Origin of the sequence: Kocuria sediminis, from assembly GCF_009735315.1 — a bacterium.
Classification (GTDB): Bacteria; Actinomycetota; Actinomycetes; order Actinomycetales; family Micrococcaceae; genus Kocuria; species Kocuria turfanensis.
In genome coordinates, this window is record NZ_WOGU01000019.1 from 1 (window position 1) to 45,622 (window position 45,622).

At 70.7% G+C, this 45,622-nt stretch carries 44 protein-coding genes and 2 riboswitches; of the genes, 21 read left to right on the forward strand and 23 right to left on the reverse strand.

Annotated elements, in window-relative coordinates; translation table 11 throughout:
* Positions 1-231: 231 nt before the first annotated feature.
* Positions 232-1,026: a hypothetical protein gene (locus tag GMA12_RS16610; protein WP_156270623.1), complete on the forward strand. Its 795-nt coding sequence runs from the start codon at positions 232-234 to the stop codon at positions 1,024-1,026.
* A gap of 35 nt (positions 1,027-1,061) precedes the next feature.
* Here the strand turns inward: GMA12_RS16610 and GMA12_RS16615 are convergent, their stop codons facing one another.
* The 4 genes from GMA12_RS16615 to GMA12_RS19095 all read right to left on the reverse strand — a co-directional run bounded on the left by GMA12_RS16615 (position 1,062) and on the right by GMA12_RS19095 (position 4,030).
* A complete protein-coding gene (locus tag GMA12_RS16615) occupies positions 1,062-1,265 on the reverse strand; it encodes a hypervirulence associated TUDOR domain-containing protein (protein ID WP_156270624.1) in 204 nt (67 codons plus the stop codon).
* Positions 1,266-1,309: 44 nt separating this feature from the next.
* Positions 1,310-1,639 (reverse strand): DUF3140 domain-containing protein, encoded by a 330-nt coding sequence (locus tag GMA12_RS16620; RefSeq protein WP_156270625.1) that lies wholly within the window; start codon positions 1,637-1,639, stop codon positions 1,310-1,312.
* Positions 1,640-1,772: 133 nt separating this feature from the next.
* Positions 1,773-3,407 carry an MDR family MFS transporter gene (locus GMA12_RS16625; RefSeq protein ID WP_156270626.1) on the reverse strand — a complete coding sequence of 545 codons (1,635 nt, stop codon included), beginning with the start codon at positions 3,405-3,407 and terminating at the stop codon, positions 1,773-1,775.
* Positions 3,404-4,030 (reverse strand): TetR/AcrR family transcriptional regulator, encoded by a 627-nt coding sequence (locus GMA12_RS19095; protein ID WP_370831939.1) that lies wholly within the window; start codon positions 4,028-4,030, stop codon positions 3,404-3,406. Before GMA12_RS19095 ends, GMA12_RS16625 begins: the two co-directional genes overlap by 4 nt.
* A 176-nt stretch (positions 4,031-4,206) precedes the next feature.
* Between GMA12_RS19095 and GMA12_RS16635 the strand changes: the two genes are divergently transcribed.
* Together GMA12_RS16635 and GMA12_RS16640 are read left to right on the forward strand one after the other, a co-directional pair.
* Positions 4,207-5,148, forward strand: a complete 942-nt coding sequence (locus GMA12_RS16635) for an aldo/keto reductase (protein ID WP_156270627.1) — start codon at positions 4,207-4,209, stop codon at positions 5,146-5,148.
* Between the two features lie 72 nt (positions 5,149-5,220).
* Positions 5,221-6,594 carry a carboxylesterase family protein gene (locus tag GMA12_RS16640; protein WP_156270628.1) on the forward strand — a complete coding sequence of 458 codons (1,374 nt, stop codon included), beginning with the start codon at positions 5,221-5,223 and terminating at the stop codon, positions 6,592-6,594.
* Here the strand turns inward: GMA12_RS16640 and GMA12_RS16645 are convergent.
* The 3 genes from GMA12_RS16645 to thiE form a co-directional block, all read right to left on the reverse strand.
* The gene (locus GMA12_RS16645; RefSeq protein ID WP_156270629.1) at positions 6,569-7,480 is read right to left on the reverse strand and encodes a VOC family protein; all 912 of its coding nucleotides are present in this window, start codon (positions 7,478-7,480) and stop codon (positions 6,569-6,571) included. The genes GMA12_RS16640 and GMA12_RS16645 overlap by 26 nt on opposite strands.
* A gap of 130 nt (positions 7,481-7,610) precedes the next feature.
* Entirely contained in the window at positions 7,611-8,618 is a 1,008-nt protein-coding gene (locus tag GMA12_RS16650; protein ID WP_156270630.1) for a hypothetical protein, read from the reverse strand.
* 163 nt (positions 8,619-8,781) lie between these two features.
* The gene (thiE, locus tag GMA12_RS16655; RefSeq protein WP_156270659.1) at positions 8,782-9,450 is read right to left on the reverse strand and encodes a thiamine phosphate synthase; all 669 of its coding nucleotides are present in this window, start codon (positions 9,448-9,450) and stop codon (positions 8,782-8,784) included.
* 67 nt (positions 9,451-9,517) lie between these two features.
* A riboswitch (TPP riboswitch) is annotated at positions 9,518-9,620 on the forward strand.
* Here thiE and GMA12_RS16660 point away from each other — a divergent pair.
* The 7 genes from GMA12_RS16660 (at position 9,610) to GMA12_RS16690 (ending at position 17,726) form a co-directional block, all read left to right on the forward strand.
* Positions 9,610-10,938, forward strand: coding sequence for an FAD-dependent oxidoreductase (locus GMA12_RS16660; RefSeq protein ID WP_156270631.1), 1,329 nt, complete (start codon positions 9,610-9,612; stop codon positions 10,936-10,938). Its footprint overlaps the riboswitch before it by 11 nt.
* Positions 10,935-11,174: a sulfur carrier protein ThiS gene (thiS, locus tag GMA12_RS16665; protein WP_156270632.1), complete on the forward strand. Its 240-nt coding sequence runs from the start codon at positions 10,935-10,937 to the stop codon at positions 11,172-11,174. The genes GMA12_RS16660 and thiS overlap by 4 nt, the downstream gene beginning before the upstream one ends.
* A 1-nt stretch (position 11,175) precedes the next feature.
* Positions 11,176-12,054, forward strand: a complete 879-nt coding sequence (locus tag GMA12_RS16670; RefSeq protein ID WP_156270633.1) for a thiazole synthase — start codon at positions 11,176-11,178, stop codon at positions 12,052-12,054.
* Positions 12,051-13,232, forward strand: a complete 1,182-nt coding sequence (gene moeB, locus GMA12_RS16675) for a molybdopterin-synthase adenylyltransferase MoeB (protein ID WP_162459988.1) — start codon at positions 12,051-12,053, stop codon at positions 13,230-13,232. The genes GMA12_RS16670 and moeB overlap by 4 nt, the downstream gene beginning before the upstream one ends.
* Before the next feature lie 146 nt (positions 13,233-13,378).
* Positions 13,379-13,473, forward strand: a riboswitch (SAM riboswitch).
* Positions 13,474-13,587: 114 nt separating this feature from the next.
* Complete coding sequence (locus tag GMA12_RS16680; protein ID WP_156270635.1) at positions 13,588-14,922, forward strand: acyl-CoA dehydrogenase family protein; 1,335 nt, start codon at positions 13,588-13,590, stop codon at positions 14,920-14,922.
* Between the two features lie 3 nt (positions 14,923-14,925).
* Complete coding sequence (locus GMA12_RS16685; protein WP_156270636.1) at positions 14,926-16,359, forward strand: MFS transporter; 1,434 nt, start codon at positions 14,926-14,928, stop codon at positions 16,357-16,359.
* Entirely contained in the window at positions 16,356-17,726 is a 1,371-nt protein-coding gene (locus tag GMA12_RS16690; protein ID WP_156270637.1) for an LLM class flavin-dependent oxidoreductase, read from the forward strand. Before GMA12_RS16685 ends, GMA12_RS16690 begins: the two co-directional genes overlap by 4 nt.
* A 61-nt stretch (positions 17,727-17,787) precedes the next feature.
* On the opposite strand, the gene GMA12_RS16695 is transcribed toward GMA12_RS16690, so the two are convergent.
* Entirely contained in the window at positions 17,788-18,210 is a 423-nt protein-coding gene (locus tag GMA12_RS16695; RefSeq protein ID WP_156270638.1) for a hypothetical protein, read from the reverse strand.
* Between the two features lie 449 nt (positions 18,211-18,659).
* On the opposite strand from GMA12_RS16695, the gene GMA12_RS16700 reads away from it, so the two are divergent.
* Positions 18,660-19,607 (forward strand): DNA/RNA non-specific endonuclease, encoded by a 948-nt coding sequence (locus GMA12_RS16700; RefSeq protein WP_162459989.1) that lies wholly within the window; start codon positions 18,660-18,662, stop codon positions 19,605-19,607.
* Positions 19,608-19,776: 169 nt separating this feature from the next.
* Here GMA12_RS16700 and GMA12_RS16705 read toward each other — a convergent pair whose 3' ends face one another.
* Both GMA12_RS16705 and GMA12_RS16710 read right to left on the reverse strand, forming a co-directional pair.
* Positions 19,777-20,073, reverse strand: coding sequence for an antibiotic biosynthesis monooxygenase (locus tag GMA12_RS16705; protein ID WP_156270639.1), 297 nt, complete (start codon positions 20,071-20,073; stop codon positions 19,777-19,779).
* A 175-nt stretch (positions 20,074-20,248) separates the two neighbouring features.
* On the reverse strand, positions 20,249-20,725 hold the full coding sequence (locus tag GMA12_RS16710; RefSeq protein WP_156270640.1) for a VOC family protein: 477 nt from the start codon (positions 20,723-20,725) through the stop codon (positions 20,249-20,251).
* 158 nt (positions 20,726-20,883) lie between these two features.
* On the opposite strand from GMA12_RS16710, the gene GMA12_RS16715 reads away from it, so the two are divergent.
* Positions 20,884-21,486: a YceI family protein gene (locus tag GMA12_RS16715; RefSeq protein ID WP_156270641.1), complete on the forward strand. Its 603-nt coding sequence runs from the start codon at positions 20,884-20,886 to the stop codon at positions 21,484-21,486.
* A gap of 331 nt (positions 21,487-21,817) precedes the next feature.
* Here the strand turns inward: GMA12_RS16715 and GMA12_RS16720 are convergent, their stop codons facing one another.
* The 7 genes from GMA12_RS16720 to GMA12_RS16750 form a co-directional block, all read right to left on the reverse strand.
* Complete coding sequence (locus tag GMA12_RS16720) at positions 21,818-22,435, reverse strand: hypothetical protein (RefSeq protein WP_156270642.1); 618 nt, start codon at positions 22,433-22,435, stop codon at positions 21,818-21,820.
* Positions 22,436-22,574: 139 nt separating this feature from the next.
* Entirely contained in the window at positions 22,575-24,083 is a 1,509-nt protein-coding gene (locus GMA12_RS16725; protein ID WP_156270643.1) for a hypothetical protein, read from the reverse strand.
* A complete protein-coding gene (locus GMA12_RS16730) occupies positions 24,083-24,376 on the reverse strand; it encodes a hypothetical protein (RefSeq protein ID WP_156270644.1) in 294 nt (97 codons plus the stop codon). Before GMA12_RS16730 ends, GMA12_RS16725 begins: the two co-directional genes overlap by 1 nt.
* An 11-nt stretch (positions 24,377-24,387) precedes the next feature.
* Complete coding sequence (locus tag GMA12_RS16735; protein ID WP_156270645.1) at positions 24,388-25,161, reverse strand: ABC transporter ATP-binding protein; 774 nt, start codon at positions 25,159-25,161, stop codon at positions 24,388-24,390.
* Between the two features lie 32 nt (positions 25,162-25,193).
* Positions 25,194-25,439 carry a hypothetical protein gene (locus GMA12_RS16740; protein ID WP_156270646.1) on the reverse strand — a complete coding sequence of 82 codons (246 nt, stop codon included), beginning with the start codon at positions 25,437-25,439 and terminating at the stop codon, positions 25,194-25,196.
* A gap of 470 nt (positions 25,440-25,909) precedes the next feature.
* The gene (locus GMA12_RS16745) at positions 25,910-26,125 is read right to left on the reverse strand and encodes a hypothetical protein (RefSeq protein ID WP_156270647.1); all 216 of its coding nucleotides are present in this window, start codon (positions 26,123-26,125) and stop codon (positions 25,910-25,912) included.
* A 171-nt stretch (positions 26,126-26,296) separates the two neighbouring features.
* Positions 26,297-26,719, reverse strand: a complete 423-nt coding sequence (locus GMA12_RS16750) for a hypothetical protein (protein WP_156270648.1) — start codon at positions 26,717-26,719, stop codon at positions 26,297-26,299.
* A gap of 394 nt (positions 26,720-27,113) precedes the next feature.
* Here GMA12_RS16750 and GMA12_RS16755 point away from each other — a divergent pair, with 394 nt between their 5' ends.
* Complete coding sequence (locus tag GMA12_RS16755) at positions 27,114-27,740, forward strand: MBL fold metallo-hydrolase (RefSeq protein WP_162459990.1); 627 nt, start codon at positions 27,114-27,116, stop codon at positions 27,738-27,740.
* A gap of 109 nt (positions 27,741-27,849) precedes the next feature.
* The gene (locus GMA12_RS16760; RefSeq protein ID WP_156270649.1) at positions 27,850-28,191 is read left to right on the forward strand and encodes a hypothetical protein; all 342 of its coding nucleotides are present in this window, start codon (positions 27,850-27,852) and stop codon (positions 28,189-28,191) included.
* 335 nt (positions 28,192-28,526) lie between these two features.
* Here the strand turns inward: GMA12_RS16760 and GMA12_RS16765 are convergent, their stop codons facing one another.
* Positions 28,527-28,907 carry a DUF1304 family protein gene (locus GMA12_RS16765; protein ID WP_162459991.1) on the reverse strand — a complete coding sequence of 127 codons (381 nt, stop codon included), beginning with the start codon at positions 28,905-28,907 and terminating at the stop codon, positions 28,527-28,529.
* A 484-nt stretch (positions 28,908-29,391) separates the two neighbouring features.
* On the opposite strand from GMA12_RS16765, the gene GMA12_RS16770 reads away from it, so the two are divergent.
* The 3 genes from GMA12_RS16770 (at position 29,392) to GMA12_RS16780 (ending at position 34,375) form a co-directional block, all read left to right on the forward strand.
* Entirely contained in the window at positions 29,392-29,904 is a 513-nt protein-coding gene (locus tag GMA12_RS16770; RefSeq protein WP_206064728.1) for a GNAT family N-acetyltransferase, read from the forward strand.
* Between the two features lie 201 nt (positions 29,905-30,105).
* The gene (locus GMA12_RS16775) at positions 30,106-30,696 is read left to right on the forward strand and encodes a recombinase family protein (RefSeq protein WP_162459992.1); all 591 of its coding nucleotides are present in this window, start codon (positions 30,106-30,108) and stop codon (positions 30,694-30,696) included.
* A gap of 310 nt (positions 30,697-31,006) precedes the next feature.
* Positions 31,007-34,375 (forward strand): NACHT domain-containing protein, encoded by a 3,369-nt coding sequence (locus GMA12_RS16780; RefSeq protein ID WP_206064729.1) that lies wholly within the window; start codon positions 31,007-31,009, stop codon positions 34,373-34,375.
* 199 nt (positions 34,376-34,574) lie between these two features.
* Here GMA12_RS16780 and GMA12_RS16785 read toward each other — a convergent pair whose 3' ends face one another.
* From GMA12_RS16785 to GMA12_RS16795, 3 genes are all read right to left on the reverse strand, one after another.
* On the reverse strand, positions 34,575-35,711 hold the full coding sequence (locus GMA12_RS16785; protein WP_370831954.1) for a glycerate kinase: 1,137 nt from the start codon (positions 35,709-35,711) through the stop codon (positions 34,575-34,577).
* Between the two features lie 28 nt (positions 35,712-35,739).
* Positions 35,740-36,819 carry a tartrate dehydrogenase gene (locus GMA12_RS16790; protein ID WP_156270653.1) on the reverse strand — a complete coding sequence of 360 codons (1,080 nt, stop codon included), beginning with the start codon at positions 36,817-36,819 and terminating at the stop codon, positions 35,740-35,742.
* Between the two features lie 88 nt (positions 36,820-36,907).
* Positions 36,908-37,831, reverse strand: coding sequence for a LysR family transcriptional regulator (locus tag GMA12_RS16795; RefSeq protein ID WP_156270654.1), 924 nt, complete (start codon positions 37,829-37,831; stop codon positions 36,908-36,910).
* A gap of 156 nt (positions 37,832-37,987) precedes the next feature.
* Between GMA12_RS16795 and GMA12_RS16800 the strand changes: the two genes are divergently transcribed.
* Entirely contained in the window at positions 37,988-39,424 is a 1,437-nt protein-coding gene (locus GMA12_RS16800; RefSeq protein ID WP_162459994.1) for a GntP family permease, read from the forward strand.
* A 449-nt stretch (positions 39,425-39,873) separates the two neighbouring features.
* Here GMA12_RS16800 and GMA12_RS16805 read toward each other — a convergent pair whose 3' ends face one another.
* Positions 39,874-40,902: a LacI family DNA-binding transcriptional regulator gene (locus GMA12_RS16805; RefSeq protein WP_156270656.1), complete on the reverse strand. Its 1,029-nt coding sequence runs from the start codon at positions 40,900-40,902 to the stop codon at positions 39,874-39,876.
* A gap of 129 nt (positions 40,903-41,031) precedes the next feature.
* On the opposite strand from GMA12_RS16805, the gene GMA12_RS16810 reads away from it, so the two are divergent.
* The 3 genes from GMA12_RS16810 to GMA12_RS16820 all read left to right on the forward strand — a co-directional run bounded on the left by GMA12_RS16810 (position 41,032) and on the right by GMA12_RS16820 (position 44,701).
* Positions 41,032-42,075, forward strand: coding sequence for a Gfo/Idh/MocA family oxidoreductase (locus GMA12_RS16810; protein ID WP_156270657.1), 1,044 nt, complete (start codon positions 41,032-41,034; stop codon positions 42,073-42,075).
* A gap of 434 nt (positions 42,076-42,509) precedes the next feature.
* Positions 42,510-43,403 (forward strand): TIM barrel protein, encoded by an 894-nt coding sequence (locus tag GMA12_RS16815; RefSeq protein ID WP_156270658.1) that lies wholly within the window; start codon positions 42,510-42,512, stop codon positions 43,401-43,403.
* Positions 43,404-43,871: 468 nt separating this feature from the next.
* A protein-coding gene (locus GMA12_RS16820; RefSeq protein ID WP_162459995.1) for an IS5 family transposase occupies positions 43,872-44,701 on the forward strand; the annotation gives its coding sequence in 2 pieces (ribosomal slippage) (positions 43,872-44,223 and positions 44,223-44,701; 831 coding nt in all).
* Positions 44,702-44,788: 87 nt separating this feature from the next.
* Here GMA12_RS16820 and GMA12_RS16825 read toward each other — a convergent pair.
* The coding region (locus GMA12_RS16825; RefSeq protein WP_240898922.1) for a pyruvate kinase at positions 44,789-45,622 on the reverse strand (834 nt) is incomplete at its 5' end.

Below are 45,622 nucleotides of genomic sequence, written 5' to 3' on the forward strand. Positions count from 1 at the left end.
CGCAGGGCCTCGAGCACCTGCACCGGTCCGGGTCCGGCGGCGTCGTCGGTGCCGTACCAGTAGCCGGAGGAGGTGGGTCGGTGTTGGCGCATGCGCACAGTCTAGAGCAATGAGAATTTACTCCAACTGGTAACTAGACAATCTAATGATTCTGCGGTGGGATGGGGGCAGTCCCCTTCCTGCCAGGGATCGGGCGCAGCACCCCGCAGCCGACGTGAGGACGGGCGAGCGATGGACCAGTACGCGCAGCACCGCCCCGTGACCGGGCCGCCCGGCCCCGTGCCGAGCCGCGACGGGGTCCGGCCGGCGGCCCCGCTCCACTGCGGCGCCCCCATGCCGGTGCGCCTGCTCGACTTCGCAGACGTGGACGACCGCCTCAACTCCGCGGTGGCCCGGGCCGCCCTCGCCGGCCGCCGGCTGCACGCCTGCGCCTGCGGCACCCTGCAGGACGTGCCGGCGACCTCCGGCGCCGAGGGGCGCATCGTGCCCGACGGCGACGCCGTGCTGTTCCGGCCGTTCTTCACCCGGCGAGTGCTCGCCGCGGCCGGCCGGGTCGAGGCCGCGGAGTGGTCCCTCGACCAGCAGCTGGCGGGGTTCCGCACCCTCGACCTCGACGGTGCGGGCGGTCCCGCTGCGGTGCTCCGGGCGTTCGGCGCGGCGGTGCGGAGCGAACGGCGGCGGCTCGACCGGGCCCTCGGCGATCTCGGCGCCGAGCTGCGCCTGGCGACCCGGCACGGGGTGCCCCTGGCCGTGCTGGTCCGGGAGGCGTCGCTGTCGGAGCAGGACCTGGTGGCCGCGCTCGCTCTCGAGTCCCCGCAGGGCGTGGGCGCCGCCCGCACGGCGCCGGTGGCGGACGTCCAGGGCGTCACCGCCGTGGACGCCGCGCCGCCGGCCGCGGTCCCCGGCGGCCGGGCGGCAGCCGCCGGCACCTCCGTGCTCCCGGCTCCGGTGCTCCTTCCCGCCTCCGCCCCGGCGGTCGGCCGGTGCCGGCGGCGGGGCGTCGGCGTGCTCGCCGCGGCCGGCTGATCCGGCCGCGGCCGCCCCGGTGCTGCGCCCCGGTGCTACGCCTCGGTCAGGGCGTCGGGCTTGTGCGCCGCGCGGGCGCCGGAGCTCGCGGACTCGACGATGTAGCGGGGGTCGTCCGAGCTCGCCCGGAACGTGTGCCCGTCCAGCTCGAAGTCCTCCGTCTTCTTCTCGACCACGGTCCCCTCGGTCGTGCCCTGCGGGGTGTTCCAGGTGACCTTCGTGCCCTTCGTCAGGCTCATGCGTGCTCCTCTTCTCGTGCCGCGCCGGGTGCGCCCGGCGCGGCTCAGTCCTTCAGCGGGTCGTGGCCCCAGTTCATCAGGGAGTAGCGCCACCGGGTCTCGGTGACGTCCCCGTCGGGCCGCTGGGCCAGGTGGCGGTGGACGTAGCCGACGACCTTGCGCATGTGCTCCTGGTCGGAGCCGGTGCGCTCCCCCTTCTTCTTCTGCAGGATCTCCACGATCCGCCGTCCGGAGCGGTGCCCCACCGACTCACCGCCGTCGTCCTGGCCCACCGACTGCGACTCGTCGGTCTCCAGCCAGTCCGAGAGCTGCTTGGCCGTCATGTTGACGGCCTCGTCGAAGTCCTGGCCGACGGTGTCGTCGCTGTCGCTCATGCCGCGCTCCTCGTCCTCGTCCACGGGCGGCCGCGTCCGGACCGGCCCCGCGCCCGGGCTCTCGGGCGCGATCCTCAGCCTACGGAGCAAATGCCGTCCCGACGACCCCTGCGGCGTTTGCGCCGCGCGGCGGTCAGCGCGCCGGGGCCGTCGTCTCCAGGGCGGCCGGGTCCCGGAGACGATCGGACGGCCGGTCGGCGGTGACCGCCAGGTTGCCCTCGGCGAGCGCCTCGGGCGCCACGTCCTGCTCGATCGAGGTGGCCAGCGGCTTCTCGACGACGAAGCACAGCAGGGCGGCCGCGAGCAGGCCCAGGGGCAGGATCCACAGGTAGATGGGAGTGAGTGCGTCGTTGTAGGAGGCCACGATCGGATCCCGCAGCGCCTCCGGCAGGGAGGCGACCAGGGCGGGGGTGAGCGAGTTGGCCCCGCCCGCGCCGCCCTCCAGTGCGGCGGCCGGGAGGCGTTCGGTCAGCTGGTCGGCCAGCCGGCCCGCGAAGACGCTGCCGACCACGCCGGAGCCGAGGGTCGCGCCGATCTGGCGGAAGAAGTTGTTCGCCGCGGTGGCCGTGCCGACCTGCCGCAGCGGGAAGGTGTTCTGCACGATGAGCACCAGCACCTGCATGGACAGGCCCAGTCCCAGGCCCAGCACCGCGATGTAGAGGCACACGTGCCACACCCCCTGCTCGGGGGTCAGCGTGGAGAGCAGGCCCATCGCTGCGGCCACGATCACACTGCCTGCCACCGGCAGCCACTTGTAGCGCCCGGTGCGGCTCACCGCGCGCCCGGCGAGGATCGAGGTCACGAGCAGGGTGCCCATCATCGGGACCATCAGCAGCCCGGAGGCGGTGGCGTCCACGCCGAAGACCATCTGCAGGTAGGTCGGCAGGTAGCCGATGGCGCCGAACATCCCCACGCCGGTGAGCAGCCCGGCGACGGTGGTGAGCACGAAGTTGCGCTCGCCGAACAGGTGCATCGGGATGATCGGCTCGGCGGTGCGCCGCTCCACGGCCACGAACGCGGCCCCGGCCACGAGCGTGCCGGCGATCAGGCCGAGGATCACGGGATCGGTCCAGGCGTACTTGCCGCCGCCCCAGGTGGCGAACAGGACCAGGCAGGTCGTGGCCACGGCCAGCAGCACCATCCCGCCGATGTCCAGGCGCGGCCGGCCGGCGTGCCGGGGCAGCTTGAGGAACAGCACGGCGCCGGTCAGGGCCAGCAGCCCCAGCGGGATGTTGATCCAGAAGGCCCAGCGCCAGCCGGGACCCTCGGTGAACCAGCCGCCGAGCAGCGGCCCGGCCACCGAGGACACGGCGAACACCCCGCCCATGACGCCCATGTACTTCCCGCGCTCCCGGGCGGGGACCACGTCGGCGATGGCGGCCTGGGAGAGGATGATCAGCCCGCCGCCGCCCAGGCCCTGGATCGCGCGGGCCGCGATGAGGACCTCGATGGTCCCGGCGAGCGCCCCGACCACGGACCCGGCCATGAAGACCAGGATCGCGCCGAGCAGCAGGGGCTTGCGGCCCATCAGGTCACCGAGCTTGCCGTAGACGGGCATCATGATCGTCGAGGCGAGGATGTAGGCGGTGATCACCCACAGCATCTCGTTGACCCCGTTGAGCTCGCCCACGATCGTGGGAAGCGCCGTGCTGAGCACGGTCTGGTTCAGCGCGGCCAGCAGCATCGAGAGCATCAGGCCCACGAAGAGCAGCCCGAGGTGCTGGGTGCCGCGGACCGGTTCGGCCCGGTGGGCGGGAGTGCGGGTCATGAGAGCTTCTCCTGGAGACGGTGGAAGAGGGTGAGCGCCGAGGCGTGGTCCTCGGCCGGCAGGCCGTGGGCGGGGGAGTAGCTCTCGGCGGTGATGGCGAAGCGCAGCGGGACGCCGCCGAGGATGACGAGCATCCGGGCGACGTCGTCCACGGGGTGCTCCCCGATCCCGGCCGACCACTGCGGGTCCCGGGCCAGCAGCTCCGCGAGCGTGCGGCGCACCAGGTCCTCGGCCTCGAGGGTCAGCTCGTGCCGGCGGCGGCCCAGGCCGGGGTGGTCCTGCAGCAGCTTCCGGCGCCGTTCCGCGTCCCGGCCGGCGTAGGCGCTGCGGGTCACGGCCAGCAGCAGGCGCGAGACCTGGCCCAGCAGGTCGTGCTCGAGGGAGAAGCCCTCCAGCAGCTGCGGGTCCAGGACGGGGGCGCGCATGCCCAGCACCGCGTCCTCCTTGGCGGGGAAGTAGTTGAAGAAGGTGCGCGGGGAGACGCCGGCGGCGGAGGCGATGGCCTCGACCGTGGCCCCCTCCACCCCGTGCTCGAGCGCGAGCCCGGCGGCCGCCTCGTGGATGGCGGACCAGGTCTCGGCCTTCTTGCGGGCGCGCAGGGAGGGGGAGGCGGTGTCGTTCACGCCTATATTTTTGCACTTCTGCACGTTTTGCACAACTGCAATAATATGGGGGAGCGCGGGCCGGTCCGGGAATAGGGCAGGCACGTCCCGACCTGTACCGGGAGCGCACCGCGCCGGCGGCCACGCCATGCCCCGGCGGACGGCAGGACAGACCCGACCACGGAACGGAGCTCCGCATGACCACCATCCCCCGCACCGACCTCGACGTCTTCCCGCTCAATCTCGGCGGCAACACGTTCGGCTGGACCTCCGACCGGAGCACCTCCTTCGCGGTGCTCGACGCGTTCACGGAGGCCGGCGGCAACTTCGTCGACACGGCGGACGTCTACTCCGTGTGGGGCGAGGGGCACACCGGCGGGGAGTCCGAGACCGTCCTGGGGGAGTGGCTGGCCGCCCGCGGCGTCCGCGACGACGTCGTGGTGGCCACCAAGGTGGGCTCCCTGCCGCAGCGCCCGGGCCTGGGACGGGACAACGTGGTGCAGGCCCTCGAGGAGTCCCTGCGGCGGCTCGGCACCGACCGGGTCGACCTCTACTACGCCCACCGCGACGACGAGTCGGTGCCCGTCGCCGAGCAGGCGGCCACCTTCGACGAACTGGTCCGCTCCGGGAAGGTCCGGGCGGTGGGGCTGTCCAACTACAGCCCGCAGCGGCTGCGGGAGTGGTTCGAGACCGCCGAGCGCGAGCACCTCACCGTGCCGGTCGCGATCCAGCCGGAGTACAACCTGGTGGGCCGCCGGGCCTACGAGCAGGATCTCGCCCCGCTCGCCCGGGAGTTCGGGGTGGCGGTCTTCCCCTACTTCGGCCTCGCCTCGGGGTTCCTCACCGGCAAGTACCGCACGGCCGCCGACCTCGAGGGCCGGGCCCGCGGCGGCGCCGCGGGGGCGTACCTGAACGCGCAGGGCCTCGCCGTCGTCGACGCGCTGGTGGGCGTGGCCGAGGCGCGCGGGGCCGAGCCGACGACGGTGGCGCTCGCGTGGCTGCTGGCCAAGGGCGTGACCGCCCCGATCGCCTCGGCCTCCCGGCCCGAGCAGGTGCCGGCGCTCATGGCCGCCCCCGGCCTGGCGCTCACCGCCGAGGAGGTCGAGCTCCTCGACCGGGCCTCGCAGCCGTTCGCCTGAACACGCCCCGCCTGCGGACCGGCCCCGCGCGGCCGGTCCGCAGACTACGTCCCACCACGGAGGAAGGACCGCATGACCACCGCCACGCTCACGTTCACCCCGCCCTGCGGGCCCGTCCACGCCCGGGCCGACGGCGTCGTGGCCCGGGCCGGCGGCATTCCCTACGCCACCGCCGAGCGCTTCACCGCCCCCGTCCCCGCCCCGGATTGGAACGAGCCGTTCCTGGCCACGAATCCGGCCCCGGCCTGCCCCCAGGTCCACTCGCCGTTCCTCGCCTCGGTGCTGGGGGACGCGCTCGGCGACCTGCCGCAGGACGAGGCCTGCCAGCGGCTCTCGGTGACCCTGCCCCGCGACGCGCGGGCCGGCGAGGGCCTGCCGGTGCTGGTCTGGATCCACGGCGGCTCCTACACCACCGGCGCCGGGGACGCCCCGATCATGGACCCGACGTCGCTGGTGACCGAGCAGCGCGTGGTGGTCGTGACGGTCACCTACCGGCTCGGCCTGTTCGGCTATCTGGGCTCCGGGCACGCCCGCCCGGCCAACCTGGGGCTGCTCGACCAGCTCGAGGCGCTGCGCTGGGTGCAGCGCAACATCGCCGCCTTCGGCGGTGATCCGGACAATGTGACCGCCTTCGGCCAGTCCGCCGGCGGCGACGCCGTGGCCCACCTCATGGCCGTCCCCGGGGCGGAGGCGCTCTTCCGCCGTGCCGTCATCCAGAGCCCGCCGCTGGGCATCGCCCGCGGCCGGGAACGGATGAACGCCGCCATGGCCGCCGCGGCGGAGACCGTGACGGCCGCGATGCCCGCCGCCGACGTGGTCGCCGCCCAGGCGGACGTGGAGCGGCACGCGGCGCCCTTCGGGCTGCTGGGGGCGATGCCCTTCGGCACCCAGTACGGCCACCACCCGCTGCCCGCCGAGGAGGACATCGACGCGGCCTGGGACCGGGTCGCCCCGCACGTCGACGTCCTCATCGGCCACACCACCGAGGAGGCGCGGCTCTACCTGCCCACGGTGCCGGCCCTGCAGCGGTGGACCCGCGTGCCGCTGCTGGGGCCGGTGCTGCGCCGGGCCGTGGTCGGATGGGCGACCCGGGCCGTCTACTCCCGGGCGATCCGCCGGTTCGCCCGCCGGCACGTGCGCGCCGGCGGGACGGCCCACCGCTACGTGATCTCCTGGGCGGCCCCGGGCAACCCGTACGGCGCGGCCCACACGGTCGACCTGCCCCTGCTCTTCGGCGACGAGCCGACCTGGGCGGGCACCGGGCTGGTCGCCGGCGCCGCGTGGGAGGACATCGACGCCGCCGGCCGCCAGGTGCGCCGGCTGTGGGCGGACTTCGCCCGCGGCGAGGCCCTCGGCGACGCCGGCCGCATCCCCGGCGTCCTGCGCCACCGGCGCGTCCGGGTCCCGTTCCGGGCGGGGCCTACGCGGCGACGCCCACCTGGATGAGCGTGTTCCAGGGGTCCTCGAAGCGCAGCACGGCGCCGTCGTGCCGGGTGGGGACCCGGTGGTCCGCCAGCCGGGCCTGCAGAGCGGTGACGTCCTCGGCCGTGGGGAGGTCGATGTTGACCTGCCCCAGACCCAGGGAGGCCGCCCGCGGGCCCGCCCCGGCGCTGTGCCAGGTGTTGAGCGCGATGTGGTGGTGGTAGCCGCCGGCCGCGATGAACAGGGCCGAGCCGATGTCGCTCATCACCTCGAAGCCCAGGACGTCCACGTAGAACTGCCGGCCCTGCGGGATGTCGCCGACCTGCAGGTGGACGTGGCCGAGGGTGGCCGGCGGCGCCGCCGGCCGCGCACCGGCCGGCTCGGGCAGGTGCTCACCCAGGAACGCGGTGGGGTCCAGGGGGTTGGACGCCAGCGTGAGCAGCCCGTTGGCCTCCCGCCGCCAGGTGTCCCGGGGGCGGTCGGTGTAGAGCTCCACGCCGTTGCCCTCGGGATCGTCGAAGTAGAACGCCTGGCTGTAGAGGTGGTCGGCACTGCCGGTGAACGAGCGCGGCGCCACGGCGGCGACCGAGGCCAGGGCGGCCGCCAGGGCCGGCTCGTCCTCGAACAGCACCGCGGTGTGGAACAGCCCCGCCTGGCCGCGGCGGGCCGGCGGCAGCTCCGGGACCTGGCGCAGGCGCAGCACGGTCCGGCCGTCGCGGCCCAGCACGGCGGTGTCCCCGGCGTGGGCGAGGACCTCGAGGGTCACGGCGTCCGTGTAGTAGGCGAGCATCGTGTCCAGGTCGGCCACGAGCAGCTCCACGGCGCCCATCCGCGTCCCGGCGGACAGCAGGTCGTCGGCCGGGCGCGGCGTCAGGCTCCGGGGATCGGGGTTCTGGGGAAAGATCGGCATCTCGGGCTTCTCCGTCGGCGTCGGCACCACACAGGTTGATATGTCCGCAAGGATACCCCGGAAAATATTTCCGATGCAAGTATCTTGGAGGACCTCCGTCACCTCGGGGCGGGGCGCGGGACCGCGCCGGTCAGAGCACGAAGATCAGCGCCACGATCACCGCCACGATCGCGAGGAAGACCAGACCCCAGGCCTTGAGGTTGTCGGAGTCGTCCTCCGCGGGATCGTGCGCCGGGGGCGGCGGCCATCCGCCGGCCGCCGGGCCGCCGGTCCCCGCCAGGGGGCCACCCGCGCCCGGGCCGGGATACGGCCCGCCCTGGGCCTGGCCCGGGAACGGCTCCCCGGGCGCACCGGGGCGGCCGACCTGCCCGGGCGGCGGCGGGGCGGGCGTGGAGGGGCTCACGCCCCACTGCGGAGCCTGCGGGGCGTCCGCGATCGAGGGGTTCGACGACGGCGGCCCGGCCGGGCCGTCCCCGGGAGTGGGCCGCGCCGGTGCCGTCGGCGATGGAGGAGCGGCCGGGGGAGCTGCGGGCGGCAGCGTCTCGCCGGAGAGCACGGGGCCGTCCTCGCGGTAGCCCCTCTCGGCCTCCGTCAGCAGGGTCACGAACCGTTCCAGCGACTCCGAGCCGTCGTACTCGCGGGCCAGGAAGCGCTCGGCGCGGCGGCGCACCACCCGGTAGACGCGCCCGTCGTCCGGGATCGAGAGGTCCCGGGCGGCCTGCGCCACGGCCAGCGGCGGCTGCTCGGGCAGCGGGTTCGTGCCCCACTCCAGCAGCCCGGTCAGCAGGGGGCGTTCCAGGACCGAGGCCATCGCCGCCCGGGCGCCGGGCACGCGGGTGAGCTCCAGCAGCCCGCTCGGCGGGGCGGAGGGGCACCCCGGGACGTCACCGGGCAGCCGGGCCGCCCGCTCGAGCCAGAAGGTGTCGCCGAAGAGGGTGGCCAGCAGCACGGCCGCCGCGAGCCGGTCCTCGCCGGGGGCGGCGTCCTCCGGGGCGCCCTCCTCCCAGTGGGTGCCCAGCGCTCGCCGGGCGGGCTCGCCGGCCAGCCGGACGCGCAGCTGCACGTCCTCCGGGCCGCGGGCGGTCTGCGCGGGATGCTCCACCGCGTGCCGCACCTGCGGGTCGAGCTCGGGGTCCATGGGCCACTCCTCCGTCGTCGTCCGTGGGGTCCATGCTCTCAGACCGGGCTGTGCGGCGGCGGGGAGCCGGTGGGGAGTTGCGGCAGGCGCCCGGCGGATGTCCCCGGGCAGCGTGTCCGGCCGGAAGGCCGCCGGGCAGGACGCGTGCCGAGCAGGACGCGTGTCAGGCGGGGAGCAGGCTGCGCAGCTGACCGGCGGCCAGGCGCGGGTCCGGGGCCTCGGTGACCGCCCGGACCACCACGGCGCCGCGCGCCCCGGCGGCCAGCACCTCGGGGAGGCGCTGCTCGTCGATGCCGCCGATGGCGAACCACGGCACGGGCGCGGCCGCCGGGTCGGCGTCCAGCCGGGCCTCGGTCAGCGCGGCGACCTCCCGCACGAAGCCCAGGCCGGTGGCGGGCCGGCCCGGCTTGGTGGGGGTCTCCCACACGGGCCCGGTGCAGAAGTAGTCCACGTCCGGATCGGCCAGGGCGGCACGGGCCTGGCCGAGATCGTGGGTGGAGCGGCCGATCAGCACGTCCGGGCCGAGCAGCTGCCGGGCCTGGGCGGGGGAGAGGTCGTGCTGGCCGGCGTGGAGGACGTCCGCGCCCACGAGCGCGGCGAGGTCGGCGCGGTCGTTGACGGCGACCAGGGTGCCGTACTCGGCGGCGACCCGGCCCAGCAGGCGCAGCGCGGCGATCTCCTCGTCGGTGTCGATGCTCCTGTCCCGCAGCTGGACGATGTCCGTCCCGCCGGCGCAGACGGCGTGCAGGAACTCCTCGAGGTCGCCCTGCGCGCGGCGGGCGTCGGTGCACACGTACAGCCGGGCGGCGAGGAGCCGGTCGGTGCGCGTCATGCGCAGCCCGGAGGCGGCGGGTGCGGGGGTGTCCTGGGTATGCTGGGTCACACGCTGAATGATAGGTCAGCGGTTCTGCGGGAGCCCCACGGGGGCTGAGAGGGCGTCCGGCGCCGACCGCCACACCTGATGCGGGTCATGCCGCCGTAGGAAAGGACGATGCCGGTGACGTCCGTGCCCTCCGTCCCGATGCCAGCCGCCCAGCACGTGCGGGCCGACGTCGCCGTGGTCGGGGCCGGGGTGGTCGGCCTGGCCACGGCCTGGGAGCTGCGCCGCCGCGGCCGCTCGGTGGCCGTGGTGGATCCCGAGCCCGGCGCCGGGGCCAGCCGGGCGGCGGCCGGGATGCTCGCCCCGGTGAGCGAGGTCCAGTACCAGCAGGAGCCGCTCTATCCCCTCATGCTCGCCTCGGCCGGCGCGTACCCGGCGTTCGTGGCCGCCGTGGAGGAGACCGCCGGCGGCTCGGTGGGCTACCGCGCCACCGAGACGCTCGTGTGCGGCGTCGACGCCGCCGACCGGCAGGCCCTGGCGGACCTGCGGGAGCTCCAGCGGCGCCACGGCATGGCCGTGGAGCCGCTGCCGCTGCGCGCGGCCCGGGCCCTGGAGCCGGCCCTGAGCCCGCGGCTGTCGGCCGTGCACCGCATTCCCGACGACCACCAGGTGGACCCGCGCCGGCTCGTGGCCGGACTGCTCGCCGCCCTCGTCGCCCCCGAGCTCCCCGCACCGTCCGGGCCCTCCGGCACGGACAGCCCCGACGGCGGGCCCGCCCGCCTGGTGCACGACCGCGCCACGGGCCTGCGCCACGGCTCCGACGGCGCGGTGACGGGCCTGCGCCTGGCCGGCGGCGGGATGGTCTCGGCGGCGGAGACGGTCCTCGCCCCCGGCGCGGCTCTCACCGACCTGGAGGACCTGCCCGGGGCCTGGCGGCCGCCGCTGCGCCCGGTGCACGGGGACATCCTCCGCACCCGCCCGCCCCGCGGGGCGCCCGCCCTGCTCGAGCGCACCGTCCGCGGCCTGGTCCACGGGGTGCCCGTCTACCTGGTGCCCCGCGACGACGGGACGGTGGTGATCGGGGCGACCTCCCGCGAGGACGACCTCGACGGGATCAGCGCCGGGGGCGTGTTCCGGCTGCTGCGCGACGCCCAGGCCGTGGTCCCCGGCGTCGCCGACCTCGAGCTGGTCGAGGCCATGGCCCGCGCCCGGCCCGGGACCCCGGACGACATCCCGTACCTGGGCCGCGTCCGCGGCCCGGAGGGGCACCCGGTGCCCGGCCTCGTGGTCTCCACGGGCTACTTCCGCCACGGCGTCCTGCTCGCCCCGCTGGCCGCCCGCCTCGCCGCGGAGCTGGTGCTCGGCCGGTCCGGCGCGGACCCGGGACCCGACACCGAGCACCTGGCCACCACCGACCCGCACCGCTTCGACCGCCCCGCCGAGGCGCCCCCCACGGACCCCGGGACCGGGCCCCGCACCCCGAACAGGAGCACCCGATGACCGCCATCACCCTCAACGGCCGACCGCACGTCGTCCCCGGGGACACCACCGTCGTGGACCTCGTGGCCGAGACCGTCGGGCGGCCCCTGGGCCCCGACGGCGCCCCGCTGGACGGCCGCCGGCTGGGCGTGGCCGTGGCGGTGGACGCCGCCGTGGTCCCGCGCAGCCGCTGGGGCCGCACCCCCGTGGCCGAGGGGCAGGCCGTCGAGATCATCACCGCCGTCCAGGGAGGCTGACATGACCCACCCCGCACCCCGCCCCGAACCCCTGGTGGATCCGCTCGTGCTCGACGGCACCGCGCTGTCCTCCCGGCTGATCATGGGCACCGGCGGGCTCAGCTCGCTGCACACCCTGGAACAGGCCCTGCTGGCCTCCGGCACCGAGCTGACCACCGTGGCCCTGCGCCGCTACGCCCCCGGCCACGGCGACTCGCTGTTCGCGATGCTCGAGCGCAGCGGCATCCGGATCCTGCCCAACACCGCCGGCTGCTACACCGCCCGGGACGCCCTGCTCACCGCCGAGCTCGGCCGCGAGGCCCTGGAGACCGACTGGGTCAAGCTCGAGGTCATCGCCGACGAGGACACCCTGCTGCCCGACGTGGTGGAGCTGCTCGACGCCACCGAGCAGCTCGTGGCCCGCGGCTTCCGGGTCTTCGCCTACACCTCCGACGACCCGGCCGTGGCCCGCCGCCTGGAGGACCTCGGCGCGGCCGCGGTGATGCCCCTGGGCGCACCGATCGGTACCGGGCTGGGGATCCTCAACCCGCACAACATCGAGCTCATCGCCTCCCGGGCCTCGGTGCCGGTGGTGCTCGACGCCGGGATCGGCACCGCCTCCGAGGCCGCCCTGGCCATGGAGCTGGGCTGCGACGCCGTGCTGCTGGCCAGCGCCGTGACCCGCGCGCAGGACCCGGTGGCCATGGCCACCGCGATGCGCCACGCCGTGGCCGCCGGGCGGCTGGCCGCCGGCGCCGGGCGGATCCCGGCCCGCCGGCACGCCCAGGCGTCCTCGCCGATGGCCGGGCGGATCGCCACGGACATGTCCGACGCCGGGCCGGCCGCCGGCCCGGCGGACGTCCCGCGCGGGGACTGGGCGCCCGTGGGGCAGCGGCCGTGAGCCCGCTGCCCCCGCTCGTGGAGCCCGGCCCCGAGCTGACCCGGGCGGAGCTCGAGCGCTACGCCCGGCACCTGACCCTGCCCGGGATCGGCCCGCTCGGCCAGCGCCGGCTCGGCAACGCCCGGGTGCTCGTGGTCGGCGCCGGCGGACTGGGCGCCCCGGCCCTGCAGTACCTCGCCGCGGCCGGCGTGGGGACGCTGGGCATCGTCGACGACGACGTCGTGGCGGTCTCCAACCTGCAGCGCCAGGTGGTGCACCGCACCGCCGACGTCGGCCGGCCCAAGACGGACTCCGCCGCGGAGGCCGTGACCGCGCTCAACCCGCTCGTGCGGGTGCGCACCCACCCCTGCCGGCTCAGCGCGGACAACGCCCTGCAGATCCTGAGCCAGTACGACCTCGTCCTGGACGGCGCGGACAACTTCGCGACCCGCTACGTGGTGAGCGACGCCGCCGCCCTGACCGGGATCCCCTGCGTGTGGGGCTCCATCCTGCGCTTCGAGGGACAGGTCAGCGTCTTCTGGGCCGGCCACGGGCCCACCTACCGGGACCTCTATCCCGAGGCGCCGCCGGACGGGGAGGCCCCCAGCTGCGCCGAGGGCGGGGTCTTCGGCATGCTCCCCGCCACCGTGGGCGCGGTGATGGTCACCGAGGCCGTCAAGCTGATCACCGGCACCGGCGAGCCCCTGCTCGGGCGGGTGCTGCTGCACGACGCCCTGGCCATGACCTGGCGCGAGATGCGCCTGACCCCGGACCCGGACGCCGCCCCGGTCACCGCCGTCGCCGAGCCCGAGGCCGTCCGCCCGCCGCCCGGCGGCGGGGCCGCGCCCGCCGAGACGGTCGGGGCGGCCGAGCTGGCCCGGCTGCTCGAACGGCGGGCGCGCGGGGAGGCGGCCTTCGTGCTGGTCGACGTGCGGGAGGACTGGGAGCGGCAGCTCCTGGCGATCCCCGGTGCCGTGCCGGTGCCGCTCCAGCAGCTGCTGGACCGGGGGCCGGACGCCCTGCCGCCGGAGGCCCGCGGCGCGGACCTCGTGCTGCACTGCAAGGCCGGCGCCCGCTCGGCGAAAGCCCTGGCCGCGCTGCGCCCCTTCTACGCCGGGCGGGAGGAGCGGATCCGCCACCTCGAGGGCGGGGTGCTGTCCTGGGCGGAGCAGGTGGAGCCGGACCGGCCTCGATACTGAGCCGGTCCACGGCTCTCCCCGTGTTCCGGCCGGGTCCCTACACCACCCGGGAGGAGATGACCGTGTGTGACGTCCCCGTGACGGACGATGACATGGGACGGTCATCAGGTGGCTCCGCACCCCGGCTCTCTGGTGCGATGTCGTGCGTCCCATTCAGAGCGGCCGAGAGATCTGGCTCGACGACGCCGCAGCAACCCGTCCTTCGCAGGGGTCAGGGTGCTAAGGCCAGAACCGATGGAGATCCCGGATCTGCAGTTGCCCCGTGACCTCGGCGCCCCGGCGCTGTCGTGACCGGGCCCGCCCCTGGCGCGACTGGACGGCCGGCACTCCTCGGTGCGACCGAGAGGACCACCGCATGACCCGCACCACGGACGAGAGGACCCCCACCCGTCCCGGCGCCGGCACGAACTCCGCCGGCCTGCCGGGCGACTACGCCGGGCTGACGGAGCACTTCGGGCCGCTGTTCGCCGAGATCGCCGCCGGCTCCCTGGACCGGGACCTCCGGCGCGCGCTGCCCTACGAGGAGGTCGGCCGGCTGGACCGGGCCGGGTTCGGCGCCCTGCGCGTCCCGGCGGCCCACGGCGGTCCCGGGGTCAGCATCGAGGACTTCACCCGGCTGCTGGTCGACCTGGCCGAGGCCGACTCCAACATCGCCCACCTCTACCGCTCCCACGCCGGCTTCGTGGAGTCCCTGCGCTTCCTGCCCCGGGAGATCCAGGACGTCTGGTATCCGCGGGTGCTGGCCGGGGCCACCGTCGGCAACGCCTCCACGGAGAAGGGCGGCAACGCCCTCGGCACGCTGAACACCGTGCTGCGCCGCACCGCGGAGGGGTGGGAGATCACCGGCCGGAAGTTCTACGCCACCGGCTCGATCTTCTGCGACTACACCCGCGTCTCGGCCGCCCTCGACGGCCGGGACGGGCGCCGCTTCGCCGTCGTCGCCACGGACGCCCCGGGGGTCACGCTCGAGGACGACTGGGACGGCTTCGGGCAGAAGCTCACCGGCACCGGCACCGCGGTCTTCGACCGCGTGCGGGTCCCGGACGACGCCGTGCTGGACCGGACCGCCGGCAGCGCGGAGGCCGTCCACGAGGCCGCCTTCTTCCAGCTCGTGCTGCTGGCCGTGCTGGCCGGCATCGCCCGCGCCGCCCGGCGGGACGCCGCGGAGACCGTCGCCGGCCGCCGGCGGACCTTCAACACCGGGCTCGGGCTGCCGTTCCGCGAGGACCCGCTGATCCAGGAGGCCACCGGCCGGATCTCCGCCAAGGCCTTCGCCGCCGAGGCCGCCGTGCTGCACGCCGCCCGCGCCCTGGACGCCGGGATCGCCGCCGCCGCGGCCGCCGGCGCCGACCGGCCGGAGTTCCCCGGAACCCTCCCGGCGGCGCTGCACGAGTCCGAGATCGCCGTGGAGCACGCCCAGGTCACCGTGCCGGAACTGGCGCTCGGCGCGGCCCAGGACCTGTTCCTCACCGTGGGCGCCTCCGCCACGTCCACGGCCAAGGGCCTGGACCGGCACTGGCGCAACGCCCAGACCGTGGCCACCCACAACCCGATCGCCTTCCGCGCCCGCGCCCTCGGCGACTACCTCATCAACGGCACCCTGCCGGAGGGCCTGAACGCCATCGGCGACGCCAGGACCAATGCCACTGCCGACGCCACTGCCGACGCCGACCGAACCCCAGGAGCCTGACGCATGACCACCACGACCACGACCACGGCCGCGGCCGCCGCGGGACGCACCAGCGTCGTCCACGGCAAGAAGCGCGTCCTGGCCTCGGCCTTCGCCGGCACCACCATCGAGTGGTACGACTTCTACCTCTACGGCACCGCCGCCGCACTGGTCTTCAACGTCCAGTTCTTCCCCATGGCCACCGAGCTCGGCGGCATCGTCGCCTCCTTCGCCACCCTCGCGGTCGGGGTGATCGCCCGGCCCCTGGGCGGGATCGTCGCCGGTCACCTGGGCGACCGGATCGGCCGCAAGGCCCTGCTGGTGGCCTCCCTGCTGCTCATGGGCGTGGCCTCCACCCTGATCGGCCTGCTGCCGACCTACGAGGTGATCGGCTGGTGGGCGGTCGTCGGGCTCGTCGTCCTGCGCATCCTGCAGGGCCTGTCCGCCGGCGCCGAGTGGGGCGGGTCCGCGCTGCTGAGCGTGGAGCACTCCCCGGCCCGGCACCGCGGGTTCTTCGGGTCCTTCACCCAGATCGGCTCCTCGGCCGGCATGCTGCTGGCCACCGGGGCGTTCTTCGTCGTGCAGCACGTCATGAGCGAGGAGCAGTTCGCCGCCTACGGCTGGCGCATCCCCTTCCTGCTCTCGGCCCTGCTGGTGGCGGTCGGGCTGTGGATCCGCCTCGGCGTGGCCGACGCCCCGGAGTTCCTGGAGCACCGGGCCTCGGGCAACGTGGCCGCGGCACCCCTGCGGGAGCTGCTGCTCCACCACCGCCGCCCGCTGCTGGTCACGATCGGCCTGCGCCTGGCCCAGAACGCCGTCTACTACCTGGTGACGGTCTACATGCTGACCTACCTGCGGGACGTGCGCGGGGACAGCGCCTCCGGCGTGACCGCGGTGATGATCGCCTCGGCCATCGGCCTGTTCTCCACCCCCTTCTGGGGCTGGCTGTCCGACCGGGTGGGCCGCAAGGTCGTCTCGGTGACCGCCTACGCGGCGATCGGCGTCTTCGGCTGGGTGCTCTTCGCGTTCCTCGACGCCGGACCGCTCGCCCTGCTGCCGCTCGTGGTCGTGCTCGGCATCAACCTCGTGCACGACGCGATCTACGGGCCGCAGGCGGCCTGGTTCGCCGAGCAGTTCCCCGTGCACGTGCGGTACTCGGGGGTCAGCTTCGGCTACCAGGTCGGCACCGTCCTGGGCGGCGGGCTGATGCCGATGATCGCCGCCCTGCTGTTCGCCGCCGGCGGGAACACCCCGTGGCTGATCGCCGGGTACCTCTCCGGGCTCTCCGTGCTCTCCGTCGTCGCCGCCCTGGCCGCGAAGGACCCCGCCCGCGAGCAGCGCGGCACCGAGCTCACCGACCTGCACGCCGGCTCCGCCGGAGCCGTCCCCGACCGCGCTCGGGTCGGCGCCGCCGCCGGGACCCCCGCCGGGACCACCACTGAGAGGACCACCGCATGAGCCGCCCCCTGCTGCTGAACGCCTTCGACATGATGGTGCCCGTGCACCAGTCACCGGGCCTGTGGCGCCACCCGGAGGCCGGGGTCGCACGGTTCGACACGCTCGAGTACTGGACGTCCCTGGCCCGCACCCTCGAGGAGGGCGGCTTCGCCTCGCTGTTCCTGGCGGACATCCCGGGCGTCTACGACGTCTACGGCGGCGGGACCGGGGCCACCGCCCGCGGGGGAGTGCAGTACCCGCTGCTCGACCCGCTCGTCGCGGTGCCGGCGATGGCCGCGGCCACCGAGCGGCTCGGCTTCGGCGTCACCGCCTCGGTCACCTACGAGGCCCCCTACCTGCTGGCCCGCACCTTCGCGACCCTGGACCACTTCACCCGTGGCCGGGTGGCGTGGAACGTGGTGACCTCCTACCAGGACTCCGCCGCCCGCAACCTGGGCATGGACCGGCAGATCCCGCACGACGAGCGCTACGACCGCGCCGACGAGTACATGGAGGTCATGTACAAGCTGCTCGAGGGGTCCTTCGAGCCCGGGGCGGTGCGGGCCGACGCCGAGGCCGGGGTCTTCGTGGACCCCGACCGCGCGCACCCGGTCGGCCACGAGGGCACCTGGTTCTCCGTGCCCGGCCACGCGCTGACCCACCCCGGGCCCCAGGGCACCCCGCTGCTGTTCCAGGCCGGCGCCTCCAAGCGCGGACAGCAGTTCGCCGTCGACCACGCCGAGGCGATCTTCTTCATCGGCAACACCCCGCAGCTCGTGCGCCGGTGGACCGACGGCGTCCGGGCCGGACTGGCCGAGCGCGGGCGGGCCGAGGACGCCGTGAAGACCTTCACCATGGCCACGGTGGTGGTCGCCGAGACCGACGACGAGGCCCACGCCCGGCTGGAAGGGTACCGCCGGCACGTGGACATCGAGGGAGCGCTGTCCCTGTTCGGCGGCTGGACCGGGGTCGACCTGGCCGGTGCGGACCCCGACGCGCCGCTCGAGTACGTGGCCACCGACGCCAACCAGTCCGCGCTCGCGGCGTTCACCTCGCTGTCCCCGGACAGGACCTGGACGGTGCGCGACCTGGCCGAGTTCGTGGCCATCGGCGGCCGCGGGCCCGTCATCGCCGGGGCTCCCGGCACCGTGGCGGACGAGCTGGAGCGCTGGCGCGAGGAGGCCTGCGTGGACGGCTTCAACATCTCGGCGGCCGTGCGACCGGCGGACCTGGAGCGGTTCACCGCGATGGTGTCACCGGAGCTGCGGCGCCGCGGCCTGTTGCCGGACCCCGCGAGCGTCCCCGCCGGCCGGACGCTGCGCGAGGCCCTGACCGGGGCCGGTCCGCGGCTGGCCGACGACCACCGCGGGGCCTCCTTCCGCAGGTGAACCCCCAGGGGTGTCCGCCGTGCCGACCGTACCGATCGAACTGGCCGGATCGGCGGAGAGGTCAGCCGCGGACCTGGGCGGCCTCGTCCTCGAGGTCGTCGAGGACCCACTCCGCCAGCTGTCCGGCCGGGACGACGATCGACGCCTGCCGCAGCTGATCAGGGTTCTCGAGGGACGAGGTCTCCTCGACGGCTTCGGCCGCGAGAACAGCCAGGGCGGCGGCGTAGCCGGCGGCCAACGCCTCACTCCACGCCGGGTGGTTGGCGTAGCAGGGATCGTCGGGGTCCGAGCCGCGTGCCTCCATCCACCGCGCCGCTGCCGCGAGCTCGGGGGCGGGGGGCATGCAGCGCTGGTGCAGCGCCCAGGTGACGTCGGCCCAGCGACCCGACGGGGTGTGGACCATGGGGTAGTAGGTGGCCACCCACTGCGTGGGGGAGTGGGGGTGGAGCTCGACAGCCAGAGCTCGGGGGGCTGAGGGGTCCATGCCGTCCTTCTGATCGCTGGTGGAGGAGCGCGGGGGCGGCCGGGGCTGGACCGCACTGGGGCTCGGGGAGAGCCCGGTGGTGCTGCTCCAGCCTAGGCGCCGAGTCGATCACTATGAAAGCAAGCTGAGCAATGTGACGGCAGGGCGTCCTGTGAACGAGCGAACGCGGACGTCTTCTGCGCACGTCACCGCCGTGCCGCCGAGGTTCTCGGGCCGTGCGGCCTGCGGGCTCCCCGCCCGTCCTGACGCGGCGCTCCGTGGTCGTGCGGGTGATCGCCTGTGGAAGCGCCGCCGAGGTGGGCTCGACCGTCGGAAGCGGCCGCGCCTATCCGTCATGTAGCCAGGTCGCCTTGTCGGGCTCCGGATGGTGCGAGGAAGCTGGACGGGACCGAGGACGGCGGACCACCGCCCACAGCGACCTCGGTCCGGCGTGAAGGGGTGAGACCGTCGTGATCGACCCGCTCGGAAGCCCGGGAGCCGACGGCCCGGGTGGGAACGGCCAGCAGGAGCGTCCCCCGGCCGGCACGGGGGCGACCATCCCACCGGCCACGGACGGCGGATGGGCGCAGGCCGTCTCCATCGATCCGGACTACAGCAACCGGGGCGGGTACCGGGAGGACTTCCTGGAACTGCCCGTGCCGTTGCCGGGCCGCGAGGCCTTCGGTGACGCCGCCTCGGCCGAGCTCACGTACCACCACTTCAGCATCGTCATGCACCGGCCCCGCCGGTTGGCGCTGTTCACGGCGGTGAACATCGACGGGCGGGCCTCGACGCGGTTGCGGCGGGACTCCGATCGCTGGATCGTCGATCCGCGCCTGCCGCCCGGGGAGCAGACCGATGAGGGCCTCTACCGCGACAACCAGCTCGACCGCGGGCACCTGGTGCGCCGCCTGGACCCGGCGTGGGGCCCGCTGGCCCGGGCCGCCAACGACGACACCTTCCACTTCACCAACGCCACCCCGCAGCACCACGACTTCAACGCCGGCCAGACCCTGTGGGCAGGACTGGAGGACTACATCCTCCACAACGCCGACAACCGTGATCTCGCCGTCAGCGTCTTCACCGGCCCAGTGCTCCACGACGACGACCCCCCGTACCGGGGGGTGGCCCTGCCCCGGCAGTTCTTCAAGCTCGTCGCCATGGTCACCACCACGAACCAGCTCACGGTGACGGCCTATCTGCTCAGCCAAGAGGCGCTGCTGGAGGAGTTCGCCGCCCGGGCCGAAGAGTTCTCCTTCGGCGCCTACCGCACCTTCCAGGTGCCCGTCCGCCGCATCGCCGCACTCACCGGGCTCGATCTGGCGGCCCACATCGCAGCCGACCCCCTCGAGCGCCTCAGAGTGACCGTCCTGCCCCGCGAGCTCCTCCGGCCTCAGGACATGCTGCTCGTGAGCTGATCGCCCGCTGGCGCTTCAGCACCACACCGCCGTCTGTCCATGGCTGATGCGGCGCGTGCTGATGCGTCGGCCCCGCCTCACGCAGGACACAGAAGTGATGAGTGGTGTCCGAGGTGCTCACCGACAGGGTGACGTCGGTGCCGGGCACTCTCGCGGTGCGCTCGGCCGGCTACACCTCGATGCTGCGCTCCACCGTGTGCACGGTATGAGAGTGCTGGGCTCCCAACCGGTCGAGGAGGGCCAGGGCCGCCGGAGTCTCGCCACTGGCGCGCAGCGCGAGCAGGGCCTCCCGGTCCCGCCACGTCGTCTGGATCCGCCACGCACCACCTTGCCCCCGGAGCAGTTCTGAGCGGATGAGACCCTCAGGCTGGCGTCCTTCCGTCATCCGGCGGAATCCCTCGATGAGCTCCGGCTCACGCTCAGGCTCGATCACGGTGTCGATCGTCGTCATCACCGCTGCACCCATGGCATCTCCTTCCTGGAGGGGTGTGGCGTGGTCTTCGGGCCGACCACGGCCACTATCCGGCGCCCGTTCGACGGGCACGAACAGAACCCGGAATGACCAGCAGAGCGCGGGACGGGACCGTACACCGGCCCGTGCCCGCAGACGAGCGGTCGAGGCCGGCTGCGCCGGCACCGTCTCACGAGGCGTCGGCGGCGGCTTCCACCTCGGCAACGATGATCTTGCGCATGCCCATCATCGCGGCCATCGCCCGTTGCGCCCTACCAGGGTCCGGGTCGGCGAGCAACTCCACGAGCCGGCGCGGCACCACCTGCCAGGACAGCCCGTACTTGTCCTTGAGCCACCCGCACATGCTCTCCTGCCCGCCGTCGGCGGTGAGCGCCTCCCAGTACCGGTCGACCTCCGCCTGATCGGCGCAGTCGATCTGGAAGGACACGGCTTCGCTGAAACGGAACTCGGGCCCGCCGTTGAGGGCGGTGAAGGGATGGCCGTCGAGCTCGAACTCCACCGTCAGAACCATGTCCGCCGGTCGCGGACCGGCCTCTCCGTAGTGGGTGACATCAGTGATCCGGGAGTTCGGGAACACCGAGATGTAGAAGTTGGCTGCCTCCTGGGCTTCCGTATCGAACCACAGGCAGGGCGTGAGAGTCGTCATGGTGGGATTGTGCGCCGCCGCGCCGAGCGGGGGAAGGCACCGCACGGGGAATGACGACGCCTCGCTGTCAGAGGTAGGGCTGTTGCTCTGGAACTGGGGTGGTCCTACGGTGGCAGGACACCGACTCCGCAGTTCTTGTCCGTGAAGGAGTGCTCTCCATGGCCGCCACCCAGCTGCAACGCCTGGTCCCCGGATCCTGGACCTTCGATCCCGCCCACTCGGAGGTCGGCTTCAGTGTCCGCCACGCCGGGATCTCCAAGGTGCGCGGCACCTTCCGTGAGGTGGACGCCCACCTGCGGGTCGCTGACCCGGTCGAGAACTCGACCGTGCATGCCACGATCCAGATGGTCTCCATCGACACCCGCAACACCGATCGTGACAACCACGTGCGCAGCGCGGATTTCTTCGACGTCGAGAACCACCCGACGATGACCTTCACCTCGACCGCCGTGGCCTTCGACGGTACCGAGGGCACTGTCACCGGTGAGCTCACCATCAAGGGCATCACGAAGACGGTGGAGCTGGAGACCGAGTTCAACGGTGTGGTCGTCGACGCCTTCGGGGTGACCCGAGCGGGGTTCTCGGCCACCACCACGATCTCCCGCAAGGACTTCGGCATCACGTGGAACGCGGCCATCGAGGCCGGCGGCGTGCTGGTCTCCGACAAGGTGACCATCACCCTCGACGTGGCCTTCACCGCCCCGCAGGACAACCCGGAGACCACCGTGGAAGGCCAGGAAGCCCTCACCGAGGAGGGCTGACCCCGAGGATCTCTGGGCTGTGGTGTCACGGACTGCACCAAGAGAGCAACCCTCACCCCGGGTAGCCATGGGGGTGGAGCCGGGGCCCGGGACCATCGACCACCCGGTCCGCTGAGGCGCATCCTGGACCTCGCCATGCCGGAGTCGGGATGGTCCCGGGAGCGCGGTGAAGGTCAGCTGGGGTCTGAAGGTCGACTCTGCCGAAACGGCCACGCTGACTCCGTGGGCTGTCACCTGCCCGAACGTGACCATCTAGGTCACCGAGGCCTGAACCCCGCCCGGCGTTGTCGGTGCGGGAAGCTGCAGCGGGTAGATGGGCGAGGGACAGCGCCTAGGTCGGCCGATGCGGACGGGGGCGGCTGAGAACGGCCCGGAGCATCGCGCCGTCACCGTCCGGGCGGAGCAACAGTGAGGCGTGTGCAACCGCGATGGCCAGTGCTGTCCAGACGTGAACAGTGGTTCCGGAGGCCACCGCGAACAGCACGGCGGGCACTATGAAAGGCGCTGCCGGGCCGGCCAGAGTGACAGCGAGGTCCTGGTGAGTGGGCAGGGCTCCCCTGATCAGTCGGAATCTGCCGGCCCGAGCGGTGAAAAGGGCAGGAGCGCGGGGCGCTATGACGCGCAGCACGACGACGTGGCCGAGTTCGTGCACCACCAGCGACACCAGCATGAGCAGGACGGCGCAGCTGAGGATCGCGAGCACCTGTTGGCCGGCTGCGTGCAGAGCCGGCCACGCCACCGTGGTTGCCGCGATGGGCCACCCCAGGAACTTCAACATGGTGCGGGACGCACTGGTGATGGCGGCCGTGCGGCCCGCGGCGAGAACGGTCGCGACTGTGGTGGGCAGCGCAGGGGGGCGCACCCACCGGATGAAAGCCTCTTTGAGGGTGCGGGGAGGATATGGGTGGATGCAGGCCAGACCGAGATCAGCGGCCTGCGCTGCGCGCAACCATTCCTCCCTGTCGCTTTCCGGGCCGAGGGTCCGGGGCGGGGCGGGGGCAGCGAGCCCCAGCGCCGAATATGCCCAGTTCCCGGCAGTGTCCGGGAGGCCGCGGGCGGGCCGTACCCTGATGGCCGCGGTGGACTGCTCAGGCATCCTCGGAGACCCGTTCGGCGAGTCGGGCCATGAGCACTCCCAGCATCGCCGCTACCAGCACCGTGGCGGTGATCTCCCCGAGGTGGGCGAGATCGCCGAAGGCCGAGCCGATCCTTGGGCCGGCCCAGGCCACGGCGGTGGACGTCAGCGCGTACAGCAGGAATACGGTGAAGCCGGTGGCGCTGCTGCCCAGAGGTTGTTCCCGGCTGAAGGGGACGAGGATGCCGCCGATCATGGCCGCCTCCCACAGGAGAATGGCGTTGCCGGCCAGGGTGGGCCACTGCTGGACCTCGAGAAGGTCCGCGGCGAAGAGGGCGCTGATGAACACCGCCGTCACGATCAGGGCGATCGTCGCCGAGCTGAGCAGCTTGGGCAGCACCCAGGCCGTCGGCCGCGCCGTCAGGTGGCGCGGCAACCAGTGGGTTGCTGCGGTCGCCCCGTAGGACTGCATGCCCAGGGCCAGAGGAGCAACGGCCAAACCCGGTGCCACCACAGGAGTGATGAAGCCGACCTCCGGGTGCTGAGCCAGCAGGACCAGGCCCCCCAGGGACAGCATGAGCAAGAGGACGAGCACGACGAACTGGTGCGTCCGCAGCAGCTGCAGAGCATCGACGTACGCGGCGGCGAGCACTCGCTTCGAGGGCACCGGCGCGTTGGCCAGCAGGCGCAGGGTCGCGTCGTGCTGGTTGTCGATGTCGGTCCGGGCGACGAGGAGGATGAGAAGCAGCGGTATGAGCGCCCATAGCGCCCCGATCAGCACGTCCGGCCACGACACGTTGGTGCCGGTCCACAACGGGACCAGAGCCCGGCTCCAGACGCGGTGCGGTGCCAGGTCCCGTAGGCCCCGGGCGTGCTCTTCCAAGGTGCTGGGCAAGGGCAGGACGTCCGTGCCGACGAGCAGGAGGCCGAGCCCGAAACAGGATGCTCCGGCGAAGGTCGACGCGTAGTACCGAGGCAGCCGCAGCCATCGTCGGAAGAGGTATCCCAACCCTTGGAAAACGGCCAGGATCAGCACTTGAGAGCAGGTCATGAACAGCAGCAGCGCTGCAGTTCCCAGCGCAGCACCGGTGTCTCCGCCGTTGCTCGCGCGCCAGAGTTCGGCGATCGATGGAATCACCAAGCTCACGGCCAGAACATAGGACAGGGTCAGGACCGGGGCCTGCAGACCCACAAAAGCAGCCGGCCGGGACACCGGGAGCATGTCCAGCACGGTGGCGAGGGCATTGCGCGGCGGGGCCAGCATGGCGAACAGCGCGGTCAGGAAGCTCACCGTCAGAAATGCCCCACCCAGGATGAAGGAGAGCATTCCGGCCGTGAGCCCCAGCTCTTGGGCCGGTCCGGAGCCACCCGAGAGCACGGCGAGCAGCACCCCGAAGGTGAAGGCTGTGACCGTCGCCGTCACCGCCAGCGTCTTGACCGTCGACACGGTCAGACGCAACTGAGCGGCCGTCTCCCGCGCCCAGGCGACGAACGCCGTCTGAGCCACGGTGACGGCGTCCATCAGTGCGAGCCCTCGGCCCCGAGCGGGTCCTCACGCTTTCGAGCGGTCAGCGCGGCGCTCAGCAGCGCGCACACGCCCACCACGACGAGCAGTCCGATCGCGTTCGGCTGGAATTCCACAGCGAATGCGCCGTTCTCGGTCCCTGCCCACGCGGAGAACAGCCCGGGCAGGGACGCGGAGCTGCCGTTGGCCAGCGCCACAGCCGCCGTGGCCACGCAGAGCAGGAAGGCGACCGCGACGCCGCCGACCACGCCTGTCAGTGCTGCTCCCATGACCGCAGAGGTCTTCTTCATGACAGTTCTCCCTAGTGATTCGTGGCGCCCAGTGCCGCGTGCAGCTGCTTTCGGCGTTGGGCTTGGAGCTGATCGAGATGGGTGGCATGGAGGAAGACGTCCTCCAAGGTGGCGAGATCCCCGAAGGACTCTCGCAAGGACCGTGGGCTGCCCAGGGCCGCTTGTTCTCCCTGGTGGAGGATCAGCACCCGATCGCAGTCCTGCTCGGCCCGCAGCATGTCGTGGGTGGCTATCAGGACAGACCCGCCGGCGGCGGCGAACACGGTCAGCAGCTCACGCAGCACTGCTGCGGCTTCCGGGTCGAGTCCCCGGAAGGGCTCGTCCAGCACCAGGAGCTTCGGGGAGTGCATCACGGCCACGATCAGCTGCAACTTGCGTTTCATGCCGTGCGAGTAGTCGCTGATCGAGCGGCTCAGTGCCTTGGTGAGGCCCAGCACGTCGCCCAGCTCCGCCGCCGTGTACTGGTCGTCACGGCGGCGGAGCCGGTGGTGGAACTGCAGATACTCCCACCCCGTCAGCGACATGGGCAGCGGCAGGTCATCGGGGGCGAACCCGATCCAGCGTCGGGACTCCTTGTCCCGGATGTCGACACCGTGGATTTCCACCAGCCCTCGACTGGGCGCCAAGAGCCCGGTGAGCATGTGAAGGGTGGTGGACTTGCCCGAACCGTTCGGGCCGAGAAGACCGAAAATCTCCCCCGGTGACAGGCCGAACGAGAGTTCTCGTACGGCCTGGAAGGTGCCGTAGTCCTTGCCGATACCTTCGGCTCTACAGACGTAACGCATGGGTTCCACAGTGCTGCCTGCCGATAGGGGACTTATCTCTTGCAGTAGAGCTTCCAGGTGCCACCGGAGTTCCAGGACGGCATGTCCATGGCCGGCCACATGCCCTTCCGCTGACAGTAGATGAACCAGGCGGTGATCAGTCCCAGGGCGATGACAACGGCGATCGGGATGACGATCAACGCCCAGACGACGTCGTTCTGACGCCTGACGAGCACGTCCTCGGCACGGTGCCGCAGCAGGATGGGAGTGGTAAGGAGCAGGACCGACAGCTGATTCATGATGACCTCCGAATGTCACATGAGGCGAAGAAAGGGCGAGGGGGACGCCCCACACGAAACGTAGCTTCTGCAAATTTTGACACGGTTTAGGTCCATGAGAGTCGATGTTTATTACGACCGGGTCGGCCCTCCCGTGCAGATCACGCCACACTCGGAGTCGGTAGACGCGAAGCGGGAGCGATTGCCATGTCCCTCGCGCCGCGGGCCGGGGACAGCCAGTGTCCACCGTTGCGGGGACGTCGATGGAAGTCCTGCCATGTCGTCTTGAGCTGCCTGTCCCGCAGTATTCACCTCAGGCTCGCCGCGCCGACGACTGTCGCACGACATGTGGGGGCACACCGGTCACCTCGTAGTCCGGTGGGATGAGCAGAACGGTCGGCGACGGGCGAATACTGCGCAGATGCGACGTCGTTGACAGCGTGCATCCCTGGGAAAGGGACCGTCTCGGACTCGTCGGGCTGTTGCAGGGGTCAGTCGGTGAGGAGTTCCTCCGCGGCTTGGTCGAGCAGCAGACGATCGGGGGCCGGTAGGTGCAGAGCCAGGTGGACGTAGGCGTCGACTTCCAGTTGGCGGGCGTTGCCGCCCAGACTGAAGTAGTGCCACCACAGCTGAGGCACCGACACCCCGGCTCCCACCAGGGTGTCGTGCAGCAGGCGGGCTTGCTGGGCAACGAGGGCGTCGAGCACGGGGGACTCCTTCAACGTCGAGGCCCGACGAGGAGCCTGCGTGGTGAAGAGGAGCGGCGGGCTGCTTCACCGCCTCCTGTGGGTCCCAACGGTAGTTTCCACCGCGAGCAGGTGCACGCCAGGTGCGTTCCATGGCCATCGTTACCAGCGGCGTGTCCGGTCGGGGCTGGATCAGCCGCGCACGTCTGAGGTCTCGTTCTGCAGATCGTCGAGCAGCCACTCGGAGAGCTGACCGGCCGGGATCACGACCGTGCCGGCCCGAAGGTGCTGCACTGCCTGCGGGGTCGAAGGCGCCTCGATGGCCTCGGCCTCGTAGACGGCCAGTGCTGCGGTGTAGCCGGCGGCCAGCTCGACGGCCCAGGCCCGGTGTGCGGTGTAGCCCGGGTGGCCGGGGTCGGGGCTGCGCAGATCCAACCACCGCGCCGCCTGGGGAGCTGCCTCGCTGGTGGGGATCAGACGCTGGTGCAGTTCCCAGGTCACGTCGGCCCAACGACCGGCCGGGGTGTCCACCATGGGGTAGTAGGTGGCGATCCAGTGGAGGGGGGAGTGGGGGCGCAACTCGACGGCCAGGGCCCCGGCGGCGGAGGGGGTCATGAGCAATTCCTGTTCAGGGATCAAGGGGGTGGCGGCCTGGGGCTAGACCGTGCCGTCGAGCTGCAGGGAGCTCGACGGTGATGTTCCAGAGTAGGCGCCAAGCCGATAACTATCGAAGCAAGCTGAGCAGTATGACGACGAGCCGTCCCTCGAGGCACGGGATGCGGGACGTCTCGTCCGAAGAACTCGGTGTCCTGTCATCCTTCAAAGCCCACTGCACGGTCAGGACTGTGAGGCCGGGGCTGAGCGGTCGACTTCGGTTCGTCCGTGTTTCCGGGCTCCTGTGCATGACCGGTGGTCTTGTCGGGTCACACCCTGGTGCAGCCTTGAAGGCAGAGCGCCGGCGGCTCATCCTTTCAACCAAGGAGTGCGCCTTCGGCGAGTGAGGTGTTCCGTGTTGGAGCTTGCCCCGGGGGTGAGCCAGCTGGCTGACTTTCCCCGGAATCAGATCAACGTCTACGTGGTGGAAAACATCCTGGTGGACGCCGGCACCCTCGCCGCTCGAGGACGTGTCCTGCGCCAAGTCACCGGCCGTGACCTGCAGGCGAACCTCATCACCCACGGCCACCCTGATCACTTCGGGTCCTCCCGTGCCGTGTGCACCAGGCTGGGCATCCCGCTCTGGGCCGGCGTGGCGGACCGCGAGGCCATCGAGACTGCGATTCCGGCAACGGGGGAGGGCCGGCTGGCTCGACTGATGGGCAAGTTCCCGTTGGCACCAGGCCACCCGGTCACCCGCGTGCTGCACGAAGGGGACGAGGTCGCAGGATTCACCGTGCTCGAAGTCCCGGGGCACTCACCGGGGCACATCGCCCTGTGGCGCGAATGGGACGCCGTGCTGCTGTGCGGGGACGTCTTCTTCAACATCCGACGGCCGTCCCAGCCACCGGGCTTTCTGACCTGGAAGCCGGACGTCAACCGCCAATCCATGCGCAGACTGGCAGACCTGCGTCCCCGGCTCGTGCTCTTCGGTCATGGCAAGCCCGAAAGATACGGGCCCTTAGAACGTATGCCCATCTGAGGTCCGGGACTTGACCCTGCGCACTCCGGGCCTGGGACAAGTGCTTGATGGTCCGGTGATGTCAGGAGCCCTGACAGTGTCAGGGTTCCCTGACACCCCGGAGGTGGGCGTGCTCGAGCACGATGGACAGCAGGGCGTGACGGCCCCGCACGCGGCGCGGGTGCTGGGGGCCGCCCTGGCCGATCAGTCCGTGCCGGTGGATGACCGTGACGGGGCGGCGGTGGCTCAGTTCCTGCGCATGGCGGCCGATGCCTGGGCGACTGCGAAGACCGAGGAGAGCACCGACCGCGCTTTGGAGCGGATGAGGTTGCTGCGCCTGCTCGAGCGCGGGGCCGGCGTGGCGCTGCACGATGCCGTGGAGGACGCCCGCGGAAGCGGGGCCTCGTGGGCCGGCGTCGGCTGGGCGTTGAACGCCTCCCGGCAGAGTGCCTATGAGCGCTTCACCGGCTGACACTGCGCCTGGTCACGGCTTCTCGACGGGAGAGACCGCGTCGTAGAAGCTTTCGATGCATTGGCGGGTCTTGCAGTTGCAGGGGGTGCGGGGCGTCCTGGTGCAAGACATCCAGGGGAGCGAATGCCGGCGGGCCGACGCGCGCAGCGGCCGGCGGCTGCTCGGCATGATCCTTTTCTGGGCGGGTGAGCTGCCCTCGTGGAGATCGCCGGCCGATCAAGACCATCATCAGCTGCACCGGTCACCGTGCTCACCGGTGCGCGCTATCGGCGCAGCGCGATCGGAGCGGCCCGCCCCGTTCTGCTGAGACCGTGCTCCAAGCGCTCCTTGCATTGTCAACCCCACGCGAGATAGGCCAGAACAGCCGTCAGCGGTGGTATTCCTTCCATCAGGGCGTTGCGCCACAGGCGCCGCTCCACGAAGGGGAACAGGATGGCCAGCACGATGTGGCTGGTGCACCCGAAGAGCACCAAGGCGCGGCCGGCCCCGATCGACCCGACATTCAGCAGGAGCAGTCCCGCGGCGATCCCGGCGGCGAAGCACAGGTTGTAGAGGCCGATGAAAATCACCCACAGCCGCACGGCCGGCACGTCTTGGGGGCGGATGAGGGTGAAGGAGTACGTGCGCGGATCCCGGTGGAAGAAAACCTCCAGCACGAAGGCGAAGACCAGCCCCGCTACCGTGACCCCGGCAGCGACCTGACTGAGCAGGTTCATCGACATCACCCCGATTCCTACAGGAAGACGAGGGGTTGCGCACCCATCGGTCCCCGCCGGTGCCGACCAGCGATCGGATGGGATGCTGCCTCCAGTGTGCGCCTGCTGAGGCGGCTCTGCCCACCATGACGGGCGATGCTGATGGTGCGGACGAGGCAGCCGCCGGATGCCGCCCCAGGACCATGGCCCGCCCGACGGCGCGGCCCTCCAGCCCTGGCGGCGGTACCGTTCCACCAGCTGCTGGACCGATGCCCTTACGGCGCGGTCCGCCGGTCCGCACCGGCAGCAGCGGCCTTAACACTCGCCCCGGACCGAAGACGATGAGGAAGCCGCAGGAGGGTGGTACGACAGTCCCGGCTTCATGCCGCACCGGGACGGCTTGAAGCTTCACCGGCGGGCTCACCGCAGCCCGATCGTCGCTGGTGAGGTCATACTGCTGCTCGACGTCACCAGTCCGAGCCCCTGTTCGGGAGAGGGCCGACCCATGGACTCCACGGTCACGGTCCGCCCCGCACGGCCCGAGGACGCCGCTGCCATGGCGACAATGCACATGCGCTCATGGCAGGAGGCGTACCGCGGGGTGATGCCCGACCGTGTGCTGGATGATCCGGGACTCATTGAGGCCCGCGAACGGTTCTGGACCACGGCCTTGGTCGATGAGCGTCACCGCGCGAAGCGCATCGCGGTGGCTGAACGCGATGGCGCGGTGATCGGGGTCGCGATGGCGGGCCCGCCGGAGAACCCAGAATCCGGGTGGAGCCAGCAGCTCTATGTGCTGTACGTGCTCGCGGCCGAGCACGGAACCGGTGTCGGGGTGGCACTGTTGGACGCTGTCGTGAACCCCCACGAGACGGTGGTGCTGTGGGTCGCCGATCCCCATCCACGGGCGCAGGCCTTCTATCGGAAGCACGGCTTCCTTCCGGACGGCACGTCGCAGGTGGAGGGCGGTGTGCGAGAAATCCGCATGATGCGGGTCACTCCCGATCCCACCGATTGACCCAGACGAAGACGTCCTCCATGTCGCAACCGCCGCTGACCACCTCTACGCCTGTACTAGAAAGCAAGGGATGCGAGACGTCTCGTCCGGGAAATTTGCACCCGCATGATTCCGCGGTTCGGCCTGTCTCGCATCCTTGTGCTTTTTCTGTACCCCTAGAATCGGATACTCAACGTTGGTTGCGAGACAGATGGGGTGGACGTGGGGAAGCTGATCGGATACGCCAGGGTGTCGACGCGGCAACAGGACGCAGATCGTCAAGTGTCTGACCTCTTGGCCGCCGGCGTGCGGCGTGACGACGTCTATGTCGACAGTGGAGTGTCTGGAGGGCGTGCATCGCGTCCGGCCTTCGACAGGGCCGTGGCCGCGCTCGAGGAGGGCGACACGTTGGTCATCACCACGTTGGACCGTCTGGGGCGGTCGACGCAGAACATGCTGGCCTTCGCCGAGGCGCTGCGGGGCAGAGGTGCCGGGTTGCGGGTGCTGAACCTGGGTGGGGGAGACGTGGACACCGCGACCCCGATGGGCTCGATGGTCTTCACCGTCATGGCCGCCCTGGCGCAGATGGAACTGGAGATCAAGCGGGAGCGGATCAGCGACTCGGTCGCCAAACGCCGGGCGGCCGGAAAGGACCTCGGGGGGCGGCGCCAGACCTTCACCGACTCCCAGATCCGTAATGCGCTGCGGCTGATCGACGGCGGAGAGCCGGCGACCCAGGTCGCCCGCGACCTCGGCATGTCCAGGGCGACCCTCTACCGGCGGATCCGAGAGCTCCCGACCACCACCGCATGAACGGGTAACGGGCTTCTTCGAGGGGTGTGTGCCGGGGATGGCGCCGAGGCGGCGAAACCTTGCATCGCCGTACAGGATGGCTTGGGGTTCGGACATGCAGGTGATCAAGCGGGCATGATGTCTGTGAATGCCACTGCGGGAAAGGCAGGTGTCGATGTCACGATCGAGCAAGTTAGCGGGGTCCTTGGCCACGGTGGCGATCGCGGCGCTGGGTGGTCCGCTAGTCATGGGTCGCGCTGCTTTGTCAGAAGTGGTCAAGTACGCCCAAGGGCGGTACGAGGAGGATGACCAACCACGGCAGGTGCGCAAAGTGGTTACTGAAGCCATCACGATGTGGGCGCGCAGCGAACGCTTCACCGATGAGGAGCTCGAGCTCGGGTTGACGCTGGCGACCGTGACGGTTGCGCAGTTTGGGCTCTCCAACGAAGTACTCGCCGAACTGAGGTTCGATCCGAGGCAGGCAGCTAACAAGGTCATGGCCTCGGCGAGGAAGAAGGACCGGTACTGGGGGACGGAAAAGCACTATGAGGTCGCCGCCCGCAGCATTGCGGTGACCTACGAGGCGTTGATCAAGCAGCTGCAGGCCAACCACGACGTGTTGATTCCCGTGTTCCAGGCGCTGCGCGATCGCATCGATGCCCACGCGGCGGCAGCCCAGGACATGGCGGGAATCATTCATCTTCAGCTTAGCGATTTGGTCGAGTCCCTCGTGGCACCGAGCACCGTATCGGAGGTGATGTCCTACCTGCGCACGAGGATCGCCGATTGGAACGTGTCCGTCTGGCACCACGACAGGCAGGCGGCGGCGTTGGAAAGGCACCTGAGGGTGCGTGAGCAGGCGAATCCGGCCACAGGCGGAGATTATCTGACAGCCGAGGAGGCGCTGGCACACCAGCAGATGTTGGTGGTGCTGGGCGGACCCGGTGCGGGCAAGACCTGGCTAGCCCGCCGTTATGCCCGCCAGGCGGCGCAGACAGCGTTGTCCCAGCTGGAAGACGGGGCCGGCCTAGATGAGGTGGAGCTGCCGTTGCTGACCACCTGGGAGCAGTGGGTCAAAGCGCAAAGTGGCTCACCGCGGGAGTCGCTGGTGGAGGCATCGTTCGCCTCTAGCCTGGGGCACAGTGATCCCGGCGACGGCGACATCGCTGGTCGGCTTCGCCGGGCGTTTCTGCGCCCTCAGGCCCGGGTGCTGTTGGTGGTGGACTCCTTGGACGAGGCCGCTGACCAAACCGCCCAGGCTCCCCGGCTGCATGTGCTCCGTGGGCTGCCGGGAGGCTGGCGGGTCGTGGTGACCAGTCGTCCGGCTGCCTGGGACGCCACCTACCGTGGCGACTCAGTATCAGCTTCCACGCCGCGGGTGGTGACGCTGTGTGACCTCACCTACCCCGATGACGTGCAGACCTTCATCCGCGACTGGTTCGTCGAAGCGGCAGATCCCACTCGTGGCGAGGCGCTAATCCGAGAGATCCGCGGCCGTGCTGAATTGGCCCGGGTTGCGGTCGTGCCGTTGATGTTGACGTTCTACTGCCTACTGGCCGAGGACCCAAAAGCAGGGGCCGAGCCTCTGCCGGCTCGGCGCCGAAAGCTCTACGACCGTCTGGCGCGGCGATTGCTTCTGGGTAGGTGGACCGCTGATCACCCCGGACTCGACGCGGCCCCCGACTGGGGCTACTGCGAGGAACTCCTTAGGAACTGGGCGTGGCAGGCGGTCTGCGATCGCACCAATGACGTCGAGTTGGGCGTGTGGGAAGACAGCTTCACCCCGTCCACCACGGTGCGCAAGGCTGAGCGCCGCGCCATTGACCATATGGTGCCGAAGACAGCCGCGGATGGCGAAGGAAACATCACCCGCCGCTTCGTGCACCGAACATTCCTGGAACACTTCGTCGCCGAGCACATCGCCACCCTGGATGCCAGCGAAGCAGCAGGCCTGCTGCTCCCGCACCTGTGGTTCGATCCAGACTGGAAGGTCGCAGCCCCCGCAGCGATCGTCGCCCACAACCAGCAGCAACAAGGAACCCTCTTCCAACATCTGCTGGATCGGGTTGCCCAGCCTGCGCCGGACCCGGCCAGACAAGAGGCGCGCAACCAGATCGACCAGCTCCTCCTGGCCATTGCCCAGGAATCCGAAGCCGACGAGTGGAGCCCAGAACACCAGAACGTGCTCCACGAGTGCCGTACGAGCAACGCAATTAGGGCTCCTGACCTAGTGACAAGATCCGCCCACTGGACGCGCTCCAACCCAGATGCCCGCACCATGGTGCTACAGGCCGTGCCCACCGCCGATCCGTGGGGTGTTGCAGACCTGGTGGAGGTCTTGGTGGGGCTGGGGATCACTCAGGAGGAGCGGGCGCAGGCCCGCAGCGTGGTGCTGCAAGCCCTGCCCACCACTGATCTGTGGGGCGCCCTACGCTTGGTGGAGGTCTTGGTGGGGCTGGGGCCCATCGAGGAGGAGCGAGCTCAGGCCCGCAAGGTGGTACTGCAGGTCCTGCCCACCGCCGAGCCGGGGGGCGTCGCAGACCTGGTGGGGGTCTTGGTGGAGCTGAGGCCCATCGAGGAGGAACGGACCCAGGCCAGCACCGTGGTGCTACAGGCCCTGCCCAACGCCGAGCCATGGGCCATCGCTGACCTGGTGAAGGCGTTGGTGGGGCTGGGGATCACTGAAGAGGAACTGGCCGAGGAACGCAGAGTAGTGCTGCAAGCCCTGACCACCGCCGAGCCGTGGGTCGTCCTACGCCTGGTGGAGGTCTTAATGGGGCTGGGGCCCATCGAGGAGGAGCAGGCTCAGGCCCGCAGCGTGATGCTGCAGGCCCTGCCCACCGCCCAGCCGGGGGTCGTCGTAGAACTGTTGAAGATGTTGGTGGGGCGGGGGCTTACTGAGGAGGAGCGGGCTCAGGCCCGCAGTGCGGTGCTGCAGGTCCTGCCCACCGCCAATCCGTGGGGTGTTGCAGACCTGGTGGAGGTCTTGGTGGGGTGGTTGGGGATCACTGAGGAGGAGCGGGCTCAGGCCCGCGGTGTGGTGCTGCAAGTTCTGCCCATCGCCGCGGGGGGCCTCGAACGCCTGGGGGAGGTGTTGGTGGGGCTGGGACCCACCGAGGAAGAGCAGGCTCAGGCTCGCAGCGTGGTGCTGCAGGTCCTGCCCACCTCCGAGCCGGGGGGCGTCGCAGGCCTGGTGGGGGTCTTGGTGGGGCTGGGGATCACTGAGGAGGAGCAGGCTCAGGCCCGCAGTGTGGTGCTGCAGGTCCTGCCTACCGCCGAACCATGGGCCATCGCAGACCTGGTGAAGGCGTTGGTGGGGCTGGTAATCACTGAGGAGGAACGGGCTCAGGCCCGCAGTGTGGTGCTGCAGGTCCTGCCCACTGCCGAGCCGTGGGTCATCGGACGCCTGGTGGAGTTCTTGGTGGAGTTGGGGATCACTGATGAGGAGCGGGCTCAGGCCCGCAGTGTGGTGTTGCAGGTCCTGCCCACAGCCGAGCCGGGGGGCATCGTAGACCTGGTGAAGGCGTTGGTGGGGCTGGTAATCACTCAGGAGGAGCGGGCTCAGGCCCGCAGTGTGGTGTTGCAGGTCCTGCCCACTGCCGAGCCGGGGGACATCCCAACCCTGGTGGGGGCGTTGAGAGCCGTTTCGTCAGTTGAGTCTTGGCTGATGTGGCTGAGTGGCGGTCAAGCCAGCAAGTAAAGTGCTCGCTTCAGCAACCTTGGGGCTCGGCACCCCCAGGGTCACTGCAACGGGACTGCCGCACCAATAGGTGTCACCGATCGGTGCGGCAGTCCCATCGCCGCTCCGCTTTACATATGGCCCGGTTAGCGGCAGTCGAGATGGCGGATGCCAGGTAGCCCGGCACTGGAAGTGCCGGGCCACCTGTGCGTCGGTGTGCCTATAAGGCGTGTGCGGTTTCTGTGCTGCTTGGGACCGGCGCCAGGGTGCGGGCGATGGTCCGACCGGTCTCGCGCAGCAGGGCCGCTGACAGCTCAGGGTCGCTGGCGCTGTCGGCCTCGGTCATGGCGCTGAGTGCGTGGACCTGCTTGATGCCGTGGATGGGTAGGTTGTCCACCCCCAGGGCGTTGTGCCCGACGACGGCGATCACCGGGACCGGAGTGGCACGGCGGGCCATCACCAGGGGCAGCTTGCCGGCCAGGGTCTGGGTGTCGAGCTTGCCTTCCCCGGTGATTACCAGGTCGCACCCGGCTACCTCGGTATCGAAGTCGAGCAGGTCCAGGAAGAATCCGGCTCCGGACACCATCCGGGCCCCCATCAGCATGGCGGCCCAGCCGAGGCCGCCGGCGGCACCGGCCCCGGGGACACCAGCAGCCGCCTCGGCCGGCCAGCCCGCTTCCCACAAGCGCCGGAGCAGCGCCCCCAGCCCGGATTCCAGTACCTCGACGTCGTCGGGGGTGGCGCCCTTCTGCGGGCCGTAGACGGCCGCTGCCCCGTTAGGGCCCAACAACGGGTTGTCCACGTCGATGGCCGCGATCAGCTCCACGCCTTCCAGGTCGACCATTCTGGTGAGGTCCACGTCGGCGATCCGGTCCAGCGTGGCCCCGGTGGGCGTGAACGGCCGCCCGGACCGGTCGGTGAAGACTGCCCCGAGGGCGCTCAGCATCCCGGCTCCACCGTCGGTGGTGGCGCTGCCGCCCAGGGCCAGCACGATCCGGGCCGGGCGGTGTTCCAGGGCTGCCCGGATGGCCTGGCCGAACCCGATGCTGCTGGACTCCCGGGGGGCCAGACGGCCGGCGGGCAGCATCTGCAGCCCGGCGGTGGTGGCGACCTCCACCACGGCGGTGGTGCCGTCGAAGGCGATCGTGGTGGTGGCTGGGTGCCCGGTGGGGCCGGTGACCGGCACGGTCACCGGCCGGTACCCGGTGCCCAGGGCGGCGGCGACGCTCCCGTCGCCCCCGTCGGCCAGCGGTAGTACCCGAACCTCGATCCCCGGATCTGACTCGTGCAGGCCTTCGGCTAGATGCTGGGCGACCTGCCCGGCGGTGAGCGAGCCCTTGAACTTGTCCGGGGCCACCAACACCGCCGGGCGACGGCCGGTGGGCTCAGACGACACTGTGGGCGCCCACCCGTGAGAGGACCTCGCGGGTGAACTCCGCCGTGGTGGCCGTACCGCCCAGGTCACGGGTGCGCACGGAGGTTTCGGCCAGTACCCCGAAGGCCGCCTGAAGCACCTCGGCCCCGGCCTCGGGGTGGCCGAGGTGGTCGAGCATCATCGAGGCGCACCAGATCGCTCCCAGCGGGTTGGCCACCCCCTGCCCTGCGATATCCGGGGCGGAGCCGTGGACGGGCTCGAACATCGAGGGGAACTCCCGCTCCGGGTTGAGGTTGGCCGCCGGGGCGGTGCCGATGCTGCCGGCGATGGCCGCTGCCAGATCCGAGAGGATGTCGCCGAAAAGGTTAGAGCCCACGATGACGTCGAAGCGGGCCGGGTCGAGGACAACCTTGGCGGCCAGGGCGTCGATGTGCTCCTGGTCCCAGCGCACGCCCGGATGGTGAGCGGAGCGCTCGGCCACCAGCTGGTCCCAGAAGGGCATGGTGTGCACGATGCCGTTGGACTTCGTCGCCGAGGTCAGCACCCCGCGGCGCTGTCCGGCCAGGTCGAAGGCGTAGTCCAGCACCCGGGTGACCCCGGCACGGGTGAACACGGCCTCCTGCACGGCCATCTCCTCGGGGAACCCGCGGTTGAGCCGGCCGCCGATCTCGGAGTACTCACCCTCGACGTTCTCCCGCACGACGACAAAGTCCACGCCATCCTTGAGGATCTCCGGGCGCAGCGGGCTGGGCACCCCGTCGAGGACCTTGATCGGGCGCAGGTTGATGTACTGGCGGAAGTCGCGGCGGATCGGGATGAGCAACCCCCACAGGGAGACGTGGTCGGGGACCCCGGGCCAGCCCACGGCCCCGAGGAGGATGGAGTCGTGGTGACGGATCTGCTCCAGGCCGTCGGCGGGCATCATGGCGCCTTCGGCAAGGTAGCGCTGGCAGGACCAGTCGAACTCGTCGTAGGAGAACTGGAGGCCGTGTCGGGCGCCCACGGCGTCCAGGACAGCGCAGGCCGGGGGCAGCACCTCGGTGCCGATGCCGTCTCCGGGGATGAGGGCGATGCGATAGGTGGTAGTCATGACATCCATCACACCCGCCAGCCGGGGATAGCGTCCAAGACCTAAACCATGGATCTCTGATAGGCGTCGGTTATCAGGCGTGGACGGGTTAGTCGGCGGAGATCGGGGCGGTGGTGGCGCTGTTGAGGAACGCCTGGGCGGCGGGGCTAAGGGGTCCGGGGCGGTGCACCAGATTCACGGCCAGGGCCTCGGGGATCTCCAAGTCCCGGACCGTCAGCCCGGCCGCCTCGGCCAGGCCCCGCCAGGGCTCGGCCACCACAGCCACTCCCACCCCGGCCAGCACCAGCGGCAGCAGGGCCTCACGGTGCTCGATCTCCACCACCGCCGCGCTGCCGCCCGCCTTGGCCAACACCAGCTCGGCCGCCCGGCGCATGCCCGTGCCCACCTGCCCGACGATCAGCCGAGCCCCGGCCAGATCTTGCGGGCGCACCGGGCCGGATCCGGTCGGTAGGTCACCGGCTCCTCGGGCGACGCAGACGTAGTGCTGGGTCTGGAGAGGGTGGACGGTGAGCTCCGTCAGCTCAGCATCCACGGGCACCGTCGTGGGGTGCGCAATCAGGCCCAGTTCCGCATCTCCGACCCGCAGGGCGGTGGTGACGTCGTCGGTGGTGGCCGCCGCCCGCACGCTTACGTGCACCCCGGGATAGCGCTGCTGGAACCGGCCCACCAGCGGGGCCAGCGGACTCACCGCCTGGGAGGGCATGCAACTGACCACCACCCGCCCGGAGCGCAGCCCGTCCACGGCGTCGACCACTGACCGGGCCAGTTCCACCCCGTGCATCACCTCCCGGGCGGCCGGGATCAGAGCCTCCCCGGCCGGGGTGAGCACCAGTCGCCGGCCTACCCGGTGGAACAGGGAAGCGTCCAGGTCCTTCTCCAGGCCCCGAATGGCCTGGGAGATGGAGGGCTGGGCCACGAACAGCGCCTCCGCGGCTCGATGCACCCCGCCCTCGTCCACCACGGCCAGGAAGTAGCGCAACTGCCGCAGATCCACCTCGGGGTCCTCCTCCATTGAGCCCTTTTGATAAGGACTGCCTATCACCAAGCCACATTGTAGGACTTGGACGCGCTCGATTGTGGTGTGGCTCACTCGATGTATCTGACCATTCAGGCCCCTGGTGCGACCCCCCACCCACCCGGGATCGACGACGATTCTGGAGGCGACTCTGTGAGTGCCACACTGTTGTTGACGGCGATCGCCATTATCGGCATCGTCCTCATGATCACCGCCCTGCGCGTTCCACCTGTCTTCGCCCTGCTCGTGGGCACCTTCTTCCTCGGCCTGACCACCATCGGCCCCGGAGACACCCCCGAAGCCGTCGCTGGCGGCTTCGGGGAGGTGATGGCCGAGATCGGCCTGCTGGTGAGTTTCGGCGTCATCATGGGGGCGCTGATCACCAAGACCGGCGCCCTGCAGGGCCTCATCGAGACCTTGATGCGCACCTTCGGCGCCAAGCGTCTGCCCTACATCTTCAGCGTCTCGCTCAGTTCCGTGTTCACCTCCATCTACTCCGACGTGGTGCTGGTGCTCACCGCCCCGATGGCCAAGCGCATCGCGCCCCAGCTGGGCCCGCGCGGTATCGCCCTGATGGGTGGGGCCCTGACCGCCGGCATCGAGGTCGGCCTGGTCTTCGTCGTCCCCGGGGTCGCCGCTTTGGCCGTGGCCGGGCTGCTCGGTGTGCCCCTGGGCCAGATGTTCATCTGGGGGATCGTGATCGGGCTGCCCACCGCCGTGGTCACCATGTTCCTGTTCAGTCTTCTGGCCAAGCGGGCCTTGAAGTGGAGCCCGGACAAGGACGAACTGATCGCCGAGATCGGCGATGCCGGCCAGTCCCGCACCGAGGAGACCGACGGTCCCGGTGCCGCGCGCCCGCACGGCCACCACGACCACAACACCGAGTACGCAACCGAGGCCCACACCCAGATCGAGGTCCTCGAAGCCGAGACCGCCCCCACCACGAAGCTGCCGCTGCTGCTGGCCCTGGCCCCGGTGGTCATCACCCTCACCCTGGTCGCCTCCGGCGCCCTGCTGGGAGCCCTGGGCATCGAGCAGACCGCCTTGGGGTTCATCACCGACCCCGTCTTCGCAATGTTCCTCGGCGCGGGCTCCTCCTACCTGCTGGCCCGCACCGTCGCCCCGAGGGCCGAGGTCGACAAGGAGGTCGCCGACAGCCTGGTCACCTGCGGACCAATCCTGGTGCTCTCCGGGGTCTCAGGCTCCCTGGGCGCGATCATCGACCAGTCCGGGCTGGCCGACATCCTTTCGGGCTACTTCACCTCCAGCTTCCTGCCCCCGCTGCTGCTGGTGTGGCTGATCGCCGCGGTGCTGCACATCGCCCTGGGCTCGATCTCCATCTCGGCGATCACCGCCGCCGGCATCCTCGCCCCCATCGCCGGCAGCCTCGGGGTCGACCCCGTGCTGGTGGCCCTGGCCGCCGGCTCCGGGGCCCTGTTCCTGCCGCATGTGAGCAGCAACTTCTTCTGGATGTTCAAGGAGATGCTGGGCCTGTCCACCCGCGGCACCTTCAAGACCCACACCGTGGCCATGAGCTTGGCCTCGATCGTCTCCCTGGTCCTCATCCTGGGTTTGAGCGTCGTGCTCTAATCCCGCCGACCACACGCAAGGGCGGGTCCTGCCACCAGGCAGGACCCGCTCCTTCTCATGTCACAGAGTCAACCATGACGCTCCTGGAGGAGACGGGGACCCCCACACCCCGATGGGGTCCATGGGCTTCACAGTCATGGCCGCTCCGGCGCAGATGGATCCGCAGACCACGCGGGAACGGATCACTGACTCGGTGGCCACACCCCGGCGCAACCTTGTGCGGGTGCGGTTCTGGACTGCCATGGCCGCCGCCGATGCCCGTTACAACTCCGACCTTGTTCCCGCTCTGTAGTAGGAGATCCTCCCCACTCGACCGGTGCGGATTCGCACCGACGCCATGTCTCTGCTGATCACCCAAGGCAGGAGTTGAGTCGGCGATCCTGGTGCGGGAGGGTTTTCTTGCGGCCGCACTGAAGCCAGCTGCTGCGCCGGAGGCCACGTGCGTGCTGTCAGCGTGACGTGGGAGGCGATGCGGTGCTGCGCCGATGCTGAAGGACGGGCACGAGTAACTGGTTGGTCGGTTGGGCAGGTCCGGGGGCCAACCGGTCGAGCAGCAGATCAGCCGCCTTCTCTCCGGCGGCACGGCTGGCATTGTCCACGCTGGTCAGGCTGATCCGCCGCAGACGGGTCACAGGGATGTTGTCGTAGCCCGCCACCGAGAGATCCCCGGGCACGGACAGTCCCCGCTCCTCAGCCGCAGACAGCACACCAAGGGCAGTCATGTCGTTGACGCCGAACACCGCGGTGGGACGGTCCTCATCGACCAGCAGCTGAAGACCGGCGCGGTAGCCGCCCTCCTCAGTCAAATCGCCCTCGACGCATCGAATCCATTCATCCAAACCGGCCGCGCGCATGGCTTGCTCGTAGCCCCGCCCACGGGCCGAGCCCACGGCAGTACGACCAGCGCTGACATGGGCGATCCTGTGGTGGCCCAGACCCACCAAATGCTCCACGACGAGGACGGCGCCGGCCACGTCGTCATTGGTCACCACCGTGACCGACGGATGGGGACCTGTGGGGGCGCCCAGCGCGACCGTGGGCACCTGCCGCACGGCCTCCCGGAGGACAGGGCTGTCGGGCATGGTCCCCACGAGCACCAGGCCCTCAATGTTCATCTCTAGCAGCTTGGGCACCAGCGAACCGGGACCGCGGCTGTCCAGACGGAAATCACCCAGCAGCATTTGCAACCCGTTCGCGGCCAGCCGAGCGTTGAGGCCCTCCACCGCGGGCACGAACCACGGGTTGCGCAGGTCGTGCAGGACGACACCGACGACGCGACTGCGAGACTCGACCAGGGCCCGGGCGGCGGCGTTCGGCCGGTATCCCAGCTCTTGGACGGACTTCTCGACGGCGGCGCGCTTGTCCGCGCTGACATAGCCGGTTCCGCGCAGCACCAGTGACACCACCGACTTGGACACCCCCGCGTGGGCGGCCACGTCAACGATCGTGACGGCACGACGCCGCGATGGCACGACCATGAAGACCCTCCTCGATACGAGCGGCATTGACGTGCTTTACGTCACCCCTCTACTGTAACCATCAGATATGGGAACGTTCCAATATTAGGTTCCGCGAGAAACCGAGTTCGTACGCAGCAGAGGAGCATCATGAAGGACATCACTCTTGGCCTGGTGGGGGTCGGGCGCATCGGCGCCATGCACGCCACCAACCTCACCGCCCTCAATGAAATGTTGCATGGGCGTGACTTCAACGTGCGGCTCAAGCTCACGGACATGGCAACCGAGCACGCGCAGCGGGTGGCGCAGCAGCTGGGGGCCGAGTACCTGCCCTCGGTGGAGGAACTGCTCGCCTCAGGGCTGGACGGGCTCGTGGTCGCCACCGGCACCGCCACCCATCCCGCCCTGATCCGGGCCGGGGTGGACGCAGGGATCCCCGTGTTCTGCGAGAAGCCCGTGGCCCTGGACGTGGCTGATTCGCTGCCGGTACTCGAGTACATCCACAACCAGGGCGGCACGGTGCAGATCGGCCACCAGCGCCGCTTCGACGCCGGCTACCTGCGGGCCAAGGAGGCCTACGCGGCCGGGGAGTTGGGTTGGATCCACTCCCTGCGGGCGGTCACCTGCGACATGACCCCGCCGCCGGTAGAGTTCCTGGCCTCCTCCGGCGGGCTGTTCCGCGACTGCTCCGTGCACGACTTCGACATCCTGCGCTGGCTCACCGGGCGCGAAATTGTGGAGGTCTACGCCAAAGGCTCCAACAACGGCGACCCCGCCATCGGGGTGGTCGGCGACGTCGACACGGCCCTGGCCGTGGTCACCTTCGACGACGGCACCGTCGGCACCGTCTCCGCCAGCCGTTACAACGGCGCCGGCCACGACGTACGCCTGGAGATCCAGGGCTCGGCCGCGTCCCTGGCCGTGGGCCTCGATGAGAAGACCGCCGTGCGCTCCGCCGAACCCGGTGTGGACTTTCCCTCCGGGCTCCCGCACCAAACCTTCGCCGAACGCTTCGACGCGGCCTACCGCGCCGAGATGGTGGCCTTCGTCGAGCTGATCCTCGGAAAACGCCCCAACCCCTGCCCGCCCGAGGACGCCGTGGCCGCCGCCCGCGTGGCCGACGCCGCCCAGGAATCCCTGACCACCGGCGCCCCAGTACGGGTGCCACATGCCCCCGTCCACCCTGCCCTGTGACGATTGCAGCACCACCGGAAGACCAGACGGGCGGCCAACCCTGCCCCACCGGCTACCCCTCGCGTTCTCGAAAGTGTGCAAGGCCAAGAACCGGAGCCGCCCACAGCCACCACGGCGTTGGAAGCCGCTATGTGCACCGTCATCCCGAGCCTGGGTGACACGGCGGAATGTCCGGACCACCGAAAGAACGGCCCCACGCTTCGCCGGAGAGGACGAGGGCTGACAACGTCAAGGCGCAGTCTCCTTTTTACGGGGCAGGCTCCTGCAGCCGAGGAGTCTCCCCCGAGCAATGGATGCAGCCACACAGGCCTCCCGCGTCCCGTCAGTCCCAACGGCGACTGTTGTAGAAACGGACAGATCTAAGCCGATATGGCCGAGTTCCAAGCACGCACTGCCGGCAGTAAAACAGACATCACCGCAAAGGAGATCCTTAGATGGCAACCATTACCGACCGCCTGGCTGCTGCCCCCATCTCATGGGGGGTGTGCGAGGCCGAGGGCTGGGGTCACCAATTGAGCCCTCAACGGGTGCTGGGCGAGATGGCGGAACTGGGCATCCGCGCCACCGAGTTAGGGCCCCTGGGTTTCCTGCCCGTGGATCCGCAAGACCGCCTCCAGGCGCTGGAGCACTACGGTTTGAAAGCCGTCGGCGGTTTCCTGCCGGTAGTTCTCCACGATCAGCATCACGACCCCATGCCAGCCGTTGAGGCTGAGCTGCAGGCATTCGAAGTCACCGGAGCGCAGGTGTTGGTGCTTTCGGCCGACACCGGAGCCGTCTCCTACGACCAGAAGCAGCAAATGGACGACCAGCAGTGGGCCGTCCTCGGAGATAACCTGCACAAGATCGCAACAAAATCCGCTGACCGGGGGATCACTGCTGTACTGCACCCTCACGTGGGCACCATGATCGAGTCTGCCGCCGCGGTGGAACGCCTGCTCGAGGAAACGTCCGTTGACCTCTGCCTTGACACTGGGCACCTACTTATCGGTGGTACGAACCCCCTGGGGCTGGTACGCCAGCACGCGCCCCGCGTCGGGCACGTTCACCTCAAAGACGTCGATGCCCAGCTCGCCGCGCAAGTAAGGCGCGGCGAGCTCGAGTTCACCACCGGCGTCCGGCAAGGAATGTTTGTTCCCTTAGGGGCCGGCGACTGCGGCATCCCCGAGATCATCGCCGAACTGGAGGCCAGTGATTACCGGGGGTGGTACGTCCTAGAGCAGGACACCATGCTTTCCGGACCACCTCACGGGCCGGGACCGATGGCCGACGTCCGCGCCTCGGCGAAGTTCCTCCAAGCACTGCTACACACCAGCGTGAGCTCCCACTAACCTGTCCTCGCTGGCGTTCCAAAGAGATGCCGGGGCCGCGCGCTGATGCGCTGGAGCGGGGGATACTCGTGCTCATGGCCGGGGCCGAGAGGGCCATCTACGAACGCGGGGAGTCCCGGATGACTAGCCACGGGTGCACGCGGACCCCCTACCGGACGGACCCAGCAACCAATCCGTGGCGACCACGGATGTTGAGCAGGGGAGAAGAAACCAGCATCAGGCGATGCCACGGTAGCCGCGCCCCGTCAAGGGAGGGACACCCCGGTCAGCATGGTGTGTCGTGTTATTGCGCTATTACGACATCGCCGGGTTGGCCGTCCAGGCCCGTGTGCGAGCTGAGCTGTTGGTGGTCCTTGGCGCAGCTCGATGAGTAGGAGTATGCCGACCATGGGGTTACATAAGAAGTGGTTTCAATAGTTATGGCTGAGGCGTTGAGTAGGCTCGGCCGGGCCCGTGATCATGACTGCCATGGCGAGTCAGACGGCTTCCGGGCGACTACTCAGCGACCAGCTGTGGGAGCTACTGGCGCCCTTGATCCCACCGCCTCCGCCGGCGAAGAACGGGCGCACCGGGCGGCCGCGGGTCGATGACCGGGCCGCCCTGGAGGGCATCTTGTTCGTGGCCGAGCACGGCATCGCCTGGAAGAAGCTGCCCACCGAGCTGGGCTACGGTTCAGGGATCACCTGCTGGCGCCGGCTGCGGGCCTGGCAGGAGGCCGGGGTGTGGGAGAAGCTCCACCACGCCGTCCTGGAGAAGCTCGGGCAGGACGGGGCCCTCGACTGGTCAAGAGCCTCCCTGGACTCGGTAAGCGTCCGGGCCAAAAGGGGGGCGAGCTGACCGGGCCCAACCCCACAGACCGCGGCAAACTCGGCACGAAGTACCACCTGCTGGTCACCGCCGACGGGCTGCCGCTGGCGGTGGCGATCACCGGAGCCAACCGGCACGACTCCATGCTGGTCGAGCCGATCCTCGACGGGCTGACCCCGGTCAAGTGCCCAGGGCCGGGACGACCACGGCGGCGACCGGTCAAGCTGCACGCGGACAAGGCCTACGACAACAAGAGGGTGCGCCGCTACCTGCGCCGACGCGGGCTCACCGCCCGCATCGCCCGGATCGGGGTGGACTCCAGCGGACGACTCGGGCGGCACCGCTGGGTCGTGGAACGGACTATCTCCTGGCTGCTGGCCTTCCGCCGTCTGGCCATCCGCTACGACCGCAGCACCACCACCATCACCGCCGTGGCGACCTTGGCCATCACCGTCATCTGCGCCCGGCGGCTGCCTCGGAAGAACTATTGAAACCATCTCTAAGTCCGGTTAGCTAACGGTCTGTGTTGCAGTAATGGTTCCCTCCGCGGACATCTCTTTCACGTTTCGTGGTGGGTGTTATTGGATTGGTTCGGCTTCGCGCCACGGTCCCACGCGCTCACGCCGCCGCTGGCCGCTGAGCAGCTCGCCGGCGTCCTTGACGTCGCCCACCCGGTGCACCTTCACGAGGTTGGTGGTGCCGGCGACCCCGGGGGGCGAGCCGGCGCAGATCACCACGAGGTCGTCCTCCCCGGCCAGGCCCTGCTCCTGCAGGTGCAGGTCCACCTGGCGGGTCATGTCGTCGGTGTGGTCGACCTTCGCGACCTGGATCGGCTGCACGCCCCACAGCAGGGACATCAGGGCGGTGACCAGCGGCTCGGGGGTGAAGGCCAGGATCGGGTGGGCCGGGCGCAGCCGGGAGAGCCGGCGGGCGGAGTCCCCGGACTGGGTGAAGGTGCAGATGTAGCTGACGTCGAGCTGGCGGGCGATGGTGACCGCCGCGCGGGTCACCGCGCCGCCGCGGGTGCGCGGCTCGGTGCCCAGCGCCGGGACGCGCTCGAGCGCCTGGGACTCGGTGGCCTCGATGATCCGGGCCATGGTCTGGATGGTCTCGATCGGGTACTTGCCCACCGAGGTCTCCCCGGAGAGCATCACGGCGTCCGCGCCGTCGAGCACCGCGTTGGCGCAGTCGGAGGCCTCCGCGCGGGTGGGGCGCGGGCTGTCGATCATCGACTCGAGCACCTGGGTGGCGACGATCACGGGCTTGGCCCAGCGGCGGGCGAGCTCGATGGCCCGCTTCTGCACGATCGGCACCTGCTCCAGCGGCAGCTCCACGCCGAGGTCGCCGCGGGCGACCATGATGCCGTCGAACGCGTCGATGATCTCGTGCAGGGAGTCCACCGCCTGGGGCTT

What these genes read in the sequence shown, in the direction of transcription:
- GMA12_RS16615 (WP_156270624.1), bottom strand. Translation starts at nt 1,265, where the DNA reads ATGAGCCTGACGAAGGGCACGAAGGTCACCTGGAACACCCCGCAGGGC.
- GMA12_RS16610 (WP_156270623.1), top strand. Translation starts at nt 232, where the DNA reads ATGGACCAGTACGCGCAGCACCGCCCCGTGACCGGGCCGCCCGGCCCC.
- GMA12_RS16650 (WP_156270630.1), bottom strand. Translation starts at nt 8,618, where the DNA reads ATGGACCCCGAGCTCGACCCGCAGGTGCGGCACGCGGTGGAGCATCCC.
- GMA12_RS16625 (WP_156270626.1), bottom strand. Translation starts at nt 3,407, where the DNA reads ATGACCCGCACTCCCGCCCACCGGGCCGAACCGGTCCGCGGCACCCAG.
- GMA12_RS16725 (WP_156270643.1), bottom strand. Translation starts at nt 24,083, where the DNA reads ATGGACGCCGTCACCGTGGCTCAGACGGCGTTCGTCGCCTGGGCGCGG.
- GMA12_RS16730 (WP_156270644.1), bottom strand. Translation starts at nt 24,376, where the DNA reads ATGAAGAAGACCTCTGCGGTCATGGGAGCAGCACTGACAGGCGTGGTC.
- GMA12_RS16735 (WP_156270645.1), bottom strand. Translation starts at nt 25,161, where the DNA reads ATGCGTTACGTCTGTAGAGCCGAAGGTATCGGCAAGGACTACGGCACC.
- GMA12_RS16750 (WP_156270648.1), bottom strand. Translation starts at nt 26,719, where the DNA reads ATGACCCCCTCCGCCGCCGGGGCCCTGGCCGTCGAGTTGCGCCCCCAC.
- GMA12_RS16770 (WP_206064728.1), top strand. Translation starts at nt 29,392, where the DNA reads ATGGACTCCACGGTCACGGTCCGCCCCGCACGGCCCGAGGACGCCGCT.
- GMA12_RS16660 (WP_156270631.1), top strand. Translation starts at nt 9,610, where the DNA reads ATGCCGGTGACGTCCGTGCCCTCCGTCCCGATGCCAGCCGCCCAGCAC.
- GMA12_RS16705 (WP_156270639.1), bottom strand. Translation starts at nt 20,073, where the DNA reads ATGGGTGCAGCGGTGATGACGACGATCGACACCGTGATCGAGCCTGAG.
- GMA12_RS16795 (WP_156270654.1), bottom strand. Translation starts at nt 37,831, where the DNA reads ATGGAGGAGGACCCCGAGGTGGATCTGCGGCAGTTGCGCTACTTCCTG.
- GMA12_RS16685 (WP_156270636.1), top strand. Translation starts at nt 14,926, where the DNA reads ATGACCACCACGACCACGACCACGGCCGCGGCCGCCGCGGGACGCACC.
- GMA12_RS16710 (WP_156270640.1), bottom strand. Translation starts at nt 20,725, where the DNA reads ATGACGACTCTCACGCCCTGCCTGTGGTTCGATACGGAAGCCCAGGAG.
- GMA12_RS16620 (WP_156270625.1), bottom strand. Translation starts at nt 1,639, where the DNA reads ATGAGCGACAGCGACGACACCGTCGGCCAGGACTTCGACGAGGCCGTC.
- GMA12_RS16690 (WP_156270637.1), top strand. Translation starts at nt 16,356, where the DNA reads ATGAGCCGCCCCCTGCTGCTGAACGCCTTCGACATGATGGTGCCCGTG.
- GMA12_RS16645 (WP_156270629.1), bottom strand. Translation starts at nt 7,480, where the DNA reads ATGCCGATCTTTCCCCAGAACCCCGATCCCCGGAGCCTGACGCCGCGC.
- GMA12_RS16670 (WP_156270633.1), top strand. Translation starts at nt 11,176, where the DNA reads ATGACCCACCCCGCACCCCGCCCCGAACCCCTGGTGGATCCGCTCGTG.
- GMA12_RS16740 (WP_156270646.1), bottom strand. Translation starts at nt 25,439, where the DNA reads ATGAATCAGCTGTCGGTCCTGCTCCTTACCACTCCCATCCTGCTGCGG.
- GMA12_RS16805 (WP_156270656.1), bottom strand. Translation starts at nt 40,902, where the DNA reads ATGGTCGTGCCATCGCGGCGTCGTGCCGTCACGATCGTTGACGTGGCC.
- thiE (WP_156270659.1), bottom strand. Translation starts at nt 9,450, where the DNA reads ATGACGCGCACCGACCGGCTCCTCGCCGCCCGGCTGTACGTGTGCACC.
- GMA12_RS16640 (WP_156270628.1), top strand. Translation starts at nt 5,221, where the DNA reads ATGACCACCGCCACGCTCACGTTCACCCCGCCCTGCGGGCCCGTCCAC.
- GMA12_RS16680 (WP_156270635.1), top strand. Translation starts at nt 13,588, where the DNA reads ATGACCCGCACCACGGACGAGAGGACCCCCACCCGTCCCGGCGCCGGC.
- GMA12_RS16715 (WP_156270641.1), top strand. Translation starts at nt 20,884, where the DNA reads ATGGCCGCCACCCAGCTGCAACGCCTGGTCCCCGGATCCTGGACCTTC.
- GMA12_RS16765 (WP_162459991.1), bottom strand. Translation starts at nt 28,907, where the DNA reads ATGAACCTGCTCAGTCAGGTCGCTGCCGGGGTCACGGTAGCGGGGCTG.
- GMA12_RS16695 (WP_156270638.1), bottom strand. Translation starts at nt 18,210, where the DNA reads ATGGACCCCTCAGCCCCCCGAGCTCTGGCTGTCGAGCTCCACCCCCAC.
- GMA12_RS16635 (WP_156270627.1), top strand. Translation starts at nt 4,207, where the DNA reads ATGACCACCATCCCCCGCACCGACCTCGACGTCTTCCCGCTCAATCTC.
- GMA12_RS16815 (WP_156270658.1), top strand. Translation starts at nt 42,510, where the DNA reads ATGGCAACCATTACCGACCGCCTGGCTGCTGCCCCCATCTCATGGGGG.
- GMA12_RS16790 (WP_156270653.1), bottom strand. Translation starts at nt 36,819, where the DNA reads ATGACTACCACCTATCGCATCGCCCTCATCCCCGGAGACGGCATCGGC.
- GMA12_RS16810 (WP_156270657.1), top strand. Translation starts at nt 41,032, where the DNA reads ATGAAGGACATCACTCTTGGCCTGGTGGGGGTCGGGCGCATCGGCGCC.
- thiS (WP_156270632.1), top strand. Translation starts at nt 10,935, where the DNA reads ATGACCGCCATCACCCTCAACGGCCGACCGCACGTCGTCCCCGGGGAC.